Source organism: Lentzea sp. NBC_00516, from assembly GCF_036346835.1.
Lineage (GTDB): Bacteria > Actinomycetota > Actinomycetes > Mycobacteriales > Pseudonocardiaceae > Lentzea > Lentzea sokolovensis.
The window spans coordinates 2,634,468-2,692,138 of the sequence record NZ_CP107840.1 but is presented as its reverse complement, the minus strand read 5'-3'; the positions used below and the strand labels follow the sequence as shown (position 1 = coordinate 2,692,138).

The window sequence follows — 57,671 nt, the reverse complement described above, 5'->3', positions numbered from 1 at the left end:
ACCTGGTCCGCGCGCTCGACGAGGTGGTCGGCGGTGCGCACGCGGTGCAGGTCGAACCGCATGGCCGTGAGGTCCTCGGTGTTCGCGGGATAGCGCTCGGCCAGGTGGCGGTGCGGGTCCGGGGTGACGGTGAAGACGAGCTTCGCGCCGAGCAGGCGAGCGGCGTCGGCCACGGCGAGCGAGCCGTCGTCGGAGTAGCGGACGTGCACGACGTCCGGCGACAGCCCGCACCTCGGCAGAAGTCTGGTGAGCCACCAGGTGATTCCCGCCCGATGACGCGCCATGTCCGGCTGTGCGAGCGCGATCGGCGAGTCGACCGGCACGCGCACCGTCCAGTGGTCGAGCTCGGAGTTCTTCTCCACGGTCACGGTCGTCGGTTCTGGTGCGAGCACCACGGTGACCACGCGGCCGATGTCCTGCCGCGCGACCAACGCTTCGGCCAGCGAGGAGAGGAAGACGGTGAGCCCGCCGCTCGCGCCCTCGCCCGGCCTGGCCGTTCCGCCGATGAGCATCGACTGCGCGATCGTGGGTCCCGCTACCGGGGAGGCGACCGGCAACGAGATGTCGTTGTGCAGAAGGTCGAGCATCAGTTTTTCATAGGGGGAGCGGGGATCGGCGTCGACCGGCTCGCCGAGCGCGTCGAGATGGCGCCACAGCGCCGGTCCCGTGGCGAACTCGCGCGCTTCGCCGGGATCCAGTGGAGTGAGGCGGTGCAACCAGGACGCGTCGAGCAGCCACGTGCGGACCGCCTCGTCCCTTGTGGAGAAGATCACACGGCGTAATTCGGCGGTTGTCGCCTCCTCGCCGTGCTCGCGCACGGTCGCGGGGATCCGTTCGCACAAAAGGGAAAAGGTGGTCGGACGCGGATCGCGTCTCAGGGCGTCGATCAGGAGGTGAGGGCTCTGCGCCACAGGGGCGTCCCCGGCCTGCCGGGATTCCAGTGCTCGCTGTACTTCTGGATGTGTCCGCACCTCTGGTGTTCGAACCGGAGGGTGCCTTCGGATCGAACAACTTTCCAGTCACACCACCAAGGAGGACCCCGGTGCCGCGTTTCGTCGTTGTCAGCCCGCCCTTTCGCTCGCACGCCCAGCCCATGTCCGTGTTCGCCACGGCGCTGAGCACAGCGGGTGCCCAGGCGGTGACGTTCGCCTGCGGTGCCGAGTTCACCGACCTCGCTCCCGGCATCCCTTTCGTGGCAATGAGAACCACGCGCGAATCGAACAGCGGCGTCGCGGAACGGACGGCGCAGGACGCGCGCTCGGCACGCGGTCTCACCGACTTCCTCGAAGCCACCAAAGGAGGTGCGGCGGCAGCACTGCTCGCGCAGACACGCCGACGCAGGACGGAACTGCTTGCCGCACCTGAAGAAGTGATGCGCGATATGAGCGCGCTGCACGATCGCCTGAGGCCTGACTGGTACGTCGTCGACCAGATCGACTACGCCACGACCTTGGCACTGCACGCGCTGGATCTGCCGTTCCTTTCTTATGTCACAGGGCATCCGACCTATCTGGTGTCACGCGACGACCAGTTCTTCGGACTGCCGCAGGCGTGGCCGTCCTCCGTGCGCCCGTCTCCGGAAGAACTCGCAGAACTGGCCGCGGAGGTGCGCCTCACCGATCAGGCTCTCACCGCCGAGTTCGCCCGGTTGCTGCGCGACCTCGCTCCGTCGCGGCCGGTGCCGCCCCGCGCGTTCGCGCTGACCTCCTCCCACGCCGCCGTGCTGAACTATCCGGAACTTCCTTGGCTGCCACCGTTGCCGGCGCACCAGCAGCAGATCTTTCTCGGCCACTGCACGACTCCGGAGCCGCTCGACGACATCTGGCTCGACCGCGTGCGCGGCAGGCGAGTGCTCCTCGTCGCGCTCGGCACGTTCCTGTCCGCGCGCCACGACGTGTTGCGCACCGTCGTTCGCGGGGCCTTGCGAATCCCCGGCCTGACCGTGGTGGTCGCCGCGGGAGGCCGTGTCGCCGAACTCGCTGACCTGGCGGCTGATCCGCGTGTGGTCGTGGAGTCCGTCGTGCCTCAGCGCGCGTTGCTGCCGCACGTCGCCGCGATGGTTCACCACGGTGGCAACAACTCCTTCACCGAATGCCTGCAGGCGGGGGCTCCCGCGCTGGTGCTGCCGTTCTCCAGCGACCAGTTCTGCATCGCCCACGACGCCGAGAAGGCGGGCGCGGGCGTGTGCCTCGATCCCAACGCGGCCACGTCCGAGGACGTGGCGGAGGCCTTGGAATCGGTGCTGGAGAAGCGGTTCGCGGCCCTGCGCGACGCGGTGCGCGCCGCGGGACCGGACGTGGGCGCCGCACGGCTGCTGGAGGTGTTGGAGGTTCACCCCGGCACGCGCCCCAGGACGTGACGCAGCGCCTGCTCCAGATCCGGATACCGGAACGCGTGCCCGGCCTTGGCCAGCGCGGCGGGCCGGACCAACTGGCTCGCCTCGGCCAGTTCCCGCGCACCCTGTTCGCCGAGCAGGAGCCGCGGCCCGAAGGAGGGGACCGGCAGCAGCGCGGGCCGGTGCAGCACCTTCGCGAGCGTGGCGGTGTAGGTGCTGTTGCGCACGGCCTCCGGGGCGACGGCGTTGACCGGCCCGCTGAGCGAGGTGTCGTAAAGCGCGCGGTGGTAGACGTCGACCAGGTCGTCCATGCCGATCCACGACTGCCACATCCGCCCGTCGCCGAGCCTGCCGCCCAGCCCGGCGGCGAACAGCGGGTGGAAGATGCGCAGCGTGCCGCCGTCGGGTGACTGAACGAGGCCGGTGCGCACGGTCACCACCCGAACCCCGGCCGCCGCGGCGGGAGCGGTGGCGGCCTCCCAGTCGGCGACGACGTCGGCCAGGAAACCCTCGCCGCGTTCGCTGTCTTCGGTGAGCTCCTCGTCACCGCGGTCGTTGCCGTAGAAGCCGATCGCGGACGCGCTGACGAACACCGCCACACCGGTGGCCGCGGCGAGGTCGGCGAGCGCGCGCGTCGGTCCGATCCTGGAGGAACGGACCGCCCGCCGATGCGCTTCGGTGAACCTGCCCGCGATCGAGGCGCCCGCGAGGTGCACCACGGCGTCCACACCGGCCAGGAGATCCGCGGCCGGGCGGTCGGGGTCCCAGCGCCGCTCGTCCTGGCCTGCGGGGGAGTGCCGCACCAGCTTGACCACCCGGTGGCCCGCGGTGCTCAGGAACGACCAGAGCGCGGTCCCGACGAAGCCACTGGCACCGGTGATCGCGACGGTCATCGGCCGGTCGCCCGCCTCCCGGGCGGCCGCCTGCGCGGCGAGGTCGGCGGCGAGTTGGCGGTGCCGGTAGGCGAACATCGACCGCAGCAGCGCACCGGGCACCGGTGTGTCCACCCGGTCGGTCATCCGGGTCCGCTCGCCCTCGGCCTGGAACTCGTGGGTGTGCCGCCACCGCAACGCCCACTTCAGCGGCGCGGAGTCGAGCTCGTCGACGAACCGGTGCGGCGGCCTGTACTCGGTGTGCCGCGCACCCCAGCGCAGTCCCAGCGGAAACCCCAGCACCGCGCGGCCACCGTCGAGCGAGCCGGCCTCGCGCACCACCCCCACCGGCTGCCAGGGCGGTGTGAGCCGGTGGATCGCTCCTGGCCGCTCGTGCCAGGTGAACACGTCGTCCAGTGGCGCGTCGACGACGCTGGAGTAGATCAGGGCCATGACTCAACGCTAAGTGCGCCGTTCCGCGTCCGCTTGATGGGCGGGCACACGGAATCCGTGATTTTTTCCTCGACCGTCGTGCGAGCTCATCGGTGCTGCTCGCGTGCCTTGTCCATGATCCAGGCGACGGCCTCGGCGGAGGACAGCGGCCGGCGCGACCCGTGCAGCAGCAGTGGAGCGTCCCGCCAGACCCGCGTCCACGCGTCGAGCGCGGCCCGGTCAGCCGTCCGACCGTCTTCCCGTCGCGGTCCGCCCAGGACCAGGCGGTAGAACGGCACCGCGAGAAGGTCGTAGACCTGCCCGAACGCGGTCCGGTCCCCGCCCGCGACAGCGGTCATCAGCTCGCCCAGCCCAGTTCGTCCGTGAGCGCACGCCCGGTTCGGCGCCGGTGTCGACGATGCGCCGGTTTGGCGCGATGGTGAGCTCACGATGTCCCGATTTCCCTGCCGCCGCGCCACAACTAGAACTTCTGCCACCAACGCTATTGCCGCGCGGGACCACCTGCATGACGGCCGGCGAGCCCGATGGAGTGGCACGGCTCACCCACACGGTCGCGCCCAGGCTCACGAGCCGGGATGAACGCCATCGCCGGGCAGGGCGTATCCCTCTGCAGAGGGTCGTGCACCGAGGGTGCCGGCGCCTCTGGACCACCGAAGTGAGGAGCACGGATGAATCCCAGCGCTCACATCGCCTTCCGCGTCGCCGCCGCGTTCGTGGCGCTCGGACTGGGCGGAGCGTTGATCGCCGCGATCGTCGGCCTGGTCCTGACGAACGTGGGGCCCGCGGCGAGCGCGAGCCTGTCCCTCTGCACCAAGGACGGTGTCGTTCCGGCAGGGGGAAAGGACTACCTCGCCCAGAACAACGTGTGGAACGCCGAAACGCCCCAGTGCATCACCGTGGGGGACCAGTCGTTGCGGATCGACAGCGCCGCGCACGACGTGTCGCCGGAAGGCGCCCCCGCCGCCACTCCGTCGTTGCTCAAGGGGTGTCACTGGCAGGACTGCACCGATGTCGGCGACCTGCCCGTCCAGGTGTCGGCGATGCCCCGCGTCACCAGCGACTGGATCACCAGCCAGGTCGACACCGGGGTCTTCAACGCCGCCTACGTGGTGTGGTTCCACAGCGGACCCGTCGCCGACGGCACGCCGGACGGCGCCGAGATGGTGATCTGGCTCCGCAGCCGCGGCGGTGTCCGGCCGGGAGGGGTCATGCTGGCTCGCGAGGTGCAGATCTCCGACGCCCGGTGGAACGTGTGGCTGGCACGTGACCAGGGCCGCGTGCGGATCACCTACGAGCGCGTCGGCGAGGCCACGGCCGTCAGGGACCTCGACATCAGCGCGTTCACCGGGGACTCCGTCGGACGAGGTCTGGTCTCACCGGACTGGTACCTGATCGCGGTCGAGGCCGGATTCAACCTGTGGCGCGGAGGCGCGGGCAACGCCATCGAGAACTTCTCCGTCTCCGTGGACGACCAGAAGCCCAGAAGGGCGCTGGGGACGTCCGCTCCCACGCCGTGCTTCGCCGCCCTGAGCGTGGAGGAGACCTGGACGGGAGGGTTCCGCGCGGTCGTGGAGGTGACCAACGTGGGCGACTCGCCGGTCCAGGGCTGGACCCTCGACTGGACGTTCCCCGACGGCCAGCACGTGGAGAAGGCGTCCGTGGGGCAGGTGACCCAGTCCGGCTCGTCGGTCCGCGTGGTCGGCGCCGCGCGCGAAGGCGTGCTCGAGCCGGGCAAGTCCACCAGCTTCGACGTCGTCGGCAGTGGTGTCTCGCCCGGCATCGTGTCGATCACCTGCACGCCTGCCTGAGGGGTTCTGCCGTTACCCGTAACGGCAGGGCCTGCCGTGTTGCTCGCTGTCGGAGTTTGATCGAACCTGGCCAGGGAAGCCGCTCCAGAGCGGCCGACCACGACAGGAAGAGGCTCATGAAGGCGACGTTGATCTACGGTGCCGGTGACGTGCGAGTGGAGACCGTGCCGGACCCGAAACTGCACGAACCGACCGACGCGATCGTGCGCGTGCTCCGGTCGTGCGTGTGCGGCAGTGACCTGTGGCCGTACCAGGCGAAACCAGCACAGGACCACGGCGACCGGATCGGCCACGAGTTCCTCGGCGTCGTCGAGGAGACCGGCTCCGACGTCACCGGCCTGAAGGCGGGCGACGTGGTGGTGGCGCCGTTCGTGTGGGCGGACAACACCTGCGACTTCTGCCAGGAAGGCCTTCAGACCTCCTGCCGGCACGGTGGCGGGTGGGGCGCGCCGGGTGTGGACGGCGGCCAGGGCGAGGCCGTGCGGGTGCCGCAGGCAGCGGGCACGCTGGTCAAGCTGCCGGTCGGCGAGGACTCCGCTCTGCTGCCCTCGCTGCTGACGTTGTCGGACGTGTTCCCCACCGGCCACCACTGCGCCGTCACCGCCGGCGTGAACGCCCGCACGACTGTCACGGTGATCGGCGACGGTGCTGTCGGACTGTCCGCGGTGCTGGCCGCCAAGCGGCTGGGCGCGGAGCGGATCATCCTCATGGGACGCCACGCCGACCGCACCGACCTCGGCCGCGACTTCGGCGCCACGGACGTCGTCTCCGAGCGTGGCGACGAAGGCGTCGAGCGAGTCCGGGAGCTCACCGGCGGCGACGGCACCCACGTCGTGCTGGAGTGCGTGGGTCTCAGGCCTGCGATCGAGACCGCGTTCGGCATCGTCCGCAACGGAGGCACCGTCAGCCGCGTCGGCGTGCCGCAGTACCCGGACGTGCCCGCCGACTTCGGCGTGTTCTTCCGCAACATCACCCTCACCGGCGGAGTCGCGCCCGCCCGCGCCTACATCGAGGAGCTGCTGCCCGACATCCTCGACGGCAGTGTCGACCCAGGCCGCGTCTTCGACCGCACCGTCGCGCTCGACGACGTCGCCTCCGGCTACCAGGCGATGGCCGACCGCACCGCGCTGAAGGTCCTCATCCAGCCATGACCGCCGTCCGTTGATCAGAACGAGCCCGGCAGGACGAGCGCAGCCCACGCCGCGACCGGCCCGAGGGCGACGATGACGCAGGTGTAGGAGATGACCTGCCGGTAGAAGCGGTTCCGGTCGACGCCGCGGGCGTTGGCGAGGACCAGCGCGCCGTTGGTGGAGAACGGTGAGACGTCCACGATCGTGGTGGAGATGGCCATCGCGGCGACGACGCCCGCGACCGGGAGCGATCCGGTGAGCAGCAACGGGATCGCCATCGGGATGGTCGCGGTGAGAATGGCCGTGGACGAGGCGAACGCCGAGGTGACGCCGACGATGACGCACAGCACGAGTGCCACGAGCAACGGGGCTCCGAGGCCGACCGCGCCGTGCGCGACCCAGTCGATGGTGCCGGAGTGCTCCAGCACTCCCACGTAGGTGACCATGCCGGCGACCAGGAGGATGGTGGGCCAGCTGATGCCGTCGACGGCCTTGCCGAGGTTCGCGCGGTCGAGCAGCGCGAGCACGACACCCGCGGCCAGGGCGAGGAACCCGATCTGCAGGTGGAAGGCGAGGGCGCCGACCACGAGCCCGACCAGTGCCACGAGCGTTGCCCGCTGGTGCCAGGTGACCGCGGTCGTCTTCGGCCTGACCTCGGTGGCGACACCACCACCGGCCGGGGCACTTCCTCCGGCAGGTGCGTCGCTGTCCGGGTGCTCGTCGAAGCTCTCCTCGCCGCGCCGGCGGAGCATCACGTAGGTGACGGCGGCGAGCAGCAGGTTGAAGCCGAGGCTCGCGAAGAACAACGTGGCGTGGGAGATCGTCAGGCCGGACTTGGCCACGATGCCGTACACGAGCGCGCCGGACACCGCCATCGGGGAGAACGCCCCGGCGTGGGCGCCGCAGATCACCATCATGCCGATCATCAGCGGGCTGATGCGGTAGGTGAAGGCGAAGCTCATCCCGATCGGCACCAGGAGCGCGACGGCCGCGGGGGTGAAGGTGCCCAGCGCGGTCAACGTGGCCGCGACGAGGAACAGCACCCACGGCACGAGGATCGCGCGGCCTCGCACGAGCCGGATTCCGCCCTGCACCAACAGATCGATGGTGCCGTTGAGCTTGGCGACGGAGAACAGGTAGGTGACGCCGACGACGGTGACGAACAGCGAGACGGGGAATCCCTCGAAGATCTCTTTGTCCTCCAGGCCGAACACGAACGTGCCGACCACGAACGACGAGACGAGCGCGAGGATCCCGATGTTGATGGGCAGCATCGTGGCGATGACGAACATGCCGCCCAGAACCAGGATCGCGATCAGCTGTGATGACATCATTGTCCTCTTCGGTCGTACGGCCCTGACGCTTCCGTCCGGGCGGGGACGGTGCGGTCAGGCGGCCGACGAGGCGGCCAGTGTCGTGGGCTGGGGCGCCGACGGCTCGTCGTCGGGGAGGGCGAGGGTCGCGTCTCCGATACGACGTGCGGTCCGGGTGACGCCGATCGCGAGCAGTCCGTCGCGAGTGCCCGCGCGGGTGGTCACGACTCCGGCCGGAGTGTCCAGGCGCAGCACCTCCCGCTCGCCGGTGGTGAAGTCGGACAGGACCGTACCCGGCGTGTGCGCGGCGGCGGTGAGTGCGACGCTTCCGGTGATGGCCAGCGCGGGATGCGTCCGTCCCATGGACAACATCCGCACGGTCACGTCCGAACGCCCTGGCCGGCCAGGGCTCACCAGGGCGATCTTGGGAATGGCCCTGGCGGCGTCCGCGGGGCCTGCGGCGAGGCCCATGCGGACCGCCGCGACGCGACGGATGCGGTCGAGCCGGGCCAGCAGGTCTTCCTGGGCGTCGAGTGCGGCAGGGGATGCCTCACCGTCCGCGCCGACGTCGGCGGCGGGGACGAGGACGACGGGAGCGCCGGCGTCGAGCAGCGTGGCGCGGACCCCGTCCACCACGTCGACGGCGTTGCCCGTGGGCAGCAACGCCCCGGTCGTCCGGCCGGCCGGATCGACGAACCACAGGTGCACCCCGAGCCCGGGCTGCGCCACCCCGGGAATGTGGTCTCCACCCTGTTCGGTCACCCGGCCCGAGGGCGTCGGCACGTCGACGACGATCAACTGGCCGGTGTTGGTGTTGTTGATCCGCACCGTGGTCACCTCGCCGGTGGGCGCCACCCAGCCGCGCCGCAGCGCGTAGGGCCCGACGACGGCAGAGCAGTTGCCGCAGTTGCTCGTCCAGTCCACCCGCCCGTCGGCGATGCCGATCTGGGCGAACGTGTACTCGACGTCGATGCCAGGCCGGTCGCTCCTGGTGAGCACGACGGCCTTGCTGGTGGTGGAGGTCGCCCCGCCGACACCGTCGACCTGGCGCGGGTCAGGGCTTCCGTACAGGCGCAGCAGCACCTCGTCGACGCTGCGGCCGGGCACCGTGAGGACGTCGCGCTCGAACACCCAGCACTTGCTGGTGCCGCCGCGCATCCACGTCGCCGGGATCTCTCGCACAGTCACTCCTTCGCGGCGGTCGCAACACCGCCGTAACAGCCGGGGAATGACGGCTACCGTGACTCGCGCCGAGAGTGAACACAATCACGAGAATCTGAACACCCGTGGAGCAATGCTTCAGGCTCAAGCGGCCCAATTGGCCGCCTATTCGGACGTCGGACAAGCAAAATCACTGCTGGAAGTCGGTCGGAAGCTTGAAGCTAGACTGCATGGAAGTCATCAAGCAGTGAACTCGCCGCATCAACTTCTTCGCACGAGGAGCGCTCATGCTGGACGTCCGACGCCTGGCGCTGCTCGCGGCCGTGGTGGACACCGGTTCGATGACCGCCGCCGCGGAACAGCTCGGCTACACCCCGTCCGCGGTGTCGCAGCAGCTGCGCCGGCTCGAGGTGGAGGCCGGTCAACCCCTGCTGCACCGGCAGGCCAGGGGTGTGCGCCCCACCGAGGCGGGAGCCGTGCTGGCCGGCCACGCCCGCCACGTCCTGCGCAGGCTCAGCGCCGCCGAGGCCGATCTCGCCGAACTCGCGGGACTGCGCCGCGGCACCATCGCGGTCGGGGTGTTCCCGACCGTCGCCAGCGCCCTGCTCCCGCTGGTCGTCAGCCGGTTCCGCCGTCAGTACCCCGACCTCCGCCTGGACGTGCGCAGCACCCGGTTCGACGAGCTCGTCGAACTGCTGGAGAACGGCACGGTCGGCATCGCGCTCCTGTGGGACTACGCGTGGAACCGGGTCGACGTGGACGACATCTCCCTGACGCCGCTGCTCGACGATCCGACCGTGCTCATCGTCGCCGCCGACCACCGCCTCGCCCGCAAGCGGTTCACCACCATGTCCGAACTCGCCGGCGAGGACTGGATCGTCCGCGCCCACGACCACCCGGTGGCCGAGGTGCTCGAACGCAGCTGCCGCGCGGCCGGCTTCACCCCGAAGATCGCGTTCGAGGCCAACGACTACCAGGAGGCGCAGGCCATGGTCAGCGTCGGACTCGGCGTCGCGCTCGCGCCGAGGACGGCGGTGCGCAACCCGCACCCGGACGTCCGCGTCCTCGCCCTCGGCAGCGACGTGCCGGCCAGGCGCGTTTTGCTGGCGCACCGCCAGGACCGGCTTCGCGCACCCGCCGAACTCGCCATGCACCAACTGCTGGTCGACGTCGCCCGCGAGTACCAGACCAAGCCCTGACCTTCACGGAGCTATCCGCGTCGAGCCGACGACCGCCGGTCGCGCGACGCGCGCAGATAGCCCATGACCAGGGACTCCAGATCGGGTTCCGTGGCGGACCAGCCTTCCGGGGCCGGTTTCGGGTCGCGCAGCAGCAGGATGGACTGGCGCTGGGTGCGGGTCGCGCTCACCAGCGTTCCGTCCACACTGGCCTCGTCCGCGGCCGGTCCGGCCAGGAACCTGTGCTCTGCCAGGACTTCCTCGATGTCGCCGTCGACCTGCACCCGGCCGTCGTCGATCAGCAGGAGGTGGTCGCACACCTCGCGCAGGTCCGTGAGCAGATGGGAGGACATCACCACCGTGGTGCCGCGTTCGGCCACCTCGGTCATGATGATCCGCAGTGTCTCGTCGCGTGCCAGCGGATCCAGGTCGGACAGAGGTTCGTCCAGGAGCAGCAGCCGCGGGAGCCGTCCCAGCGCCATCGCGATGGCCACCTGGGTCCGGGTGCCCGCGGACAGGGTGCGCACCTTCGCCTCCTGGTCGACGCCACCCAGCAGCCCCAGAACCTCGTCGACCCGCTCGGCGGACCAGCGATCGTTCATGGCCGCGCAGACCCGGATCAGTTCGCGCACCGTGAGATCGCGGTAGAGCGGCCTGTTCTGCGCCAGGAACGAGACGTCCGGGTGGATGCGGCCCCGCAACGGGGTGCCGAACGCCCTCAGCTCACCGGTGGTCGGGCGGACGAGGCCCGCGGCGATGCGCAACAGGGTGCTCTTGCCGGCGCCATTGGGTCCGACCAGGGCGACGACCTTGCCCTCGGGGATGGTGAAACTGCAGTCGCGGACGGCCCAGTTGTCGCGGTATCGCTTGCCCAGGGCCGTGGCGGTCAACGGGGTCATGATCGTTCCTCAGCGGGGTAGTGCTCGTCGCGGACCGCGAAGTACAGGGCGTCGACGTCCTCGACCCCGAGGCCGTCTTCCCGTGCGTGGCCCATCCAGCCGGTCAGTTCCTGCCGCAACGGGGCGTCGTCACCGGAGGTGGCCTCGGAGGACAGTGACTTCGTCACGAACGTGCCGAGGCCGCGGCGGCCCTGCACCAGCCCGTCGCGTTCCAGTTCGCGGTACGCCTTGAGCACGGTGTTGGGGTTGACGGCGGTCGCCTCCACCACCTCGCGCGCTGAGGGCAGCCGGTCGCCGGGGGTCAGCAGTCCCAGTCGCATGGCGTGTTTGACCTGATGGACGATCTGCATGTAGGTGGAGACCCCGGAGCGCCGGTCGATCCGGAACTCGATCACATCGGTCAGCATAGGTGCTCCCGCAGCTCAGGGTCTCCACCACACTCAGCTCTGGCGCCGCAGCGCCCAGGTGGTGCCCACCAGCAGCAGGACCGCGAGCCCGCCGAAGATCGCCACGTCGACCAGGTGCACCTGCCACGCCTGGCTCTCCGGGATGAAGACCGCGTACCGCTTGGCGAGACCGGACTGCGGCAGGCACGCCAGGAATCCCTCCTGCGTGTTCGGCGTCCCGCCCGGCGTCGACTTGCAGGCCTGGGTCAGGGTCGAGACCTTGTCCTCGGGTACCGGTCGTCCAGCTGTGTCGAGATAGCCGTTCTCGATCACCAGGTTGCTGTTCGTGTCCACCTCCAGGGTCGCGCCGGACGCGACCTCCAGTCGCTGCGGGGGAACCAGGCGGTCCACCAGACCGGACAGGGCGAGGCGCACGACGATGAACGCGCCGAGCGTCGCGGTCATCGCTGCCAGGGTGCGGCGGGTCAGCACCCCGAGGAAGGTCCCGAGCACGAACGCGAACAGCGTGTAGCCCACGGGCGAGACGTGCGCGATGCCGAAGTTCAACGCGTTGAACGGACCGTTCATCAGCGGCCCCAGCGTGCCGGCCGCGGCCAGCCATCCGGAGACCAGGTACTGCAGCGTGATCAGCACGATCAACGCGGGCAGCAGCGCGACCACCAGCTTGCTGAACATCCACCGGGTGCGACTCGCCGACTGGGTGAAGGCCAGTACATGAGTACCCTGCTCCAGTTCCTTGGCGAACAGGGGCGCTCCGATGAAGACACCGATCAGGGCCGGCAGGCCGGTGATCACGAACCGCCCCATGTCGAACCGGTCTCCCCACGCCTCCCGGAAGGCCTTCTCAGCCCCGTCCGGCGCGGAACACTCCTGGAGGGACTGCGTCACGCACGCGGTGAGCTGCGACGAGGTGATGTCGTCGACCATGTTCGACCACAGCAGGACGATGGCACCCGCGCCGATGACGAGCATGCCCAGCAGGGTGATCAGTTGCAGGCGCTGCTGCCGCCACGAAGCCCAGATCATGCCGCTTCCTCCTGCGCCGCCGCCGCGCGCATGTGGTCGAGTGCCAGTTGACCGAGCGGAGTGCCGCCCGCGCCGAGCCGGCTGACGTCGCCTGCCAGCAGGATCCGTCCTTTGTGGAGCAGGACGAGGTGGTCGCACACGCCTTCGAGTTCGGCCAGCACGTGCGACGACAACACCACTGTGATGCCTTGGGTTCTCGCTTCGGTGATCAGTGCGCGCAGCACGTTCTCGCGGGCCAGCGGGTCCAGGTCGGCCAGCGGTTCGTCGAGCAGCAGCAGTCTCGGCCGCTTGCCCAGCGCCAGGGCCAGGGCCACACGGGTGCGCTGCCCGCCGGACAGGGTGCCGACCTTCGCGGTCATCGGCACCGCCGCCTGCTCGATCAGGTACTCCGCGTAGTCCTGGTCCCAGGTCGGGTTGGTCCGCGCCCCGTACGTCAGCGTCTCCGCCACGGTGAACTGGTGGTAGAGCGGCTTCTGCTGGGCCAGGTAGGACACCGCCGAGTGCAGGCCCTTGCCCGTCGGGCGGTCACCGAACACGGTGATCGAACCTGTCGTCGGGCGCAGCAGGCCGGTGATGAGTCCCATCAGCGTGCTCTTGCCCGCGCCGTTCGGGCCGACGAGGGCCACGACCCGGTTCTGGGGGATCACCAGCGATGTCTCCCGCAGCGCCCAGCCCCTGCGGTACCGCTTGCCCACACCCTGGGTGAAGACCGGAAGTACCTGTTCCGGCTGATCTCGCATGTTCACGGCCGTCTCCTTTCCGTCATCGGCTGACGCCAAGGTAACACCTTTCACTAGTGAAGTAGTGAACCGTGAGATCTGCCTCGCCGAGGCAACCTTCGCCGGAGATGGCCGGTCCGGAGGACGCTGTTCCGTTCAGCCGGAGACGACGCCGGTGCGCCACGCCCAGGCCGCTATCTCGACGCGGTTGCGGACGGCGAGCTTGCGTTGCGCGTTCGCCAGGTGCGTCTTCACGGTGGCGACGGAGACGTACAGCTTGGCGCCGATCTCGTCGTTCGTGTGGCCGTTCGCGACGAGCTTCACGACGTCCAGTTCGCGGTCGGTCAGCGGTTCCGGCAGTGGTCTGTCCACAGTGGAGTCACCGGGCTGCCGCGCCGGCGCCAGCTTCGACAGCAGCCGCACCGTCACGGCGGGGGAGATGAGGCTGGTGCCGGTGGAGGCGGCGCGGACCGCCTCGATCAGCAGCGCCGGCGACATGTCCTTGAGCAGGAACCCGCACGCGCCGTTCCGCAGTGCGCGGTACACGTACTCGTCGAGGTCGAACGTGGTCGCGATGAGCACGTTGAGGGGTGTGTCCACACCGGGGCCTGCGAGCAGCCGCGTCGCCTCCAGGCCGTCGAGTGCGGGCATCCGGATGTCGAGCAGGCAGACGTCGGGGCGCAGCCGGCGGGCCTGCTCGACCGCGCTCTCGCCGTCCGCGACGCTCGCCACGACCTCCATGTCGGGCTGTGTGCCGAGGATCATCCCGAACGCCGAGCGGATCATCTCCTGGTCGTCGGCGATCAGCACACGGATTGTCATGCGGTGGAGGATGGCAGAAGTGCTGTCACTGCCCAACCACGACCCGTCGGGCCCGCGGTGAGGCTGCCTCCGGCCGACTCCACCCGTTCGGACAGGCCTACCAGGCCGAAGCCGCCCCTGGGCAGGCCGTTGTCGCCTGCCTGGCCGTCGTTGCTGACGCTGATCTCCACCTCCTGGCCCCTGGCGCGGGCGCTGATCATCACCTGGCTGACGCGCGTGGCGTGCCTCAGCACGTTGGTGAGCGCCTCCTGCACCACGTGCCGGGCAGCGTCCACAGTGGAGGCAGGCAGGTCGAGTGAGGCGATCGCCGGGTCGATGTTCGTGCTGACCGGCGCACCGGTGAAGCTGGACGCGAGGTCGTTCATCATCAGGGTGATCGCCTGATGGGGGTGCAGCGGGGCGTTGTCGTCGCGCAGGACGTCGACCATGGTCCGCATCGACGTCAACGCCTGCGAGCCCGCCCGTTCGATGCCGTCGAGCATCTTGTCCAGCACCGCGGGGTCCGGCAGTTGCCCGCTGCCCGTGGCGAAGCGGACCGCCTGGGTCTGCACGACGATCGCGGTCACGTGATGGGCCACGAAGTCGTGCAGGTCGCGGGCGTACTCCAGCCGTTGCGCCTGCCGGGACAGCTGGAACGAGTCGGTGCGGGTGCGGTCGTACAGGCGCATGAACAGGCCGAGCAGCAGGACGAACGCGAGCACCACGGCGATGAAGAAGGCCATAGCGGGGGTGAGGACGGTGTCCAGGTCCGCCAGGCGCAACGGCAGCGTGGTCGCGGCGAGACTCAGCAGCCCGCACAGCCCCGCCGCGCGCCAGGCCGGGAACACCAGCAGGGTCCGGACGCAGAGGCAGGCGAGCCCGATGAGCTCGAAGAACCCGAACGTGTTGTCGAGGTGACCGGGCAGCACGGTCGCGCACACGATGGTGAAGGCGATCGACAACGTTCCGATGCCCGCCACGGCGCGTGCCGAGAGGTCGCGCGTGAACAACGCCGCCGAGGGCAGGATCCCGCAGACCGTCACGCCCAGGGCGCCGTACACGCTCGGTGAGCTGAACGCCTCGACGACCAGCACGGCGCCTCCGGCCGCGACGATCAGCCAGAAGACGCCGCGCTGCCACCAGGTGAGCCGCGTCAGGATGCCTGTCATACCGGCGACGGTAGGTCAGAGCCGTGGCGAGCGTCCTCAACCTTTTGGTGGAGTCGCCCCGAGATCACTCAGCAGTGCGATGGATCCGCGCGGCGTCGTCCGTCAGCAGGCTGGGGTCCGTTCCCCGAAGTCGACGAGAACGGTGCCAGATGGATCAGCGAACGGTGGCGGTGGCCGACCGGCTGGGCAAGGTGTACGGGTCCGGGCAGGCCGCGGTGACGGCGCTGGCCGAGGTCTCGGCGGAGTTCCGGCGCGGCGAGTTCACCGCGGTGATGGGGCCTTCCGGCTCGGGCAAGTCCACCCTGATGCACTGCCTGGCCGGTCTCGACACGCCGACCTCGGGCAAGGCGTGGGTCGGTGGCGCCGACCTCGGCTCGCTGAAGGAGGCCGAGCTGACGCGGCTGCGGCGGGACAGGATCGGGTTCGTCTTCCAGTCGTTCAACCTGCTGCCGACGCTGACGGCCTGGGAGAACATCGTCCTGCCGTTGACGCTGGCCGGGACGAAGCCGGACCAGGACTGGACGCGGCGGGTGGTCGACGCGGTCGGGCTGGGTGACCGGCTCGGGCACCGTCCCTCCGAGCTGTCCGGTGGTCAGCAGCAGCGCGTGGCGTGCGCGCGGGCGCTCGTGTCGCGGCCGGAGATCGTGGTGGCCGACGAACCGACCGGCAACCTCGACTCCCGCAGCGGCGCGCAGATCCTGGGGCTGCTGCGCCGGTGCGCGAAGGAGTGGGGGCAGACGGTGCTGATGGTCACGCACGACCCGATCGCCGCAGGTTACGCGGACCGCGTGCTGTTCCTCGCCGACGGCCGGATCGTCGACGAGATGGCCGGTCCCACGCCGGATCTGGTGCTGGACCGGATGCGCCGCTTCGACGGCCAGGCGGTGCGCTGATGATCCGCGTGGCATGGCGGTCCATTTCGGACAACCGCGTGCGCTTCCTCCTGCCGGCGATCGCGATCGTGTTCGGCGTCGCGTTCGTCACCGGGTCGCTGGTCTACGGCGACACCGTGCGCGCGGCCGTGGAAGGCGCGCCCAAGGACTTCGACGTCCAGGTCGAGCAACGGGACAACAAGGCCATGTCCGCCGCGACGGTCGAACGGCTGCGCGGCGTGGCCGGGGCCGGTGGCCTGCGTCCGGTCGCGGAAGGCCCGGCGTTCCTGGTCGGCAAGGACGGGAAGCTCGTCGGCACACCGGGATCCGATGGCGGGGTCAACTTCGACCCGCAGCGCCACAAGCTGACCAACGGCGTGGCTCCGTCCGGACCGGACGAGGTCGCGCTCGACAAGTGGGCCGCCCAACGCACCGGCTACCAGGTCGGCGACAAGATGCGTGTCGTCGTGGTGGGCACGGCGCGCGATGTCCGGCTGACGGGTGTGTTCGACTACGAGAACACCAGGATCGTGCAGGGCGGCACGCTCGTCGCGTTCGCCGACGCCACGGCGCGCGAGCAGTTCGCCCCTGGTTCCGGCGGCTACACCTCGGTTCTGCTCACCGCGGCGCCCGGCACCGGTCCGGGAGCGCTGGCCACGGCGGTGGAGACGGCGCTGCCCGAACTCCGCGCGTCCACGGCTGACGAGCTGACCAGGCTCGAGGCGAGCGACAACGACAAGCTGACCATGATCCTGCTGATCTTCGCGGGCGTGGCGCTGTTCTCGTCGGCGTTCCTGGTGGCCAACACCTTCACGATGCTCGCCGCCGCCAGGGCGCGCGAACACGCGCTGCTGCGGGCGATCGGCGCCGGGCGGCGGTACGTGTTGCGCATGGTCCTCACCGAGGCGACGCTGCTGGGCGTCGCCGCGACCGTGGTCGGCTACCTGCTGGGTGTGGGCGGCGCGGCGGTGCTGAAGTCGGAGTTCGCCGTCTTCGAGGGCGCGCCGGTGCCGTTGCGGCCGTTGACCCCGGCCACCGTGCTCGCGGCGTTCGGCGTCGGACTCGGCGTGACCCTGCTGGCCGCCTACCTCCCGGCGCGCCGGGCCGCCGCGATCCCGCCGATCGCGGCACTGCGCACCGGCCTGCCCCCGACGGGCAAGTCGTTGCGCCGCAGGAACATCACGGGCTTCGTGGTCACCGCCGCCGGCACCCTGATGGTCGTGCTCGGGCGAGGTGAGCAGACCATGATCTACCTCGGCGCGCCGACCATGCTGATAGGCCTGATCATCCTCACGCCGTTGCTCGCCACGGGGCTGACCTCCGTGCTGCGCGGTCCGTTGACCCGGTTCGCCGGCCTCACCGGCACCCTCGCCGTGGAGAACACGCGCCGCAATCCGCGTCGCACGGGTGCGACGGCGAGCGCGCTCATGATCGGACTGTCGGTCTGCGCCGCCGTCACCGTGCCGATCGCGTCGATCTCGGCGAAGAGCGAGGAGACCGCGAAGTCGTGGAACCACGCGGACATCCGCGTGGAGGCGCTCCCGTTCGCGGACATCAGCCCGAGCACGGCCGACGAGATCGCGAAGGTGTCCGGTGTCGAGCACGTCACGCCGCTGCGGCAGGCGTTGCTGCCGCTGGAAAAGGGCACTCTGCAGGTGACCGGGGTGAACGCCGGGTCGATCAGCGCGCTCGTGCCGCTGACGATTCGCTCGGGCTCGCTGGACCAGCTCGGCACGGGCATCGCGGTCCAAAGCGGAGTCGCGGCGGCACACGGCTGGACGGTGGGTTCGAAGGTGGGCAAGGAGAAGCCGCTCACGGTCGTGGCCACCTTCGACGCACCCGAGGAGTTCGGCGCCGATGCCCTCGTCGACACGGCGAACATCCCCGCGGAGGAGCTCTGGAACCGCGAGGTGCTGATCAAGGCCGTCGGATCGGCGGAGAAGGTGCGCGACGACATCCGCGGCGCGCTGGACAACCCGGTCCTCGTGGTGCAGACGCGTGACGAGTACATCGAGTCGCAGGCCGCGCAGTTCGACCTGTACCTCAACCTCCTCTACGCGATGCTGAGCGTCTCGGTGCTGATCGGCGCGATGTCCGTGGTCAACACCATGACGATGTCCACGATGGAACGCATCCGCGAGATCGGGCTGCTGCGCGTGGTCGGGCTCGGCCGGTCCCAGGTGGGCGCCGTGCTGCGGATCGAGTCGGTGATCATCGCGGTGATCGGTGCGCTGGCCGGCGTCGTGTCGGGCTGCGTGATCGGGGCGATGACGGTGAGCGGGCAGGCGAACACCACCCCCGTTCTCCCGTGGGACCGGCTGGCCGTGTTCATGGCGATCACCGTGGCGATCGGTGTCGCCGCGGCCTTCGTCCCGGCCCGCCGCGCCGTGCGGATCCCGATCCTGACGGCGATCAAGACGGACACCGAGTGACTGCCAACCTGAGGAGAGAACCGTTGCGTCCCATGCTGTCCGTGGTCGTGCTGATGGGCTCCGTGCTCTGCACCGGTGGCGTCGCTTCCGCCGCGGAGCAGCCTGACTGGAAACCGTGCTCGGCGGTGGCCGCCGGGTGGAATCCGGATGACCGGCGCACCGAATGCGCGATGGTCCGGGTACCGCTCGACCACGCGAACCCCGGCGGCCGGCAGATCGAGATCGCGGTCAGCAGGCTCAAGGCCACCGGCGACAGGACCGGCGCGATCCTGGTGAACCCCGGCGGCCCCGGCCAGCAGGGCGTGACGATGCCGCATCATCTTGCCGCGAGCAAGGCCGCCGGGCTCACCGTCCATCACGACCTCGTCGGCTTCGACCCGCGCGGCATCGGCTACAGCACAGCCGTTCCGTGCGAACCCGACGACGCGCAGCCGGACCCGTCGCTGTCCCCGAAGGAACGTGCCCGGTTCGTCGCCGAACGCGACGCCAGGCGCAACCGCGAGTGCTTCGACCGCGACCCGGACCTCGCCCGCTCCATGACGACCCAGAACGTCGCCCGCGACATGGACGTCATCCGCGAGGCACTCGGCGAGACGAAGATCGGCTACTACGGAATCTCCTGGGGCACAGGGCTCGGCGCGATGTACCGCACCCTGTTCGACGACCGCGTGGACCGGATGCTGCTCGACTCCGTCGTGCCACCGGAGCTCGACATGAAGACGATGGACGACGCTCAGGCCAACGCGGGGGAGAACACGTTCCACGAGTTCGCCGCCTGGATCGCCCGCTACGACGCCGTCTACCACCTCGGCGCGACCCAGACCGTTGTCGCACAGGCACTGCTGGACCTGCGGGCCGAGCTGACCGCCCGCCCGCGCACCATGCCCGACGGCAGCGTCGTCGACGGCGACACCGTGAACATGATGTACGCCAACCCCCGCAAGGAATGGGCGGGCCTCGCCGCACAGCTCAAGGCCATCAAGGACAACGGACCGGCAGCGGCACCGAAACGACAGGGCGGCCTCGGCTGGGACGCGGACGTCCACCGCTACGACCCGTTCCCGCAGACCGCGTTGCTGTGCAACGACTCACCCAGCGCGCGCGACTTCGAAACCGTGTGGCGCCACCACGAGTCGCGCGCCGAACGCTTCCCGGTTGCAGGCCGGTTCGGGATCTACGAACAGCGCTGCGTCGGCTGGCCGACGGAGGGAAGGCCGTGGGACCTCAAGGCAGGCAAGAGCCCTGTGCAGCTCGTCGCGCACCTGTACGAGCCGGTGACGCCGATCGGCTGGGCCCTGGAGATGCGCGGTCGCATCGGCGGCGACGTGATGACGATCCAGGACGACGCCCACGGCTCGCTGCAGGACCTGCCCTGCGCCGAGGCCGCGGTGACGTTCTTCGACACCGGCCGCACGTCGACAGGCAGCTGCGCGGGGGCACCGGTTCCGGGGCCCAAGTTGTAGCTCGCCCCAGTGCGGGACGTGTGGGCATCGACCTGCTCGCACGATTCGCGGCTGTGCAAAGGTTCCCCATGGACATGGACGTTTTCGTGCCGGAGCTCATCAAGCGGAACTGGGCTTGGGCGGACGCCAACTCACCGTGCGGTGCGTTGCCCCAGTGGATCGAGCGCGCGGGTGATCTGGTGGTGGACGGGCCGGTCGTCTGGTCCACGCCGGACGACACGCCCTTCGGCGAGGACAGCTACGACGTGCCGCCCGGGACCTACCCGGTGTTCATCGGGATCGACGGCTACGGCGATGACCCCGAACGGACGCGGTACGACGTGCGCGTGGTCTTCATCGCGCTGGCCGGACCGGAGAAGCTCGCCGAGGCCACCTGGCGGCACGACCAGGCGGGTCTCATGACCATCGAGAACTACACCTGCCTGGCCAGTGGGAAGGCCATCGCGTTCATCACGGGGGAGACTTTCGCTCGCCTCAAGGAGGCGGTGCTGTCGACCGGGAGCGTGCACCGGAAGGGTCCGTGGCCCAGCGAGGTCGTCGACCCGGAGACCGGGTTGAACGTGATGCTGTTCCCGTCCTACGACAGCGCCAGCGGCATTTCGTGCATCGAACTCGTGGACGAGGCCGAAGAACTCGTCGGCCTGCTGCACTTCAGTTACGGGATTTGACGCTGGTCAGGTGTCGCACTGCTGTGCGGCGTCCTGCAGTGCGCGAAGCGCCGCCCGGCACGCGGGGCGGTTCGTGGTGCTGTTGCGCCACAAGGCGAACACCCGCCGTCGAGGTGCCGGTAGCAGCGGCACGAACCGGACACCTTCCGGTGTGGCACCGCGGCCCAGCCGGGGGATGATCGCGGCGCCGAGCCCTGCTGTCACCAACGCCAGCTGGGTCGAGTGTTCGGAGGCGGTGTGCCTGACTTGGCGCTGGATTCCGTTGCGGCGCAGGGTGTTCTCGAGCCAGCCGTGGCAGATCTCGTCGCTGGGCCAGCCCACCCAGTCCTCGCCGCTCAGTTCGTCCAGGGTGACGGTGGCCCGGTCGGCCAACGGATGGTGGGCGGGCAGGGCCACGTCGAGAACGTCCTCCAGCAGTGGGGCTGATGAGATTCCGTCGGGCACCGTGAGTGGCTCTTCCGGCCAGTCCTGCACCACCGCGATGTCGACGTCGGCGTGGCGCAGTTTTGCGATCGACTCGTCGGGTTCCAGCTCCGCGAGCCGCGCGGACAGGTTCGGGTGCCGCTGCCGCAACGTGTGCAGCACCGTCGGCAGCAGGCCGCGGGCGGCCGTGGCGAACGCGGCCACCGTGAGTGTTCCGGCCACAGCGCCGCGGTGGCCGGCGAGGTCGGTCTCGACCAGTTCGACCTGTCGCAGCAGTCTGCCCGCGTGGTCGGCCAGCAGGTCGCCGGCGTCGGTGAGCCGGACGCCTCGGCCTTGCTTCTCCAGCAGGGGCTGGCCGATCTCGCGCTCCAGCCTGGACAGTTGCTGCGACACCGCCGAGGTGGTCACGTGCAGTGCCTCCGCGGCGCCGCGGACCGAGCCCGTCGTGGACACCGCGTGGAGGATCCGCAGCCGTTCCAGGTTCAACACATTAGCGATGCTACGCGGTCATCAGAAGAATGTTTCGATTGTCTTAGCGACGGTGGGGCGGCAGTGTCGGTGCCGCCTGAACCGACCTTCGTGAGGAGACTTCGTGCAACATCAGCTTCTGGTCCTCGGCGGCGACCTTCCGGTCCACCGTCTGGGTTTCGGCGCCATGCGGATGCCCGAGAACGACCCGGCCGCCGCACACGCCCTGGCACGCCGCGCGGTCGAGCTCGGCGTCACCTTCATCGACACGGCCGACTCCTACGACCTGGGCCGCAACGAGGAGCTGCTGGCCGAGGCCCTGCACCCTTATCCCGACGGCGTCGTGGTGGCGACCAAGGCCGGTCAGTGCCACCCCGGCGACGAGTGGATCCCGCTCGGTCGCCCGGAATACCTGCGCCAGCAGGCCGAACTGAGCCTGCGGCGGCTGCGGGTCGAGCGCATCGACCTGTTCCAGCTCCACCGGATCGACCCCGCGGTCCCGCTGGCCGACCAGATCGGCGCGTTGCGGCAGTTGCAGGACGAGGGAAAGGTGCGGCACGTCGGGCTGTCCGAGGTCTCCGTCGAGCAGATCGTCGAAGCCGGGCGGATCACGCCGATCGTGAGCGTGCAGAACCGGTACAACCTCGACGACCGGCGCTCGGAGAACGTGCTGGAGCACTGCGAGCGGCACGACATCGCGTTTCTGCCCTGGCTGCCGATCGCGCCGAGCGTGCGGCCGGACTCGCCGGTGGTCGAGGTGGCGCGCCGGCTCGGCGTCACCCCGGCACAGGTCGCACTGGCGTGGTTGCTGCGCCGGTCGAAGGTCATGCTTCCCATCCCCGGCACGTCCTCCCTGCGCCACCTCGAGGAGAACGCCGGTGCGGTGAACGTCGAGCTGCCCGACGAGGACTTCGATCGGCTCGGGCAGGCGCGGAGTGACGTGGTTCCGGCGTAACGGGTAGCTGCGGACGGTCCCACGGACTATGGTCTCTGCCATACTCCCGAATCAGGGACGGCGCGATGAGCGAGCAGGGCAGGCGGGGCACCAAGCAGCGCATGCTGGACAGCGCGGTGCTGTTGCTGCGGGAACGCGGCGCGGCCGGCGTGACGGTGGACGCTGTGCTGGCGCACAGCGGTGCGCCGCGGGGCTCCGTCTACCACCACTTTCCCGGTGGCCGCAACGAGATGGTCCTGGGCGCGGTCCGTCAGGCCGGGGACTACATCGCCGCCATGGTCAGCGAGTCGGCGGCCGGCGGCGACGTCCGGCAGATGGTGGACCGGCTCGTCGCCTTCTGGAAGCGGGCCCTGGTCAAGACCGACTACCGGGCGGGCTGTCCCGTCGCCGCGATGGCCATGGACGGCCGTGGTCTCGTCCCCGATGCCGGTGACGTGGTGCGGGAGATCTTCACCAGTTGGCAGACCAGCCTCACGAAGACGTTGGCCGCCAACGGTTTCACGGAGCAGCGCGCGCAGCGGCTGGCGACGTTGGTCGTGTCCGCGATCGAGGGAGCGATCATCCTCTGCCGCGCTCACCGTGACCTGGGCCCGCTCGACGACGTGCTCGCCGAGATCGCACCCCTGCTCGAGCCACGAGACTAGGAGCCTGGCCCATGTGGAAACCCAGCGCCTGCATCCTCTGCGAGTGCAACTGCGGGATCGAGATCCTCGTCGGTGACGACGGCAAGTCGTTCGACAAGATCCGCGGCGACAAGCTCCACCCCGCGTCGGCTGGCTACACCTGCAACAAGGCGCTGCGCCTCGGCCTGCACCAGAACGGCGACACGGGCCGGATCACGCACCCGCTGCGCCGCCGGCCGGACGGCACCTTCGAGGAGATCGACTGGGACACCGCGGTCAGCGAGATCGCGGCGCGCCTGGGCGAGGTCCGCGACACCTTCGGCGGGGAGACGATCTTCTACTACGGTGGCGGCGGGCAGGGCAACCACCTCGGCGGCGCGTACTCGCCCGCCACGATGGCCGCGTTCGGCGGCCGCTACCGCTCGTCCGCGCTCGCGCAGGAGAAGACCGGCGAGTTCTGGGTCAGCGCCCGCATGCTCGGCAACATGACCCGCGCGGACTTCGAGCACTGCGAGGTCGCGCTGTTCGTCGGCAAGAACCCCTATCAGTCGCACGGCTTCCCGCGTGCTCGTTCGGTGCTCAAGGACATCGCCAAGGACCCGGCCCGGTCGATGATCGTGATCGACCCCGTGCGGACCGAGACGGCGGAACTGGCCGACTTCCACCTCCAGGTCAGGCCCGGCACCGATCTCTACCTGCTGACGGCGCTGGCCGCCGTGCTCGTGCAGGAGGACCTGATCGCCGCCGACTGGCTCGCCGAGCACGCGGACGGCCTCGACGCCGTCACCGCCGTCCTGCGGCAGGTGCCCGTCGGCGACTACTGCGCCGTCGCCGACGTCGAGGAGACGCTGGTGCGGGCGGTCGCGGCCCGGATCGCCGCCGCGGACTCCGTGGCCGTGTTCGAGGACCTCGGTGTCCAGATGAACCGCGACTCCACGCTCGTGAGCTACGTCGAGAAGCTGGTCTGGCTGCTCACCGGCAACTTCGGCAAGCAGGGCGCCCAGTACGTGCCCTCCAGCCTGGTGCCGATCGGCCGTGATCGCGGGCACGCCGGCGACGAGGGCCCGCGCAGCCCCGTCGCGGGCGCACGGATCATCAGCGGCCTCGTGCCGTGCAACGTCATCGCGGAGGAGATCCTCACCGACCACCCGGCCCGCTACCGGGCGATGCTGGTCGAGAGCGCGAACCCCGCGCACTCCCTCGCCGACTCCGCCCGGATGCGGGAGGCGCTCGCCGCGCTGGAACTCGTGGTCGTCATCGACGTCGCGATGACCGAGACCGCGCGCCTGGCCGACTACGTGTTGCCGGCGCCGACGCAGTTCGAGAAGTTCGAGGCCACGTTCTTCAACTTCGACTTCCCCCGCAACATCTTCCACCTGCGGCACCCCGTCGTGCCCGCTCCGCAGGGCGTGCTGCCCGAGCCGGAGATCCACGCCCGTCTGGTCGAGGCGTCCGGCGCGCTCACCGAAGACGACTACGCGCCGCTGCGCGCGGCCGCGCACGCTGGACGCGCCGAGTTCGCGCAGGCGTTCCTCGGCGTCCTCGCGGATCCGGCGAAGCGGCGGCTCGCGTCCGTCCTGCTCTACCGCACGCTCGGCCCGACGCTGCCGCACGACGCGTCGGCGGCCGCGGTGCTGTGGATGGCCGCGCACGAGTGCGCCCGCAAGAACCCGGCCGGAGTCGAGAAAGCGGGCCACGGGTCCGGGCTCGAGGCGGGGGAGCGGCTCTTCGAGGCGATCGTCAACGGCTCGCACGGCGTGCACATCACCGACGACGAACACGACGCCTCGTGGCGACGCCTGCGCGGTCGGCGAATCACCCTCGCCGTGCCGGAACTGCTCGCCGCGGTGGCCGCGCTGGGCGAAAGGCCCGTCCCACGGCAGGATCCGGAGTGGCCGTTCGTGCTGTCCGCGGGAGAACGGCGCGCCTTCACCGCCAACACGATCATGCGCGACCCCAGCTGGCGACGGCGCGACGCGGACGGCCGCCTGCGCATGAGCGTCACCGACGCGACGCGGCTCGGTGTCACGACAGGCGACCGGGTCAGGCTCACGACCCGGCGTGGCAGCGCGGAGGTGTCCGTGGACGCCACGGACACCATGCGCTCTGGGCACATCTCGCTTCCCAACGGCCTCGGGCTCACGGTGAAGGAACGCACGGGCGTCGCTCCCAACGAACTCACCGCCGCGGAAGACCGCGACGAGTGGGCCGGCACACCGTGGCACAAGCACGTGCCCGCCCGAATCGAACCGCTCGGGCCGTAGCAGCACATTCACACAAGTGATTTCCCTAGTTCTCCGGCTGGCTCTGTTTATTAGAAACACTCCCAGGATTTCCTCGTGAAGGCAGGACTGGCAATTGGCCAGTCTCTGGCCGTACGCCGAATTAGATGGGCCACTTTTGCCTGGTGAGATGGCATGTGGTGAATTGGGGAGACTGCGGGGCCGGGCGTTGCCGTGCGGAGAAGTGTGTTCGTATTGGTTGCCGATCTGTAACGTGTCTCGTAGTAGCTTCGTTGGTGGTGCAACCCGATCGGCCTCGAATTGCGGTTCTCTGATTGAAACGCGCCTGGCTGCAGGAGTCCGATCTGAGTGAGGTGACGATGTGACCCGCACGTCGAAAGGTCCGTCGTCGATCTCGCCACCGGCGGGTGAGCAGGGCCTGAGGATCAACCTGCTCGGTTCGCTGGAGTGCTGGGCCGGCAACCGCCGGATCCATCTCGGCGGGCCTGTCCAGGAACGTGTCATGGTCGCCCTGCTGCTCGACGTGGGGCAGGTCATGTCGGTCTCGCAGCTGGTCGACTTCGTGTGGGACGAGGAACCGCCCGCCACCGCGACCCACCAGGTGCGCAAGGCGGTCGCGCGGCTGCGTCAGCTGATCCCCTCCGGCGGGGAGATGATCCTCACCGAGGGACCGGGCTACCGGGTCGAGCTGCCGGTCGAGCAGCTGGATCTCAAGGTCTTCCTGGACCTGCTGGAGAAGGCGGGAAGGGCGACCTCCCGGCAGAGCTGGGAGGAAGCGGCGGCGCACCTGCGGGCGGCGGTGGCCCTGCGGCGGGGAGAGGTGCTCGCGGGCAGCGGCGGCCAGGCCATCCAGACCGCGGAGGTCGCGCTGCGCGAACGCTACCTCGACGCGGTCGAGCAGCTCACCGACCTGCGCCTGGCGCGCGGTGACTCCCGGGAACTCGTGAGTGAGCTCCGCGAACACGTCGGGGCCAACCCGTTGCGGGAGAAGCTTCGCTCCCAGCTGATGCTGGCCCTGTACCGCTGCGGACGGCAGGCACATGCGCTCAACGAGTACCAGCAGCTCAGCCGGCTGCTGGCGGAGGAACTCGGGATCGACCCCAGCCGTGAGCTCTCCGCGCTGTACGAGCGAATCCTCCGCGACGACCCTGCGCTCGGTGCCCCGGTGCAGATCGAGGCGGCGGTGGCCGACAGCCCGGTTCTCCCCGTCGCCAAGGCCGTGCAGAGGCCGGCGCTGCGCTCGTTGCCCTACGACCTCACGGACTTCATCGGCCGCGAACCCGAACTCACCGAGTTGCAGGGCATTCTCAGCGAACCGGCGGGCCAGGGACCGCAGGTCGTCGCGATCGACGGAATGGGCGGCGTGGGCAAGACGTCGCTGGCCGTGCGCTTCGCGTACCTGATGGCCGACAGCTACCCGGACGGGCAGTTCGCGCTCGACCTCTGCGGCTACACCGCCGGTGGCACGCCGGTGCCGCCGCAGGTCGCCGCGGAGAAGCTGCTGGGCATGCTCGGCGTGGAGACCGACGCCCTGCCCTCCGAGGCCGACGCGCGGATCGCTCTCTGGCGGACGATGACGACGGAGAGCCGGCTGCTCGTCCTGCTGGACAACGTCTGCGACGTCGCCCAGGTGCTGCCGCTGCTGCCGCAGAGCGGCCAGGCGCTGGTGCTGGTCACCAGCCGGACGCGGCTCATCGACCTCGACGGCGCGCACTGGATGACCCTGGGGACGATGACGAACGAGGACGGCGCGGCGATGGCCGCCCAGGTGCTGGGCGGGCGCCGGGCAGCCGCCGAGCCCCGGGCGGTGGCCGAGCTCGTCGCGCTGTGCGGGCACCTGCCACTCGCGTTGCGGATCGCGCTCAGCCGACTCGGCAACCGGCCCCGATGGCCGATCAGCTATCTCGTCGACCGGATGAGCGACGAGTCCCGGCTCCTGGACGAGCTCAAGTCCGGCGAGCGCGGCGTGGACCTGTCGCTGCGGATGTCCTACGAAGGTCTCGCCTCACGGCATCGCACCGCTTTCCGCATGCTCGGTGTGTGCCCAGGTCGTGACGTCGACGTCTTCTCGTCGGCCGCGCTGCTGGGCATGTCCGCGCTCAACGCGGAGGCCGTCCTGGAGGTGCTGCTCGACGCGCACATGCTCAAGCAACACGAGATCGGCTGCTACACGTTCCACGACCTGGTGCGCAGCTTCGTCCGCCAGCTCACCCACGCGGAGAGCGGGGACGAGGTGCTGGCGGAGACGCGGGCCGCGTTCGCCCGCCTGCTCGAGTACTACGTGCGGGCCACCGACCAGGCGTGCGACGTGTTGTTCCCCGGCAGGGCGGTGCTGCGCGGCACGCCGATCGCCGAGACGTTCGAGCTTCCCCAGATGTCGACCGACGAGGCCGCCCGCAAGTGGACGTACCGCGAGCAGGCCACCTTGCGCGAGGCCCTCGTGCTGGCACACGAGCGCGGCTTCGACAGCCAGGTCGTCCGGCTGGCCCGCAACGTCGTGTTCCTGCTCGACGCGGACGGCCTGTTCGAGGAGTTCGCCGAAGTGGCGCGGCTGGCCGTCGTCTCCTCGCGGAAGGTCGGCGACGCCGAACTGGTGCGCTTCAGCCTGTCGAACCTGGCGGTGGCCAACTGGAAGCTCGGCCGGCTGGAGGCGGGAATCGAGGCCGTGTCGGAGGCACTGGCCGTCGCGAACGCGATCGACGACCGCAGGGGCATGGCCAAGGACACCGGGGTGCTCGGCCTGCTCGTGCTCACGTCCGGGCGGCACGACGAGGCGAAGACGTTGCTGGAGGAGGCCATCCGGATCAAGCGGGAGCTGGGTGCCGGGCGCGCCGAGGCGGAGTCGCTGGTCAACCTCGGCACCCTGCACGAGCAGCGCGGTGACTACGCCGAGGCCATCGCCGTCGGCGAGCGCGCCCTGCTGCTGAACCGCGAACTCGGCGTACAGGAGAACGAGGTCGTCACGCTCGCCTATCTCGCGATGACCCGCCTCGCGATGGGCGACGTGGCCAAGGCGGACGCACTGCTCGCGACCGCGCGCGATCTCACCCTGACCGCCGGCGTCCCTGGTGACATCGCGCTCGTGTACGTCCTTTCAGCGCTGGTCGTCCACCGTCAGGGCCGCACAGCCGAGGCACGGCAGTTCGCCGCGCTCGGGCTGGGACTGGGCCACCAGAAGGTGCGGTGGACACCGCTGCGGAGCATCGTCATCGACAACCTGGCGGCCCGTCTCCACAGAGCTCAGTCGGAACTGGCCGAGGCGTGGACGCTGCACGAGCGTGCGCTCGCGCTCGCCACGCGGATCGGGTGCCGGATCGAGGAGGCACGGGCACTCGCCGGCCTGGCCGAGATCTGCGACCGGCGGGGAGAGGACGAGCGGGCCCGCTCGCTCGCGCAGCGGGCAGACGCTCTGTTCGACAGCCTTGGCGTTCCTCGGGGCGCGCGCGTCTGACGGCTGCCGGACGGTCGTTCCCACCCGGAGTTCCATCGGGAACGGATCGGTATCGGCTGAGGGCACTCTGGCTGAAAAGCAGGTGTCGACAGCTGATGTGGCCTCGGAGACTCGTTGGGCCTCACCGATCTGCTGAGGAGCGCGACGATGAAGCGGCGGTGTACGAGCACTCGGCCCGGCAGGGCCGGAAACGCGATGCGGCGATGAGCGCGGACGTACGGCTGCTGCTGTGTTTCCCGTCGGTGTCGCTGGCGCGCAAGGCCGTGCGGAGCGGGGTCGAGCTGCGGCTGGTGATCGCGGCGGACGAGCGGCAGGCCTTCGGGACGCTGGCGTCCGATCACACCGACGTGGTCGACCCGAACGACAAGAGCGCCGTGACGAGGACCGTCGCGAAAGTCGTCCGGGACCACCGGATCACGCACGTCCTCGCCTCGGACGGATTCCCGGCGGCACAGACGGTTCCGGACTCCGCCGGTGCCGCCCGCATCCTCGCCGAGGACGACAGGCTGGCGGAAGTGCTGGCCACGAGCAGGTATCCGATGATCCGCCGCGCCACCGCCTCCGGTGTGGACGTTCCCGAGGCCGTCGCCAGGATCGGCCTGCCCGTGGTGATCCGTTCGGGACAACGCGCCGAGGTCGTGCTGCGCCGTGGCGCCGAACTGGCGGAATGGCTGAACAGTGGAGAGTCAGGGCCGGTCGAGATCGCGGAGTTCGTGATCGGGCCCGAGGTCGTGATCACCACGTTGACGCTGGACGGCATGCACCGCGTCGTCGGTGCCACGGCGAAGTGGATGACGAGTGGCGGGGTGCGGTACCTGCACCCGGCGGAGCTGGCCGAGCCTGTTTCGAGGGAGACACGGGCGACCGTCGCGGCCGTGCTCGACCTGGTGGGATACGAGTTCGGGCCCGCGGAGACCACGCTCGTGCTGTCCGAACGAGGTCCCCGCGTCGTCAGTGTCAGACCAGGGTTCGGGACCAGGACGATCGCCAGGCTCATCGAGATCGCGGCGGGCGTCGACGTGCAGACCGAACTCTTCCGGGCGCTGGCGGGCGGGCAGGTACGTCCGTCGAGCGCCCGCTGGTTCGCGGGTGCGGAGCACACCCTTGCGGCGCCAGAGGGTGCTTTGTACGTGGTGGCCGAGGGGCCGACACCGGAAATCGTCGAGGCGCTGCTGGACCGCGCCCGGGGTGTCTCGCTCTCAGCCGATCCGCCGCCGGTCTCCCGCGGATCTGGTCCTACCGCATAGGTACTGAAGCGGTATCCCGGGAAGGAACGGATCGGGAACCACGGCTGCGACAGTGGTTTCAGTCGAGAGAACGGGAGTGACAAAGTGCTGAAGAACTCAACTGTGAAGCGTTTCGCCGTCGTCACGCGCTACACCGGAATGAGCCTGGGTGTCGCGGCCGTCATCGCCCTGGGCGGTCCCGACTCCGGGGTCGAAGGCCCCAACATGGTGCCGTCGTCCGCATCCGCGCAGGTCGCCGGCGCCGTCCAGGCCGGAGTGACCGCGGCCTGAGTCGCCGCTCTGTCCCTGTTCGTGGCCGATCCTTTCTGATCAGCGAAACATTCCTCAATTCAGATCGCGGCAGACCCATGCCCGAAAACGGTCTGGCGACGACGTTTCCGGCGATCGAGCCGGCCTTCCTCCCCGCATTCGGGGAGAACTCTTCTGAACTCACTGATCCGAGAATCGGAGCAGCAATGCCTGTCACGCACGGCGGCGGCGTCGCGCTCTTCCCCGGCCAGGGAACCCAGGCCAAGGGGATGGGGGCGGGACTGTTCGACCGATATCCCGGGGCCGTCTCGCTGGCGAGCGACGTCCTCGGCTACGACATCGCGCGGCTGTGTCTCGAAGACCCCGACGGCCGCCTGGACGACACGCGCTACACGCAGCCCGCGGTCTTCGTGGTGAACGCACTGTCCTATTGGGACAGCGTCGATCGTGGCGAGCCGCCGGCCGGCGTGCTGCTCGGGCACAGTCTGGGGGAGTACAACGCGTTGCTCGCCGCGAAGGCGTTCGACTTCGAGACCGGCCTGAAGCTGGTGGCACAGCGGGCCGCGTTGATGGGGGCCGAGCGAGGCGGCGCGATGCTCGCCGTGGTGGGCGCTTCGGTGCAACGGCTCGAGGAGCTGCTCGCCGAGAACGAGCTCACGACCCTGGACGTGGCGAACCGCAACACCCCCTTGCAGAACGTGCTCTCCGGCCCGGCCGCCGACATCGACCGTGCCCGCGAAGTCTTTGCGGGACAAGGGCTGCGCGTGGCCCAGGTGCGCGTGTCCGCAGCCTTCCACTCGCGGTACATGAAGCCGGCGCGGGAGGAGTTCGCGGCGTTCCTGCGCGGATTCCGGTTCTCCTCGCTGGACAGCACCGTGATCGCCAACGCGACCGCGAGGCCGTACCGCGACGGCGAGGTGGCGACAACGCTGTCAGCCCAGCTCGACGGCGCCGTCCGGTGGTCGGACAGCGTCCTCGCGGTACTTCGCTCGCAGCCCGCGGCGCGATTCCGGGAAATCGGCGGAAACGGAGTGCTGACCAGGATGGTGCGCCAGATCGAGACCGCGCCGGTGCCGCAGGCGGTGACACCGCGGCGGGTGTTCGCCATCGCGTTCGCGGGCGGCGACGAGAACTCCTACCGGCCGTTGATCGAGCATCTCGGCGACGTCGAGCTGGTGACGCTGGAACGGCCCGGCCGCGGGCGCCGCCACTCGACACCGCTCGTCACAGATCCCGACGCGCTCGTCGCGGATCTGACCGGCCAGCTGCGGGAGCACCTGCGGGACGACGAACCGTTCGCCGTCTACGGCCACAGCCTCGGCGCCAGGCTCGCGTTCCGGGTGTGCCGGCAGCTCCGTGCCGAGGGCCTGCCCGCTCCGGTGCGGCTGGTCGTCTCCGGCGAGTGCGGGCCGTCGGTGCCCAGCCGGGAGCGCGACACCTGGCAGCTGACCGGGGACGCCTTCTGGGCACATCTCGACGAGCTCGGCGGGGTGCCCCAGCAGTTGCGCCAGTACGAGGACCTCATGGCGCACTACGAACGCGTGCTGCGCGCGGACTTCACCGTGCTCGGACGGTACCGCCACCAGGAGGAGGCGCCGCTGGACGTGCCGATCACGGTGGTCACCGGCGACCTCGAACCGTTCAGCGAGGCAGACATCTTCGCGTGGCAACGAGAAACCACCGAACCCCTGGTCCGTCACCGGCTGCCGGGCGACCACTTCTTCATCCGCGCCCACTGGCCTGAACTGGCTCACCTGATCGAAGGAGCAAACCCATGACCGCCGAGCTGACCGCGGAGCTCAAGAGCTACCTGGAGAACGAGGCGCTGTTCACCTTCGGGGACGAGATCACCGAGGACACCGACCTGTTCAAGGCAGGGGTGCTCGACTCGTTCGGCTACATCTCGCTGATGAACCACGTGCAGCAGCGCTACGGCCTCGAGCTGGGCGAGCAGCTGCTCGACGAGGTGCTGGTCTCGCTCAGCGCGATCGTGAAGTTCGTCGAGGCCCACGTGCTGTCCGCCGTGGACGGTCGGTGACCGGGGATGTGTGGAATCGCAGGCGCCTACGGAGGCGCCCACCGGATCTCCGGGCACCAGGACCTGATCGCGGGGATGCTGCGCCAGATCGAGCACCGGGGCCCTGACGAGGCCGGGTGCTACCTGGACGACCGCCTCGTGATGGGCACGGTCCGCCTGAGCATCATCGACCTCACCCACGGTTCGCAGCCGGTCGGCAGCGAGGACGGCCGGTGGTGGCTCTGCTACAACGGCGAGCTCTACAACTACCGCGAGCTGCGCGCGGAGCTCATCCGGCTCGGCATGCGCTTCCGCACCGACTCCGACACGGAGGTCGTGCTCCAGGCGTGGCTCGCCTGGGGACGTGACTGCCTGCGGAGGTTCAACGGCGCGTTCGCTTTCTCGCTCTACGACTCGCTGACGGGGGAGCTCACGCTCGTCCGCGACCGGTTCGGCAAGCGGCCGCTGTTCGTGGCCCGCCACGAGGGCAAGTGGCTGTTCGCCTCCGAGATGAAGGCGTTCCTGGCCGTTCCGGGATTCCGGTTCTCCTTCGACTCCGAGCAGCTCGCGTCGATCTTCGCGACCTGGACGCCGCTGCCCGACCAGAGCGGCTACCGCGACATCGAGCAGATCCCGATGGGCGAGTTCCTGTGCCTGCGCGGTGACGAGGTCGAACGAGGCCGGTGGGCCACGCTCGACCTGGAGCCGGGTCTGCCGCCGGACTCCGAAGAAGAAGCGATCGAACTGGTGCGGGCGGAGCTGACGGCGGCGGTCGACGTGCGGCTGCGCAGCGACGTCGAGGTCGGTGTCTACGTCTCCGGCGGGCTCGACTCCTCGATCATCGCCCACCTGGCGGCCGGACGGCAGCAGCACCCGCTGCGGACGTTCTCGATCGAGTTCGACGACGCCCAGTTCGACGAGTCCGCCGAGCAGGCGGCGGTCACCGCGGACCTCGGCACCCACCACCAGTCCGTGTACGTGCGTGACGACGACGTGGTGCAGGCGTTCCCGGCCGCGGTCAGGCACGCGGAGGTTCCCGCGTTCCGCACCGCCTTCGTGCCGATGTACCTGCTCGCCGAGAAGGTGCGCGAGGCCGGGATCAAGGTGGTGATGAGCGGCGAGGGCGCGGACGAGGCGTTCCTCGGCTACGGCATCTTCAAGGACGCGTTGCTGCTCGACTCCTGGCACGACCTCGACGAGCAGGCCCGCCTGGAGCGGATCGGGCGGATCTACCCGTACCTCCCGCACTTCTCCGGGGAGAACGCTCCCCGGCGGATGCTGGGGCTGTACCAGCAGTTCACCGAGGAGCACCTGACCGGACTGTTCTCGCACCAGATGCGGTTCCAGAACGGCAGGTTCGCCGCACGCCTGCTGCGCGGCGCCACCGACCCGTTCGCCGCGGCACAGGCAATGGTCGCGTCCGAACCGGACTACGCCGCGCTCGACACCGTGCGCAAGGCGCAGTGGCTGGAGTTCCGCACCCTGCTGTCCGGCTACCTGCTCTCCACCCAGGGCGACCGGATGGCGCTGGCCCACGGCGTCGAGAACCGCTGCCCGTTCCTGGACCCGGCGGTCGTGAAGCTGGCCGCGTCGCTCAACCACCGCTTCGGCGACCCGTTCGACGAGAAGTACCTCCTCAAGCGCGCTTTCGCGGGCGTGCTGCCGAAAAAGGTCATCGACAAGGGCAAGTTCCCCTACCGCGCGACCGACGGCGCGGCCTTCGTGCGTGCCTGGCCGGAGTTCCGCGACGTCCTGACCGACCAGACCACGCTCGACGCGATCGGCGTGCTCGACCCGCGGTTCACCCGCGCTCTGGTCGACCGCGTCTTCACCAGTCCCGCCGAACGGATCGGGACCAAGGAGAACCAGGCCTTCACGCTGCTGGCCTCCCTGCACTGGCTGCACCACTGGTTCGTCCGCGGGCAGGCGTTCGACGCCTCGCCCCTGCGCGCCGGGCTGCACGTGGTCGATCGCCGCACGAGCGCGCTGCCGGCCGGACACGGCCAGGAATAGACGAGGAACTTCCATGACACAGCACACTTCCGGCGCGCAGGACACCGCGATCGCGGTCGTCGGACAGGCACTGAGGCTGCCCGGTGCGCGCAACGCCGACGAGTTCTGGGCGAACCTCGAACAGGGGCGCTCACTGATCAGTGAAGTGCCGGAGAAGCGGTGGCGCGCGGCGGACTTCGCGGGCGACCCACGCCGCGACGGCGACAAGACGGCCAGCGTCTGGGGCGGTTTCGTCGACGACGTCGAGTGCTTCGACGCCGACTTCTTCGGCATCTCCCCGCGCGAGGCACGGCTGATGGACCCGCAGCAGCGGCTGGCCCTCGAACTGAGCTGGCACGCCGTCGAGGACGCGGGCCACCGCGCCGACCGGCTGGCGGGTTCGCGCACCGGGGTGTTCATGGGGGTGTGTCACTGGGACTACGCCGAACTGGTCGAGCAGGAGCTCACCACGATCGACGCGTACTACCCGACGGGCGCGGCGTACGCGGTGATCGCCAACCGCGTCTCGCACTTCTTCGACTTCCGCGGCCCGAGCGTGGTCAACGACACCGCGTGCGCCAGTTCGCTGGTCTCGGTGCAGCAGGCCGTGCAGGCGTTGCAGGCCGGTGACTGCGACCAGGCACTGGCGGGCGGCGTCAACCTCGTCTGGTCACCGCGGCACTTCGTCGCGTTCAGCAAGGCGGGCATGCTCTCGCCGGCCGGCCGGAGCAAGGTCTTCGACGCGGACGCCAACGGGTACGTGCGCGGCGAGGGCGGTGGCGTCCTCCTGCTCAAGAGGCTCACCGACGCGCTCAGGGACGGCGACGACGTGCACGCGGTCGTGCGCGGCATCGGCAGCAACCACGGCGGCCGCACCAGTTCGCTCACCGTCACCAACCCCGACGCGCAGGCCGAGCTGATCGTCGACATCTACCGGCGGGCCGGCATCGACCCGGCGTCGGTGAGCTACGTCGAAGCGCACGGCACGGGAACGCCGGTCGGCGATCCGATCGAGGTGCGCGGCCTGAAGAAGGCGTTCGCCGAGCTCGGCGACACGGGCGAGGAGCACCACTGCGGCCTCGGCTCGGTCAAGACGAACATCGGTCACCTCGAGGGCGCGGCCGGGGTCGCCGGTCTGCTCAAGGTGATCGCTTCGATGAGGCACCGCCGGTTGCCGGCCACCGTCGGGTTCGAGCGCCTGAACCCGTTGATCAGCCTGACCGGGTCACCGTTCCGCGTCGTCGGCGAACTGTCCGAGTGGACCGCGCCGGACGGCGAGCCGCTGCGTGCCGGGGTGAGCTCGTTCGGTTTCGCGGGCACCAACGCGCACGCCGTGCTGGAGTCCGTCCCGGCCGCGGAGTCGACGCCACCGTCCGAAGAGGACGAATGGCTGCCGGTGTCCGCCTGGGAGGACGACCGGCTGCGCGAGACGTGCGCCGATCTGGCGGCGTGGGTGCGCACGCGGTTGACGGAGGACCTGCCGCCCTCGTTGATCGACGTCGCGCACACGCTGAGGCATGGTCGAGTGCCGTTGCCTGTGCGAGTGGCTTTCCACGCGCGGGACCTGGCCGACTGGGCCGAGCAGCTCGAAGCGTTCGCGGAGAGTGGCGAGCTGCGCGGGAACAGCGTGCGGGGACAGGCCGAGGACGAGCAGGTCGCCGTGCTCGACGAGAGCGACCTGACGGACCTGGCAGCGGTGTGGCGTGAACAGGGCCGCACGGAGAAGTTCGCCCGTGCCTGGGTTCGTGGCCTCCCGGTCGACTGGTCGGCATGGCCCGCGACCGGCAGGCGGATCCACCTGCCTGGCTACGCGTTCGCGCGCACGCCGTACTGGTTCCGTCCGCTGGAGGTCGCCGGCCATCCGTCGCTCGGTGCCGGCGAGGAGGAGAACGGCGGCTGGACCTTCCCGCTGACCTTCGAGGCCGGCCAGGACGTCATTCGCGACCACGTGGTGAACGGCGTTCCGGTGGTCCCCGGTGTCGCCGTGCTCGGTCTGGTGCTCGCCGCCGCCGAGCGGATCGGCGGGATCGAGGTGCCGAGCGTGCGCAACGTCGGCTGGCTCCGTCCGCTGACGGTCACGGGGGAGCGGCTGGTCGTGCGACTGCGCCTGGAACCCCGTGACGGTGGTTTCGGCTTCACGGTTCTCGACGACGCCGGAAATCGTTACACCACCGGACATCTCACCGCCGGTCAGCCTGGGGGCGAAGCCGCCGGTGACCTGTCCTCCCGGTTCCCGCAGCCGGTCGACGTCGCCCGCGGATACGCGGCGCTGCGCGCCAGCGGGATCGAGCACGGGCCCGCGTTGCGCGGCCTGGAGAAGGTGTCGCGAGGTGAGGAAGGTGTGCTCGCCCGGATCCAGGTGCCCGCACGGGCGGCGGGCGGATGGCTGCTGCACCCGGTCGTGCTCGACAGCGCCCTGCAGGCCGTTCTCGCCCTGGGCGCGGACGAGTCCGGCTGGCGCAACCCCGACGCGGTGGCCGTGCCGTTCGCACTCGACGAGCTGACGCTGCTGGCCCCGGTCGGCCGGATCACGCACGCGGTGCTCCGCGCCTCCGGTGAGTCCAAAGTGGACCTGGACGTGTTCGGCGAGGACGGGACGTTGTGCGCCTGGCTGCGCGGCTACACGCATCGCGCCCTCGCGGCCCGCACGCCCGAGGTCCGCACCTCCGCGATCCCCACGCCCGAGGGCACCCTCATCGAGGCGCATCAGGTGTGGCGCGCCGCCGCACTCCCGGCCGAGACGGCACCCGCCGGGCCGCTCGTCGTGCTCGACGCGGTGCTGGGCGGGGGTGCCGGTGGGCGGTTGGACGCGGAGATCCTCGAACTGCCCAGGGGTCTCACAGGCGGCCCCGCGGACGCCGCGAAGGTCGTGTTCGACGCCTGCTACCGGCACCTGCGCGCTCTGCTCGACCGGCCTGGACCGGCCGGCCGGACGGTGGTCGTCGTCGCGCCGGGACGCCCGGACGACCCGGTGTTCGCCCCGCTCGCCGCGGTGCTGAAGTCGTTGCACAAGGAGAACCCGGCGATTCGCGGCAAGGTCGTGCTCGTCGACGGCCCTGTCGACGCCGCGCGGTTCGAGACGATCGTGCGTGCCGAGGCCGGTACCGCCGACGTGGAGGTCGCCTACGACGACTCGGGTCGTCGCCTGACCAGGGAGACCGAGGAACTGCCCGTCGCTGTCGGTGGTGATTCCCTGCTGCGTGACGGTGGCGTCTACTGGATCACGGGCGGCGCGGGCGGCATCGGCCGTCTGATGGCCTCTCACCTCTGCACGCGCTACGGCGCGACCGTCGTGCTGAGCGGACGGGCTGAGAGCGCGGAGATCGCCGATCTGCGGGAGCGTTTCGGCGACCGGATCGGCTACCAGCAGGCCGACGTGACCGACCTGACGAGCGTGCGTGCCGCGGCGAGCGCGATCAGCGAGCGTTCCGGTCGCCTCGACGGCATCTTCCACGCCGCTGGTGTGCTCGACGACGGCTATCTCGTGAAGACCCCGCTGGAGACCACCGCGCCGGTGCTGGCTCCCAAGCTGGCCGGCACGGCGCACCTCGACGAGGTGTGCCGCGAGCACAACGCCGGCTTCCTGCTCGTGTTCGGGTCGGTCGCGGGGGCGTTCGGCGGTGCGGCCCAGACCGGGTACGCGGCGGCCAACGCCTTCCTCGACGCCTGGGCCTCGCGGGCCTCCGGCCACGTCGTCCGCGCCGTCGACTGGCCGCTGTGGGCGGAAGGCGGCATGCGCGTGGACTCGGCGACCGAGGCCTACCTGCGCAAGACGACGGGAACCGTCCCGTTGCCGACCGCGGCGGCACTCGCTGCGCTGGAAAGGGCATTGGGCGTCGACGCTCCCTCGCAGCGGATCGTCCTGTACGGCGACGCGCCGAAACTGCGCCGCTACTCGGGTCTGACGAAGGACGCGCCCGTTCAGCGCGTTGCCGCTGTCGCCGTGAAGTCCGAAATGGACGATCGAACGCTGATGGCCCGCACCGAGGAGCACCTGCGGCACCTGTTCGCCGAGCTGACCGGTCAGGAACCGGAGCGCATCCGGGCCGACCAGAAGCTCGAGCGCTACGGCATCGACTCGCTCGTCATCGTGGACGTGACCAGCCGGCTGGAGGACGACTTCGGGTCGTTGCCGAAGACGCTGTTCTTCGAGCACGTGGACCTGCGCGGCGTGGCGGGCTATCTCCTCGCCGAGCACCGGTCCCGGCTCGTCGAGCTGTTCGGACCGGCAGAGCCGCAGGCCCCTTTGGTGGAAACCGAAGCGACGCAGGAGCCGGAGGTGCTGCCCGAACCGTCGCCGGAGCCGGTGGCCGACCCCGTGCCGGTCGCTCGGGCCGAGATCGTGGAACGCCCCAGGGCCGCTCACGGCGAGCACGACATCGCGGTGATCGGCATGTCCGGCCGCTATCCCGGCGCGGACACGCTCGACGAGTTCTGGGAGCTGCTCAGCGAGGGCAGGCACAGCTTCGAGGCGCCGCCTCAGGACCGGTGGCGCCAGCAGGACATCTACTACGGCGAACGTGACGTGCCGGGCAAGTCCGTGGTCAAGTCCGGGACGTTCCTGCGCGACATCGACGCGTTCGACCCGCGCTACTTCTCCCTCTCCCAGCGGCAGGCCGAACTGCTCTCACCGGAGGTGCGGCTGCTGCTGCAGGCGGGCGTCACGGCGCTGGAGGACGCGGGCTACTCCCGCGAGACCATCCAGCGCCGCTACCAGGGCGACGTCGGCGTGCTGGTCGGGTCGATGAACAACAGCTACTCGCTCTACGGCTTCCAGAACATGCTCATGCGCGGCACGGCCACGAGCGGCAGCGAGATCGGCGTGTTCGCGAACATGCTGTCGTACTTCTACGGCTTCACCGGGCCGTCGATGTTCCTCGACACGATGTGCGCGTCCTCGTCGACGTGCGTGCACCAGGCCGTGCGGATGCTGCGGGCCGGTGAGTGCCGGATGGCCGTCGTCGGTGGCATCAACCTGATGCTGCACCCCTACGACCTGATCGGCACCTCCCAGGCCCACTTCACCAGCAAGACGGCCGATCTCCTGCGCAGCTACGGCGTCGGCACGGACGGCACGGTGCTCGGCGAGGGCGTCGGCATGGTCGTGCTCAAGCCGCTCGCCGAGGCCGTCGCCGACGGAGACCACGTGTACGGCGTGATCCGGGGCAGCGGTATGACGAACGCGGGCGTGCGCAACGGGTTCACCGTGCCCAGCCCGGTGCAGCAGGGCCGTGCCATCGAGAAGGCGCTGGACGACGCGGGCGTGGACGCGCGCACGATCAGCTACCTCGAAGGCCACGGGTCGGCGACGTCGCTGGGAGACCCGATCGAGATCCGCGGCGCGACGAGCGCGTTCCGCCGTGACACCGCCGACCGGGGCTTCTGCGCGCTCGGCTCGGTGAAGTCCAACGTCGCTCACCTGTTGTCGGGATCGGGCATCGTCGGCCTGACGAAGGTCCTGCTGCAGCTGAAGCACCGGACGATCGTGAAGTCGCTGCACTCCGAGACCCTCAGCCCGGCGATCGACTTCGCCGAGACGCCGTTCGTCGTGCAGCACGAGCGCACCGAGTGGGCGCGTCCGGTACTCGACGGGCAGACGGTACCCAGGCGTGCCGGTGTCACCTCGATCGGAGCCGGCGGCGCGAACGTGCACATCGTCGTGGAGGAACACGACGACATGGTCCGGCCGCCGGCCGAGTCCGGACTGCCACGACTGATCGTCTGCTCGGCGGCCACGCCGCAGGCAATGGGACGTGTGCTGCGAGACCTGCACGCGCACGTGGTGGCGTCGCGGCCTGGGTTGGACGCCCTTGCCTTCACGTTGCAGACGGGCAAGAACGAGATGTCGTCCCGTGTGGCGTTCGTTGCCGCGGACATTGACGCCGTCGCGGCGAAGCTCTCCGTTCTGTCCGAAGTGGACTGGGCGAGCCCGGTCGTGCCCGACGGCGTGTGGTTCGTGCCGAGCACGATGGGCGTGACCGATCCGCCGGACGAAGCGGATGTGGAGAAGGCGCTTGCCGGGGCGGACCTCGGTGCGCTCGCGGCGGTCTGGACCGCCGGTGCGGCCGTCGACTGGGACGTGCTGTGGCCGCAGGCGACCAGGCCCGCGAAGCTGTCGCTGCCCGGTTACCCGTTCGAGCGCGTCCGGTGCTGGTACCCGGAGTTCGACGACGCGCCGAGCGTGCTGGACCCCATCGCGTTCGCGCGGCGGGCGCACCCGTGGGTCGGCGTCAACGAGTCGGACCTGGACGGCGTTCGCTACCGGCTCGCGCTGCGCGGCGACGAACTGCTCGACTACGTCTACTCGGTGCGGCGCGAGAAGCGTTATGCCACGGCCGCGCTGCTGGACGGTGTGCTCGCGTTCGCCGAGGTCGCCGGCCTCGGGGACGGCTGGGCCGTGCGCGATGCGCGCTGGGCCGCCCTGCCTGATCCGTCGCAGGATCAGCTGCTCACCTGGAAACTCGGCGCGAACCGTGCCGAACTGCACGACCAGGACGGCACCGTCGTGTTCGGCGCCGATCTCGTCGCTGCGACGGAACCGTTGCGGCAGAACGACTCCGTGATCGACACTCCACTCTCGCTGGACGAGCAGGGGTTCTACGCGAAGCTCGGCGAACTGGGTGTGGACGCCCGGCCCTTCGCCAGGGTGGTCGAGGGAGTCGCGGAGATCGGCGGACGGCTGCTCGTCCGCGTCGCGGAACCCGCGCTGTCCCAGGATCCGCACAAGCGACGCGTCCGGATTCCGGCCTGGGTGCTCAACGGGCTGGTGCAAGGTGTGCAGTACCTCACCTCCGACGCCGACGCGACCGTCGTGCGGGTGCGCTCGGCCGAGGGTGCGGATCTTGGCCGCACTAGGGCGATCGTGCTGGAGGGCAAGGGTTCCACGTTCGACGTGCGGTTGCTCGACGAGACCGGAGCGGTGCTGGGCCGGTGGGAGGGCGTGGAGTTCGGCAACGCGCCGGTCGCGGTGACCGGCGAGCGGGACGGGGACGGCGCGGTCCGGGACCGGCTGACCGCCCAGGTTCGCGAGACCGTGGCCCAGCTGCTCAAGACCGACCCGGCCGACATCGACCTCGACACGCACTTCCCCGCGTTCGGGTTCGAGTCGATCAGCCTGGCCTCGCTCGCCCAGGAACTCGGTGGCCGGCTCGGCATCGACCTGAGCCCGGCGGTGTTCTTCCAGCACCCCAACATCCGCGGGCTGGTCGGCCGGTTGGCGCAGGAGATCGGTACGTCGGCTCCGGCGGGGCTCGTTCCCGCTGTGCCGTCGTCGCTTCCGCAGGCCCTCCCGGCGGCGTTGCCTCCGGCCGAGCAGGAGACCGATGCGGTCGCGATCATCGGTGTCGCCGGGAGGTTCCCCGGTGCCGACGATCCGGACGCACTGTGGGAACGGCTTCGCGAAGGCGCGAATCTCGTCTCGTCGTATCCGGCTGACCGGTTCGACGGCCGTTACGCCGAGGTCGTGGCACGCGCGGACTTCCCGAAGTACGCGGGGCTGATCGAGGGCGTCGATCGGTTCGACGCGGGCTTCTTCTCGTTGTCCCGCCTGGAAGCCGAGCTCATGGACCCGCAGCAGCGGCTGGCGCTGGAGACCGTGTGGACGGCGTTGGAGAACGCCGGTTACTCGCCTGCGCGACTGCCTGAGGACACCGGCGTGTTCTTCGGTGTGTCCGGCACGGACTACCACCACCTGCTCAACGCGAGCGGAGTGGAGCCGGACGGCTACACCGCGACCGGCAACTCGCACGCCGTGCTGGCGAACAGGATCTCGTTCCTGCTCGACGTCCGGGGACCGAGCGAGCCGATCGACACGGCGTGCTCCAGTTCGCTGGTGGCGCTGCACCGCGCGGTCGAGAGCATCCGGTCCGGGCGTTGCGGCATGGCGCTGGCCGGCGGGGTGAACCTGCTGCTGAGCGTCGACACGTTCGTCTCGACGCGGGCCGCGGGAATGCTCAGCCCCGACGGGCGTTGCAAGACCTTCTCCGCGGACGCCGACGGATACGTCCGTGCGGAAGGCGTGGCGGCGGTGTTGCTCAAGCCGTTGGCCGCGGCACTGCGCGACGGCGACACCATTCACGGTGTCGTTCTCGGCACGGCGGAGAACCACGGTGGCCGGGCGGCCTCGCTCACCGCCCCCAACGCCTCGGCGCAGGCGGGGGTGATCGAGGCGGCCATGCGCGGCATCGACCCGGACAGCATCGGTTACGTCGAGGCGCACGGCACAGGCACCGCACTGGGTGACCCGGTCGAGGTCGACGCGCTCACCACCGCCTACCGGAACCTCGGCGGCTCGGCCACGCGGGCACTCGGCGCGGTGAAGGCGAACATCGGCCACGCCGAGGCGGCGGCCGGCCTGGCAGGTGTGGTCAAGGTGTTGCGGCAGATGGAACACCGCGAGCTGCCGGCGGTGCCGCACCTCGACGAGTTGAACCCGCACCTGAAGCTCGACGGCAGTGGGTTCGAGGTCGTGCGTGAATCGCGCCCCTGGCAGCCGGTGACCGACGCTTCCGGGACCGAGTCGCCGTTGCGGGCCGGTGTCAGCAGCTTCGGGTTCGGCGGGGTCAACGCCCACGTCGTCCTGGAAGCCCCGCCATCGCGACCGGAACCGGCGCCGACCGCCGAACCGCAGGCGATCGTCCTCTCGGCCCGTGACGCGGACCGCCTCGCGGCTCGTGCCGAGGACCTGCGCGCCTTCCTCGGCGAGAACTCGCCCTCGCTCGCGGACCTGGCCTTCACACTGCAGGTCGGCAGGGAGGAAATGGAGCACCGGCTGGGCTTCGTCGCCCGTGACGTCGGAGAGGTCGTCGCCGCGCTCACCGCGTTCCTCGCGGGTGGCACCGGCCTGCACACCGGAAGTCTGCGCCGGGCGCGTGGTGCGGCCGTGCGCCGAGACCGCGAAACGGAGCCGGAAGTCACCGCCGCCCTGCGGAGCGGCGATCTCAACCGGCTGCTCGCGTTGTGGTGCGAAGGACGCGCGGTCGACTGGGTGAGCCTGCATCCGTCCGGTGACCGGCGAGTGCTGGCGCTGCCCACCTATCCGTTCGCCCGCGAGCGTTACTGGGTGCCGGAGACGAGCACTCCGGAACCCCCTGTGAGTGCCGTGCCCGTGACGGTGATCGGGCCGCCTTCCTTCGACGTCGGTGCGCGCACCGCACTGCTGGAAGCGGTCCTGGCCAACCGGGAGGTTCCCGATGCGCTCGCCTGAGCCCACCTCGTTCTCGGAAGGAACCCTCGCCGTGACCCGCAGCATCCTGAGCGTGCCCGTGTGGCGTGCCGGCCAGGAGGTCCCGCCGGCACCCGCCGGCGGCCGGCGGCTGGTCGTGCTGTGCGACCTGCCCGCCATCGACCTTCCCGGCGTCCAGACCGCCGAGGTGACCACCGGCGGCGACGCCCCGCACATCGCCTACGAGCGGGCGGCGGTCCGGCTGTTCGGTGAGCTCAAGCGGCTGATGTCCACTTCGGACGGACGCCCGTGCGTCGTCCAGCTCGCCTGCCGCGCGGACTCGCTCTACCGCGGGCTGCTGGGACTTCTGCGCACCGCCGCGCAGGAGGACCCCGGTCTGACCGTCCGGCTGGTCGAGTTCACCTACGAGCCCTCCGCCGCCGATCTCGTGGCGGCCCTGAACGGTCAGGGCGAGCACGTGCGGCACACCCCGGCCGGGCGGGAGACCGTCACCTGGGAGCCGGTGGCACGCACGACCGCCTCCCCGGTGTGGCGCGACGGCGGCGTCTACCTGATCAGCGGCGGTGCGGGCGGGATCGGCCGCCTGCTCGCCGAGGACGTCGCCCGGCACGCTCCGAACGCGGTCGTCGTGCGGTGCGGACGGTCCGCGACAGCCGACGGTCCGGGGGAGTACCACCGAGTCGACGTCACGGACGCGACGGCGGTGCACGAACTCGTCGCGAGCATCGTCCGCACGCACGGCCAGCTCGACGGCATCCTGCATGCGGCCGCGTTGCTCCGGGACGACTACCTGATCCGTGCGTCCTATCAGGACTTCCTGCGCGTGCTCGCTCCCAAGGTCACCGGCCTGGTGCACCTCGACGAGGCGAGCCGCGATCTTCCGCTCGACTTCTTCGCCGCGTTCTCCGCGGCCGCGGGAAATCTGGGCAACGCCGGCCAAGCCGCCTACACAGCGGCCAACGGGTTCCTCGACGCCTATGCGGCACACCGGCAAGAGCTCGTCACCCGCGGCGAACGGCACGGGGCGAGCGTCTCGCTGGCGTGGCCGCTGTGGCGGGACGGCGGCATGCACGTGCCCGACGAGGAACTTCCCGCGCTCATCGAGCGCTTCGGCCCGCCGTTGCCCACCGAGGCCGCGCTGGCCGCACTGCACGGAGCCGTCGAGCTCGGTGCCACCCACGTCGTGATCTCCGGGGAAGGAACAGTGATGACCGGCACCGACGACCTCCGCGGGCGGGTGCTCGGACGGCTCAAGGGCCTGATCGCCGAGACCATGCGACTCGACCCCGCGACGCTCGACGCCACCGCGCCGCTCGACAGCCACGGCATCGACTCGATCACGGTCACCCGGCTGAACAAGCACTTCGCGCGCTGGTTCGGCGCGCTGCCGAAGACCGTGCTCTACCAGTACCCCACGCTCGCGGAGCTGGCCGCGCACCTGACCGAGCGCCACCCCGAGGGCTGCGCGCGCTGGCTGGACGACGTCCAGGCTCCTGCTGAGGCTGCCCGCTCGGCCGAGGTGACCGAGCGACCGCGACCCGTCCCCGCAGGTCCTCGTCCGGACCCGGCCGGCGAGCCGATCGCGATCATCGGTCTCAGCGGCCGTTACCCCGACGCGCCGACCCTGGACGACTTCTGGGCCAACCTCCGGGCAGGCCGCGACAGCATCCGCGAGGTTCCTGCCCAGCGCTGGGCGCTGGACGGCTTCTTCGAGCCCGACCAGCAGAAGGCCGTCGACACCGGCGCCAGCTACAGCAAGTGGGGCGGCTTCCTGGACGGCTTCGCCCGCTTCGACGCCGGGTTCTTCGGCATCTCCCCGCGCGAGGCCGCCGACATCGACCCGCAGGAACGGCTCTTCCTCGAGACCGTGTGGTCCGCGCTCGAGGACGCCGGCTACACGCGGGACCGGCTCGCCACCCGCCACCAGGGCAGGGTCGGCGTGTTCGCCGGGGTGACCAAGACCGGCTTCGACCGCAACGTGCCGCCCCCGGTGAGCGGTCCGCGCCGGTCGCCGCGCACGTCGTTCGCCTCGCTGGCCAACCGCGTCTCCTACCTGCTCGACCTGCGCGGTCCGAGCCTGCCGGTCGACACCATGTGCTCCGCCTCGCTCACCGCGATCCACGAGGCGTGCGAGCACCTGCGCCAAGGCACCTGCGAGGTCGCCATCGCCGGTGGCGTGAACCTCTACCTGCACCCCTCGACCTACGTGGACCTGTGCCGCTCCAGGATGCTCGCCGCCGACGGACGTTGCCGCAGCTTCGGCGACGGCGGTGAGGGCTTCGTGCCCGGCGAGGGCGTCGGAGCGGTGCTGCTCAAGCCGCTGGCGGCGGCCGAGGCGGACGGCGATCCGATCCACGCGGTCATCCTCGGCTCCGCGATCAACCACGGCGGCCGCACCAACGGCTACACCGTGCCGAACCCGCGCGCCCAGGCCGCCGTCGTCCGCGAGGCCATCAAGGCCGCCGGGCTGCGGGCGGGCGACATCGGCTACATCGAGGCGCACGGCACCGGCACCCGGCTCGGCGACCCGGTCGAGATCGACGGGCTCACCCAGGCCTTCGAACCGGACGCGGCCGCTTCCTGCGCGATCGGCTCGGTCAAGTCGAACATCGGTCACCTCGAAGCGGCGGCGGGCATCGCCGGACTGACCAAGGTCGTGCTCCAGCTGCGCAACGGCGAGTTCGCACCGACGCTGCACGCCGAGCGCACCAACCCGAACATCGACTTCGCGGCGACGCCGTTCGAGCTGTCCCGTGCCGGCGGCACCTGGCCTCGTCCCGACGGCGGCCGCCGGATCGGCGGCATCTCCTCGTTCGGTGCGGGCGGCGCGAACGCCCACGTCATCGTCGCCGAGCACCTGTCCGCAGCAGTGCGTTCGACCGCGCAAGGGACTCCGGAGCTGCTGCCGGTGTCCGCGCGCACCGAGGACGATCTGCGGGCCCGTGTGGCGGAGCTGGCGCAGTGGCTCGACACGCAGGAGACGCCGGATCTCGCCGCCATCGCGGCGACCCTCCGCACCGGCCGTGAAGCCATGAGCGAGCGGGTGTGCTTCGTGGCAAGGGACGCGCTGGAGTGGCGCCGTCAGCTGCGAGCGTTCCTCGCCGCTCCCGCGACCGACGCCTCTGGTGAGTCGTGGTGGCGTGGCCGCGTCGAGGCGAACAACGAGACGCTGGCCGAGCTGGCGGCCAAACCCGAGCTGCGGGAGCTGATCGCGCACTGGCTGGGCAACGGCGGGTACGCCGAGCTCGCCTCGTTCTGGGTCAGGGGCACGCCGATCGACTGGTCCGAAGTGGACGGTGCGAGCCCGCGGGTGCACCTGCCGGGCTATCCCTTCGCCGGAACCGAGTTCTGGTTCGAGCCCGCCGCGCTCCAGCCGGAGGCCGCGCCGGTCGCGCGCCCGGCGGCCGTGAACGTGGAGAGCGTGCTGATGGCCGAGCTCGCGGAGATCCTCCAGATGCCGGTCTCCGAGATCGAACGGCACCGGCCGTTCGCCGACTACGGACTCGACTCGATTTTGGGCGTCAGCCTCGTGCATCGGCTCAACGACGTCCTCGGCACGGCCGTCGACACGACCGACCTGTTCGACCACGGCACCGCCGAGCGCTTCATCACCTTCCTGGCCGGTGCCCGTCCGTCCGCCGCTCCCGTCGCCGCCACCACCTCGGGCCGGGACGACGCGATCGCCGTCGTCGGCCTCGCCGCACGCTACGGCGACGCCGAGGACCCCGACGCGCTGTGGGCGCACCTGGTCTCCGGCACCGACCTGGTCGAGCCCGTGACGCGCTGGCCGTTGCCCGCCGCCGTCGCCTGCCGCACCGGCAGCTTCCTGCGCGACATCGACCGGTTCGACCCTGCCTTCTTCGGCATCTCGGGCGTCGAGGCGACGGCGATGGACCCGCAGCAGCGCGTCTTCCTGGAGCAGTGCTGGAACGCGCTGGAGGACGCGGGGTACACGGGTGGGCGTCGCCGCGGCACGCGGGCCGGCGTCTACGTCGGCTGCTACGCCGGTGACTACTCCGAGCACCTCGGTGAGGACGCGCCGGCGCAGGCGTTGTGGGGCACGATGGGCTCGGTCGTCGCGTCGCGGATCGCCTACCTGCTCGACTTCACCGGCCCGGCCCTCACGGTCGACACGTCGTGTTCGAGTTCGCTCGTCGCGATCGACCTCGCGTGCCGCGACCTGCTCGCGGGCACCGCCGACCTCGCCATCGCCGGTGGGGTCTTCGTCCAGAACACCTCGCGCCTCTACAAGTCCGCCTCCGTGGCCGGAATGCTCTCGGCGTCGGGCCGCTGCCGCAGCTTCGACGCCGGTGCCGACGGGTTCGTGCCCGGTGAGGGCGCGGGCGCGATCGTGCTCAAGCGGCTCGCCGACGCCGAACGGGACGGCGACCACATCCACGCCGTCGTGCGCGCTTCGGGAGTCAACCAGGACGGCACCACCAACGGCATCACCGCTCCGAGCGCGCTGTCGCAGGAACGCCTGCTGCGTGAGGTGCACGGCAACCTGGGTGTCGGTGGCGTCCAGTACGTCGAGGCGCACGGCACCGGTACGCAACTGGGTGACCCGATCGAGTTCCGGGCGCTGTCGAAGGTCTTCGCCGACGCGCGGCCGGGCAGCGTGGCGCTCGGGTCGATCAAGTCGAACCTCGGCCACACGCAGTTCGCCGCGGGCGTCGCCGGCGTGGTGAAGGCCGTGCTCGCACTGCGGCACCGCACGATCCCGGCCACGCTGCACTTCACCGGGGCGAACGCGCGGATTCCGTTGCAGGGCAGCGCGTTCACCGTTCCCACGAAGACCGTCGCCTGGCCGGAGCCCGAGCAGGGGCCGCGTCGTGCGGCTGTCAGTTCCTTCGGTGCCAGCGGAACCAATGCTCATGTCGTGCTGGAGGAGTACCAGCGGCAACCGGTCGCGGAAACCGCGGGGGAGCAGCCGTTCCTGCTGTCGGCCCGGTCGCCGGAGGCTCTGCGCGAGGTCGCCGCACGACTGGCCGCCCACCTGGAGCGCGAACCCGGCTTGTCCGCCGCGGAGGTCGCGTACAGCCTCGCGGCTGGCCGCTCACCCCTGCCGCACCGTCTTGCCGTCGTGGCCGCGAGCACGGCCGAAGCCGCTCAGCGTTTGCGTGCCTGGCTTTCCGGCACGGCGACCGGTGTCCACCACGGTGAGGTCGCCGTCGACGCCGCACCGCGTGACGGCGTCCTTCCCAGCACGGCTCACGAGCTGGCGTCCGCGTTCGTGCGTGAGAACCTCGCCGGCCTCGACACGGCCTTCCCGGCCGCAGTGCGGAGGATCGTTCCCTTGCCCACCTACCCGTACCAGAGGCAGCGCTACTGGCCCTCTCGCGGTGCTTCCGCCTACCGCACCCGGCTCACCGGCCAGGAGTTCTTCCTCGCCGATCACCACGTCAACGGCCGCGCCGTGCTTCCGGCGGTGCTGTCACTGGAGTTCGCCCGCCGCGCGGCTACCAGCGGTGCGTTCGAGGCCGTGGGAATCCGTGACCTCGTGTGGGCCAAGCCGTTCCCGGTCGGTGCCGAGGGCGCGGACCTGGCGGTGGAGCGCGACGGCGACGGATTCCGTGTCTGCCAAGGCGAAACGGAAGTGCACGCGCACGGTCGTTACGTTCAGCCGGAACAGGCCGAGACGGTGGCGCTGAACGCCGTCAGGGCGCGGTGCACGGCACGAACGTTGAGCGCGGAGCAATGCCGTTCGGCACTCGACGCGGTCGGCATCGCCCACGGCCCTCGCTTACGTGCACTCGAAAGCCTGGCCATCGGCGACCGCGAGGTGCTCGCGAAGCTCGTTGTCCCGGCCGGTGCGCAGGACGAGGACCTGGCCATCCACCCGGCCGTGCTCGACAGCGCCATCCAGGCGGTCGTCGGTCTCTTCGGCGGCGAGTCCGGTGAGCTCGCCGAGAGCAGCGGACGTCCCGCACTCCCGTTCGCCGTCGACAGGATCGACCTCCTCGGGCCGGTTTCCGGCACGATGTGGGCGCATCTGCGGCACACGGGTGGCGGTTCGGAGACGTCCACTGTGGACATCGACGTCTGCGACGAGACCGGCCGTGTCGCCGTGCGTCTGCGGGGGCTCGCTTTCCGTCGCGTGACCGCGGAACCGGACCTGCGCACCGCACTGCTCGCTCCTGTGTGGGACGCGGTTCCGGACGGTGTCGAGCTGGAGCCCGCCATCGGCAGCCGCCTGGTGCTCGCTGGGGGAGGAACAGCCGAGCGTGCCGCGTTCCTGGCCCGGTTCCCCGGAGCCGTCGTGCTCGGAGCCGAGGACCACGGGAGCCTTCCCGCCGACGCCGGCCACATCGTGTGGCTCGCACCGGAGACCGGCGGGACGGACGGGACGTTCACCGTCTTCCGCTGGATCAAGGCCTTGCTGGCCCAAGGTGCCGATGGCCGCGAGATCGGCTTCACCGCCGTCACCCGGCAGGCCTGCCGGGCGAACGACGACGAGACCGTGGACGCGACCCACGCGGGAGTGCACGGACTGCTGGGTTCCGTCGCGAAGGAGTACCCGCACTGGCAGGTCAGGGTCGTCGACATCGCCGCGGGGGCGGCGGTTCCTTTCGACGCCGTGCTGAACCCACCCGCAGCGGCACGAGGCGGGGTCGCGGCTCTTCGTCACGGCGAGTGGCTCCTGCCGCGCCTGGTCGAGGTGGCCGCTGACGGACCAGTCGTCGCCCCGAGCGCGCCCAGGGGTGTGGTCGTCGCCATCGGTGGCGCGGGTGGCATCGGTGAGGTGTGGACCGAGCACCTGCTGCGCCGCCACGGCACGCAGGTCGTCTGGATCGGCCGCCGTCCGCTCGACGCGGAGATCACGGCGAAGCAGGACCGGCTCGCCGCGTTCGGACCGCGACCCGGCTACCTGTCGTGCGACGCGTCCGATGTGGACGATCTGCGGCGGGCGTGTGCCGAGATCGTCCGGAAGTACGGGCCGGTGCACGGCGTCCTGCACACCGCCATCGTCCTGGGCGACCGGAGCGTGGCGCGGATGGACGAGGAGCTGTTGCGGACGACCTATGCCGCCAAGGCCGGCGTGACCGTCGCCCTGGCGGAGGTCTTCGCGGACCAGCCACTGGAGTTCGTCGTCTTCTTCTCGTCCATGCAGGCGTTCTTCACCGCTCCCGGTCAGGCCAACTACGCGGCCGGCTGCACGTTCTCCGACGCCTACGCCGACGGGCTCTCCGCCCGTCTCGGCTGCCCGGTCAAGGTGATGAACTGGGGATACTGGGGCAACGTCGGCATCGTGGCCGAGGACGGCTACCGGCGCAGGATGGCGCGGCTGGGACTCGGCTCGATCGAGCCGGACGAGGGCATGGCCGCCGTCGACCACCTGCTCGGCTCGTCCCACGACCGCCTGGCGCTGCTGAAGGCCGCCGACTCCCGCAGCATCGCGACGTTCTACGAGCGCAGCACGCTCAAGGCTTTGCCCCACAAGAACTCCTCGCCGGCGGCCGCACTGCTCGCGGCACGGCCGGACCGACAGGCCGCCATCGAGCGCGTGCGGGTCGCCGCGGACGGCCACGGCCGGTCCATGGAACCGGCGCTCGTCCGCATCACCTGGGCGTTGCTGCGCGACCTCGGCCTGTTCGGCCCCGGCCAGTCGGGCACGGCCGACGACTGGATGGTCACGGGCGGGATCGTCGCGCTCTACCGCCGCTGGCTCGAGCACACGCTGGACGTGTTCGTGCGGGAAGGGCTGCTGCGCGACTCCGGTGACGGCCGCTACACCGCGATCGACTCGCGTCCGGTGGACCTGGCCGCCGCCTGGCGTCGCTGGGACGCCGACCGCACGCCGTGGCTGGACAACGAGGGCAAGCGGCCACAGGCGGTGCTCGTCGACACGACGTTGCGGGCGCTGAACGACATCCTGACGGGACGCCGTCCCGCCACCGACGTCATGTTCCCCAAGTCCTCCCTCGAACTCGTGGAAGCGGTCTACCGCAACAACCCGGTCGCCGACTACTTCAACGACGTCCTCGCGGACACGCTCGTCGACCACGTGCGGGCACGGGTGGCCGAGAACCCGGACGTGCGGCTGCGGCTGCTGGAGATCGGCGCGGGCACCGGCGGCACGAGCAGGGTGGTGTTCGGCCGGCTCGCACCGTGGCGCGACAACATCGAGACCTATTGCTACACCGACCTTTCCAAGGCGTTCCTGCTGCACGCCCGCCGCTCGTTCGGCGACATCGCGCCCTACCTGGACACCCGCATCCTCAACGTCGAGAAGTCGCTGGCGGAGCAGTCGCTGGACGTCGGCGGGTACGACATCGTCGTTGCCACCAACGTGCTGCACGCGACCCGCAACATCCGCACGACCCTGACCAACACCAAGGCGGCGATGCGCGCGAACGGCGTGCTGCTGCTCAACGAGCTGAGCGACAACGTCTACTTCAGCCACCTCACGTTCGGCCTGCTGGAAGGCTGGTGGCGCTACGACGACCCGGCGCTGCGCATTCCGGGCTCTCCGGGGCTCACCCCGGCGGACTGGTTGCGTGCGCTGAGCGAAACGGGTTTCCGGTCCGCGTTCGTCGCGGCGGAAGGCGCCGACGACCTAGGGCAGCAGGTGTTCGTGGCCTGTGCCGATGACGTCGTCCGGCAGCCGATTCCCGCGGGTGGCGCGGCCTTCCCGGCCGGGCCGGAGAACGAGCCGGTGTCCCTGCCGGTCGTGCAGGCCGTTCCGGAGACCGTCGAGCCCGTGGCGCCGGCGGCTTCGGCCGGCCGCGAGGACGAGCTGCTGGAGCGAGCACGCGACCACTTCCGCGCACTCGTGGCGGACGTGTTGCAGCTGCCGGTCTCCTCGGTGCGCGCCGACGTGACCTTCGACAAGTACGGCATCGACTCGATCCTCGTCGTCCAGCTCACCGAGGCGGTGCGCCGCGGGCTCGACGACGTCGGCAGCACGTTGTTCTTCGAGGTGCGCACGATCGACGGCCTGGCCGCCCACTTCGTGAAGACCCAGCCGGACGCGCTCGCCGCGCTCGTGGGTCTGCCGGCCGCCGAACAGGAGGTGGTGGCCATTCCAGTGGCCGCTCCGGTCGTTGAGCCTGTCGCTGAGCCGGTCGCCGTGCCGTCGGGCCCCGCCCGCACGGACGAGGAGATGCCGATCGCGGTGATCGGGATCTCCGGCCGCTTCCCCGGTGCGCGGAACCTGAACGAGTTCTGGGCCAACCTGCTCGACGGGGTGGACAGCGTCACCGAGATCCCGTCCGATCGCTGGAACCACGACCGCTACTTCGACCCGCGGCGCGGCAAGCCTGGACGCACCTACGCCAAGTGGGGCGGCTTCCTCGACGGCGTGGACGAGTTCGACCCGTTGTTCTTCGGCATCTCGCCGGGAGCGGCGTCCACAATGGACCCGCAGGAGCGGCTGTTCCTGCAGGCGGCCTACGAGACGCTGCAGGACGCGGGCCACACCAGGGACTCGTTGCGGGCCGCGGCGAGGGCCGTGGTGAGCGAGGACGCCGGAGACATCGGGGTGTTCGCGGGGGCGATGTACACCGAGTACCAGCTCTACGGCGCCGAGCAGGGCGTGCGCGGCGAGCCCGTGGTCGTGCCGGGCAGCCTGGCGTCGATCGCGAACCGCGTCTCGTACTTCTTCGACGCGAACGGCCCGAGCATCGCGGTCGACACGATGTGCGCCGCCGCGTTGACGGCGATCCACCTGGCGTGTGCCGCGTTGCGCCGCGGAGAGTGCGGCGTCGCGTTGGCAGGCGGGGTGAACCTCTCGCTGCACCCCAGCAAGTACCTCATGATCGGCCAGACCCAGTTCGCCTCCAGCGACGGCCGGTGCCGCAGCTTCGGAGCGGGCGGCGACGGCTACGTCCCCGGCGAGGGCGTCGGCGCGGTGCTGCTGCGCCCGCTGGCCGACGCGCAGGCCGACGGCGACCGCATCCTCGGTGTCATCCGGGGCACCGCGGTCAACCACGGCGGCCACACACACGGCTTCACCGTCCCGAACCCGGTCGCGCAGGCGTCCGTCATCCGGCAGGTGTACCGCCGCAGCGGCGTCGACCCGCGCCGGATCGGGTACGTCGAGGCGCACGGCACCGGCACCCCGCTCGGGGACCCCATCGAGATCGCCGGACTCACCTCGGCGTTCTCCGAGTTCACCGACGACCGCGGCTTCTGCGCGATCGGCTCGGTCAAGTCGAACATCGGCCACCTGGAGGCGGCCGCCGGTGTCGCCGGCCTGGGCAAGCTGCTGCTGCAGATGCGGCACGGCACCTTCGCGCCGTCACTGCACTCCGCGGAGGTCAACCCGGAGATCGACTTCAGCCGCACTCCGTTCGTGCTGCAGCGCGAGGCGGCACCCTGGCCCCGCACCGGCGCACACCCCAGGGCCGGGGTGGTCTCTGCCTTCGGCGCCGGTGGATCGAACGCCCATCTGCTCGTGGAGGAGTACATCGTGCCGGAACGTCCAGAGCGTGCAGCCGAAGCCCAGGCGGTGGTGCTCTCGGCAACGGACCACGAGCGGCTGCGCGAGTCGGCCGAACGGCTGCGCGACGAACTGCGCGACGGCGCGTGGAGCGACGCCGACCTGCCCGACATCGCCTACACCCTGCAGGTCGGCCGCGAGCCGATGACCGCGCGTTTCGCCACGGTGGTCCGTGACCTGCCGGCCCTGGTGGCGGCGCTCGACGCGTACGCCACCGGCGCGGAACTGCCCGCGGACACGTTCGTGGGCAACGGCGACAGCCCGTCGGGCTCGCTCGCGGCGCTGAAGGACGACGAGGACTTCCAGGAGACGCTGGCCCGCTGGGCGGCACGGCGCCGGCTCGGGCCGCTGGCGGAGGCCTGGGTGAACCAGGTGCGGGTGGACTGGTCGCGTCTGCACGCCGACGGGCCGCGCCCGCGCAAGGTCGGCCTGCCGACGTACCCGTTCGCACGGGAGCGGTACTGGTACACCGACGTGCTGCCGAACGGCGGCGCGACGACGGAGAGCTTCGCGGAGACGGTTGCCGCGCCTCCGGCCATCCCCGCGCCTCCGGCCACTGTCGCTCCTGCTGTCGGCCAGGTTCCCGCCATCACTCCCGTTCCCGCTGTCGGCCAGGTTCCAGCCGTCACACCGGTTCCCGTCGCCGGCCAGGTTCCACCCGCGGCACAGATCCCAGCGGCAGCAACGGTTCCCGTCGTCACGGCCCAGCCAGCCACCGTCCATCACCCCCGTGCCACCGCGGATGACGTGCTGCCGGCGGGCGATCTCACCCTCTGCCCGGTCTGGGAGGTCGAACGACCAGGAGACGTCCAGTTCTCCGGCCGCGTCCTCGCCATCGGACTGGGCACCGACGACCTCGCGGTGCTGCACCAGGCCGTGCCCGACGCGATCACCTGGGACGGCTTCGGCCCCATCCCGGGCGACGCGGACCACGTCGTGCTCTCGGTGCCGACCCGCACGGGTGGTACTCCGGCCGAACGCGTCCGGGACCACCGTGCCGCCGTGCAACGCCTGCTGCACATGGTCAACGCCGTGCAGACGCGGTATGCGGGCCGTCAGCTCGAACTCACCCTGCTGACCCGTGACGCGTTCGGGCCCAGCGGCGGGGACCCGGCTCAGGCGAGCCTGCACGGGTTCATCGGCGCGCTGGCCAAGGAACAGCCGCACTGGCGGGTCAGGGCCGTGGACCTCGCGAAGGACACGTCCTGGCAGCCCGCCGAGGTGTTCGGCCTGCCGGGTGACCGGCGTGCCCACCCCGTCGTGCAGGCCGGTGGCCAGTGGCTGCGCCGCAGGCTCGTCCAAGCAGACCTGCCCGCGCCCGCCACCTCCGCCATCCGGCGCGGCGGCGTGTACGTGCTCATCGGCGGGGCTGGCGATCTCGGCGTCGTGCTGACCGAGCACCTCGCCCGCACGCACGGCGCCAGGGTCGTGTGGGTCGGACGGCGTGCCGAGAACGACGACCTTCGTAGCCGCAAGGCCGGCATCACCGGTCTGGAACCGCTCTACCTGCAGGCCGACGCGGGTGATCCGCAGGCCCTGCGCCGGGTCCGGGACGAGGTCGTCGCCCGCTACGGCCGGGTCGACGGGATCGTGCACCTCGCGATGACCTTCACCCACACCCCGATCACCGACCTGACCGACGAGGAACTCGCCGCGACGCTCGCGTCCAAAGTGGACCCGGTCGTGCACCTCGCGGACGCGTTCTCCGGGGTCGAACTCGACTTCGTGCTGCTGGTGTCCTCACTGGTCAGCTTCATCCGGAACGCGAACCAGGCGCACTACGCCGCGGCCTGCGCCTACGTCGACGCGGCTGCCGACGGTCTGCGCGCCTCGCTCGGGTGCGCGGTGAAGACGATCAACTGGGGTTACTGGGGCAACGTCACCGAGGACCTGATCGAGGGCATGGCCGCGATCGGGCTCGCCCCGATCGACCCGGCCACCGCGATGGCCGCGGTCGAGGCGCTCCTCGCCGGTCCGGTCGACGTCGCCGGCTTCCTGCGGCTGGGCCGGCCGTTGCCGGTGGAAGGCGTGCTCACCGGCGAAGTCGCCGCGGTGCGTCCACGGGCCGCGGTCGCGCCGATCCGGGTTCAGGAACCGCGGCTGCCGGTCGCTCTCGCGGCCTACCAGGACGGACCGGTGCCGGCCGAGATCGACGCCGCGTTGTGCCGCTGGGTCGCCGCCGAACTGCGTGACGCGGGTTTCGCCGGCCCGTCCTACCTCCGCGCCGACGCCCGGTTCGCCGCCTGGGTTCCTCCGATGCTGCGAGCGCTGACCGAGCACGGCCTTGTCGACGCCGCCGGCCGCTGGGCGCTGACCGCGGACTCCGCGACGTGCCGGGCGGAGTGGGCTCGCTCCACGAGCCGGTGGGTGGAGGCCAACTCCGATCTGCGGACCCCGCTCGCGTTGCTCGCCCGCACCGTTCCTGTCCTGCCCCAGGTGCTGCGCGGCGAGGTGCTCGCCACGGACGTGCTCTTCCCGAACGGGTCGTTCGACCTGGTCGAGGGCGTGTACCGGGACAACCGGGTCGCCGACCACTTCAACGCCGTGCTGGCAGAGCACGTCGTGGAGTTCCTGCGGGCCCGGCTCGCGGCGGAACCGGGCGCGTCGCTGCGCCTGCTCGAGGTCGGCGCCGGCACCGGCGGCACCACCCGCGTGGTCCTCGACCGGCTCACGCGCGAAGGCCTGCCGGTGGCCGAGTACTGCTTCACCGACATCTCGCGGGCGTTCCTGCACCGTGCAGAGGACTCGTTCGGTGCGGCGCACAAATACCTGACGTACCGGTTGTTCGACGCCGCCCTTCCTCCGCACGGGCAGGCACTCGACCTCGGCGCGTTCGACGTCGTGATCGCGGCCAACGTGCTGCACGCCACCAAGGACGTCCGCGCCACCCTGCGCGGCACCAAGGCGCTGCTGCGCGGTGGCGGCCTGCTCGCGCTCAACGAGATCAGCGGCTTCTACCTGGTCAACCACCTCACGTTCGGCCTGCTCGACGGCTGGTGGGAGCACACCGACCCGGAGCTGAGGGTGCCCGGCGGTCCCGCGCTGTCCCCGGCCTCGTGGCAGGCGGTGCTGGAACAGGAAGGCTTCACGGGGTTCGTGCACGCGGCCGCGTGCGGCGAGCCGCTCGGCCAGCAGGTCGCTCTCGCGTACAGCGACGGTGTGTCGCGAGGACCCGGCGAGGTCAAGGAGGCGCTGGTTCCCGCGCCGGCACCGGCTCCGGTGCCCGTCGAGGTCGTGCAGGAGAAGTCGATTCGCGCCGTCGTGCTGGAGAAGCTGGCCGGTGCGCTGCGGATGACCGAGGCGCAGATCGATCCCGAACGGGCGTTCGCCGACTACGGCCTCGACTCCATCGTGGGCGCCGGCTTCGTGCAGCAGCTCAACGACAGCCTTGATCTCGACCTGCTCACCACCGTGATCTTCGACTACCGCAGCGTCGAACTGCTGGCTGCCCACATCGCGTCCGAGCACCAGCCCGTTGTGCCTGTCGCGGTGCAGGAAGCTGTGACGCCGCAGGCGATTCCGGAACCGCCGGTCGCCCCGGTGTCGCCCACGACTCCCGCCGAAACCGTGGTGGTGGTGCCCGAACAGAGCTCGACCGATCCCATCGCGATCATCGGCGTCAGCGGCCGGTTCGCCGGATCGCCCGACCTGGACGCGTTGTGGCGGCACCTC

General features: G+C 70.6%; 30 protein-coding genes and 1 pseudogene (2 of these 31 cut by a window edge). 19 read left to right on the top strand and 12 right to left on the bottom strand.

From position 1 onward, the window contains the following. On the bottom strand, window positions 1-773 hold the 5' portion of the coding sequence (locus tag OG205_RS12040) for a glycosyltransferase family 4 protein (RefSeq protein ID WP_330276297.1). Its footprint begins 778 nt before the window's first position; 773 of the gene's 1,551 nt are visible here — the first part of the coding sequence; the start codon lies at window positions 771-773; the stop codon falls past the left edge of the window. 269 nt (window positions 774-1,042) lie between these two features. On the opposite strand from OG205_RS12040, the gene OG205_RS12035 reads away from it, so the two are divergent. Next, complete coding sequence (locus tag OG205_RS12035; RefSeq protein WP_330276296.1) at window positions 1,043-2,359, top strand: glycosyltransferase; 1,317 nt, start codon at window positions 1,043-1,045, stop codon at window positions 2,357-2,359. Here the strand turns inward: OG205_RS12035 and OG205_RS12030 are convergent. After that, entirely contained in the window at window positions 2,332-3,660 is a 1,329-nt protein-coding gene (locus tag OG205_RS12030; protein ID WP_330276295.1) for a TIGR01777 family oxidoreductase, read from the bottom strand. The two genes, OG205_RS12035 and OG205_RS12030, sit on opposite strands and share 28 nt — an antisense overlap. 86 nt (window positions 3,661-3,746) lie before the next feature. After that, a complete protein-coding gene (locus OG205_RS12025) occupies window positions 3,747-3,998 on the bottom strand; it encodes a hypothetical protein (RefSeq protein ID WP_330276294.1) in 252 nt (83 codons plus the stop codon). A gap of 330 nt (window positions 3,999-4,328) precedes the next feature. Here OG205_RS12025 and OG205_RS12020 point away from each other — a divergent pair, with 330 nt between their 5' ends. Beyond that, window positions 4,329-5,468 carry a GH12 family glycosyl hydrolase domain-containing protein gene (locus tag OG205_RS12020; protein ID WP_330276293.1) on the top strand — a complete coding sequence of 380 codons (1,140 nt, stop codon included), beginning with the start codon at window positions 4,329-4,331 and terminating at the stop codon, window positions 5,466-5,468. Between the two features lie 116 nt (window positions 5,469-5,584). Continuing rightward, a complete protein-coding gene (locus OG205_RS12015) occupies window positions 5,585-6,619 on the top strand; it encodes a zinc-dependent alcohol dehydrogenase family protein (protein ID WP_330276292.1) in 1,035 nt (344 codons plus the stop codon). A gap of 14 nt (window positions 6,620-6,633) precedes the next feature. On the opposite strand, the gene OG205_RS12010 is transcribed toward OG205_RS12015, so the two are convergent. Then, window positions 6,634-7,929, bottom strand: coding sequence for an SLC13 family permease (locus tag OG205_RS12010; RefSeq protein ID WP_330276291.1), 1,296 nt, complete (start codon window positions 7,927-7,929; stop codon window positions 6,634-6,636). 57 nt (window positions 7,930-7,986) lie between these two features. Then, the gene (locus OG205_RS12005) at window positions 7,987-9,093 is read right to left on the bottom strand and encodes a PrpF domain-containing protein (RefSeq protein ID WP_330276290.1); all 1,107 of its coding nucleotides are present in this window, start codon (window positions 9,091-9,093) and stop codon (window positions 7,987-7,989) included. A 266-nt stretch (window positions 9,094-9,359) separates the two neighbouring features. On the opposite strand from OG205_RS12005, the gene OG205_RS12000 reads away from it, so the two are divergent. Continuing rightward, window positions 9,360-10,271, top strand: a complete 912-nt coding sequence (locus OG205_RS12000) for a LysR family transcriptional regulator (protein ID WP_330276289.1) — start codon at window positions 9,360-9,362, stop codon at window positions 10,269-10,271. Window positions 10,272-10,282: 11 nt separating this feature from the next. On the opposite strand, the gene OG205_RS11995 is transcribed toward OG205_RS12000, so the two are convergent. From OG205_RS11995 to OG205_RS11970, 6 genes and pseudogenes are all read right to left on the bottom strand, one after another. Further along, window positions 10,283-11,149 carry an ABC transporter ATP-binding protein gene (locus OG205_RS11995; RefSeq protein WP_330276288.1) on the bottom strand — a complete coding sequence of 289 codons (867 nt, stop codon included), beginning with the start codon at window positions 11,147-11,149 and terminating at the stop codon, window positions 10,283-10,285. Continuing rightward, window positions 11,146-11,544, bottom strand: a complete 399-nt coding sequence (locus OG205_RS11990) for a GntR family transcriptional regulator (RefSeq protein WP_330278149.1) — start codon at window positions 11,542-11,544, stop codon at window positions 11,146-11,148. The genes OG205_RS11995 and OG205_RS11990 overlap by 4 nt, the downstream gene beginning before the upstream one ends. Before the next feature lie 45 nt (window positions 11,545-11,589). After that, a complete protein-coding gene (locus tag OG205_RS11985; protein ID WP_330276287.1) occupies window positions 11,590-12,582 on the bottom strand; it encodes an ABC transporter permease subunit in 993 nt (330 codons plus the stop codon). A gap of 227 nt (window positions 12,583-12,809) precedes the next feature. Next, window positions 12,810-13,322 (bottom strand): annotated as a pseudogene (locus tag OG205_RS11980) (ATP-binding cassette domain-containing protein); the annotation flags it as partial. A gap of 135 nt (window positions 13,323-13,457) precedes the next feature. Next, a complete protein-coding gene (locus tag OG205_RS11975) occupies window positions 13,458-14,123 on the bottom strand; it encodes a response regulator transcription factor (protein ID WP_330276286.1) in 666 nt (221 codons plus the stop codon). Next, window positions 14,120-15,271, bottom strand: a complete 1,152-nt coding sequence (locus OG205_RS11970) for a sensor histidine kinase (RefSeq protein WP_330276285.1) — start codon at window positions 15,269-15,271, stop codon at window positions 14,120-14,122. The genes OG205_RS11975 and OG205_RS11970 overlap by 4 nt, the downstream gene beginning before the upstream one ends. 149 nt (window positions 15,272-15,420) lie before the next feature. On the opposite strand from OG205_RS11970, the gene OG205_RS11965 reads away from it, so the two are divergent. The 4 genes from OG205_RS11965 (at window position 15,421) to OG205_RS11950 (ending at window position 20,706) form a co-directional block, all read left to right on the top strand. Next, window positions 15,421-16,164, top strand: coding sequence for an ABC transporter ATP-binding protein (locus OG205_RS11965; protein ID WP_330276284.1), 744 nt, complete (start codon window positions 15,421-15,423; stop codon window positions 16,162-16,164). Beyond that, entirely contained in the window at window positions 16,164-18,575 is a 2,412-nt protein-coding gene (locus OG205_RS11960) for an ABC transporter permease (RefSeq protein ID WP_330276283.1), read from the top strand. Before OG205_RS11965 ends, OG205_RS11960 begins: the two co-directional genes overlap by 1 nt. 32 nt (window positions 18,576-18,607) lie before the next feature. Next, window positions 18,608-20,038 carry an alpha/beta fold hydrolase gene (locus OG205_RS11955; RefSeq protein WP_330278147.1) on the top strand — a complete coding sequence of 477 codons (1,431 nt, stop codon included), beginning with the start codon at window positions 18,608-18,610 and terminating at the stop codon, window positions 20,036-20,038. Window positions 20,039-20,106: 68 nt separating this feature from the next. Further along, window positions 20,107-20,706, top strand: coding sequence for a hypothetical protein (locus tag OG205_RS11950; RefSeq protein ID WP_330276282.1), 600 nt, complete (start codon window positions 20,107-20,109; stop codon window positions 20,704-20,706). Window positions 20,707-20,712: 6 nt separating this feature from the next. Here the strand turns inward: OG205_RS11950 and OG205_RS11945 are convergent, their stop codons facing one another. Next, the gene (locus OG205_RS11945; RefSeq protein ID WP_330276281.1) at window positions 20,713-21,618 is read right to left on the bottom strand and encodes a LysR family transcriptional regulator; all 906 of its coding nucleotides are present in this window, start codon (window positions 21,616-21,618) and stop codon (window positions 20,713-20,715) included. Between the two features lie 103 nt (window positions 21,619-21,721). On the opposite strand from OG205_RS11945, the gene OG205_RS11940 reads away from it, so the two are divergent. The 11 genes from OG205_RS11940 to OG205_RS11890 form a co-directional block, all read left to right on the top strand. Then, complete coding sequence (locus OG205_RS11940; protein ID WP_330276280.1) at window positions 21,722-22,552, top strand: aldo/keto reductase; 831 nt, start codon at window positions 21,722-21,724, stop codon at window positions 22,550-22,552. Between the two features lie 65 nt (window positions 22,553-22,617). After that, window positions 22,618-23,196, top strand: coding sequence for a TetR/AcrR family transcriptional regulator (locus OG205_RS11935; protein ID WP_330276279.1), 579 nt, complete (start codon window positions 22,618-22,620; stop codon window positions 23,194-23,196). An 11-nt stretch (window positions 23,197-23,207) separates the two neighbouring features. Beyond that, on the top strand, window positions 23,208-25,439 hold the full coding sequence (locus OG205_RS11930; RefSeq protein ID WP_330276278.1) for a molybdopterin-dependent oxidoreductase: 2,232 nt from the start codon (window positions 23,208-23,210) through the stop codon (window positions 25,437-25,439). 340 nt (window positions 25,440-25,779) lie between these two features. Beyond that, the gene (locus OG205_RS11925) at window positions 25,780-28,869 is read left to right on the top strand and encodes an AfsR/SARP family transcriptional regulator (RefSeq protein ID WP_330276277.1); all 3,090 of its coding nucleotides are present in this window, start codon (window positions 25,780-25,782) and stop codon (window positions 28,867-28,869) included. Window positions 28,870-29,027: 158 nt separating this feature from the next. Beyond that, complete coding sequence (locus OG205_RS11920) at window positions 29,028-30,116, top strand: hypothetical protein (protein WP_330276276.1); 1,089 nt, start codon at window positions 29,028-29,030, stop codon at window positions 30,114-30,116. A 102-nt stretch (window positions 30,117-30,218) separates the two neighbouring features. Continuing rightward, window positions 30,219-30,386, top strand: a complete 168-nt coding sequence (locus tag OG205_RS11915) for a hypothetical protein (RefSeq protein ID WP_330276275.1) — start codon at window positions 30,219-30,221, stop codon at window positions 30,384-30,386. A 185-nt stretch (window positions 30,387-30,571) separates the two neighbouring features. Beyond that, window positions 30,572-32,143, top strand: coding sequence for an alpha/beta fold hydrolase (locus OG205_RS11910; RefSeq protein WP_330276274.1), 1,572 nt, complete (start codon window positions 30,572-30,574; stop codon window positions 32,141-32,143). Continuing rightward, window positions 32,140-32,403, top strand: a complete 264-nt coding sequence (locus tag OG205_RS11905; protein WP_330276273.1) for an acyl carrier protein — start codon at window positions 32,140-32,142, stop codon at window positions 32,401-32,403. The genes OG205_RS11910 and OG205_RS11905 overlap by 4 nt, the downstream gene beginning before the upstream one ends. A 6-nt stretch (window positions 32,404-32,409) precedes the next feature. Continuing rightward, a complete protein-coding gene (gene asnB / locus OG205_RS11900; protein WP_330276272.1) occupies window positions 32,410-34,395 on the top strand; it encodes an asparagine synthase (glutamine-hydrolyzing) in 1,986 nt (661 codons plus the stop codon). A gap of 13 nt (window positions 34,396-34,408) precedes the next feature. Next, window positions 34,409-43,579 carry an SDR family NAD(P)-dependent oxidoreductase gene (locus tag OG205_RS11895; RefSeq protein WP_330276271.1) on the top strand — a complete coding sequence of 3,057 codons (9,171 nt, stop codon included), beginning with the start codon at window positions 34,409-34,411 and terminating at the stop codon, window positions 43,577-43,579. A gap of 31 nt (window positions 43,580-43,610) precedes the next feature. Continuing rightward, window positions 43,611-57,671 carry the 5' portion of an SDR family NAD(P)-dependent oxidoreductase gene (locus tag OG205_RS11890; protein ID WP_330276270.1) on the top strand. Its footprint extends 8,994 nt past the window's final position, so only the first 14,061 of its 23,055 coding nucleotides appear in the window; it begins with the start codon at window positions 43,611-43,613; the stop codon falls past the right edge of the window.

Coding starts and splice junctions, on each gene's coding strand:
- OG205_RS11970 (WP_330276285.1), bottom strand. CDS start 15,271: ATGACAGGCATCCTGACGCGGCTCACCTGGTGGCAGCGCGGCGTCTTC.
- asnB (WP_330276272.1), top strand. CDS start 32,410: ATGTGTGGAATCGCAGGCGCCTACGGAGGCGCCCACCGGATCTCCGGG.
- OG205_RS12025 (WP_330276294.1), bottom strand. CDS start 3,998: ATGACCGCTGTCGCGGGCGGGGACCGGACCGCGTTCGGGCAGGTCTAC.
- OG205_RS12015 (WP_330276292.1), top strand. CDS start 5,585: ATGAAGGCGACGTTGATCTACGGTGCCGGTGACGTGCGAGTGGAGACC.
- OG205_RS12030 (WP_330276295.1), bottom strand. CDS start 3,660: ATGGCCCTGATCTACTCCAGCGTCGTCGACGCGCCACTGGACGACGTG.
- OG205_RS11955 (WP_330278147.1), top strand. CDS start 18,608: ATGCTGTCCGTGGTCGTGCTGATGGGCTCCGTGCTCTGCACCGGTGGC.
- OG205_RS11950 (WP_330276282.1), top strand. CDS start 20,107: ATGGACATGGACGTTTTCGTGCCGGAGCTCATCAAGCGGAACTGGGCT.
- OG205_RS11975 (WP_330276286.1), bottom strand. CDS start 14,123: ATGACAATCCGTGTGCTGATCGCCGACGACCAGGAGATGATCCGCTCG.
- OG205_RS11935 (WP_330276279.1), top strand. CDS start 22,618: ATGAGCGAGCAGGGCAGGCGGGGCACCAAGCAGCGCATGCTGGACAGC.
- OG205_RS12010 (WP_330276291.1), bottom strand. CDS start 7,929: ATGTCATCACAGCTGATCGCGATCCTGGTTCTGGGCGGCATGTTCGTC.
- OG205_RS11965 (WP_330276284.1), top strand. CDS start 15,421: ATGGATCAGCGAACGGTGGCGGTGGCCGACCGGCTGGGCAAGGTGTAC.
- OG205_RS11905 (WP_330276273.1), top strand. CDS start 32,140: ATGACCGCCGAGCTGACCGCGGAGCTCAAGAGCTACCTGGAGAACGAG.
- OG205_RS11995 (WP_330276288.1), bottom strand. CDS start 11,149: ATGACCCCGTTGACCGCCACGGCCCTGGGCAAGCGATACCGCGACAAC.
- OG205_RS11895 (WP_330276271.1), top strand. CDS start 34,409: ATGACACAGCACACTTCCGGCGCGCAGGACACCGCGATCGCGGTCGTC.
- OG205_RS12000 (WP_330276289.1), top strand. CDS start 9,360: ATGCTGGACGTCCGACGCCTGGCGCTGCTCGCGGCCGTGGTGGACACC.
- OG205_RS11985 (WP_330276287.1), bottom strand. CDS start 12,582: ATGATCTGGGCTTCGTGGCGGCAGCAGCGCCTGCAACTGATCACCCTG.
- OG205_RS12020 (WP_330276293.1), top strand. CDS start 4,329: ATGAATCCCAGCGCTCACATCGCCTTCCGCGTCGCCGCCGCGTTCGTG.
- OG205_RS11910 (WP_330276274.1), top strand. CDS start 30,572: ATGCCTGTCACGCACGGCGGCGGCGTCGCGCTCTTCCCCGGCCAGGGA.
- OG205_RS11930 (WP_330276278.1), top strand. CDS start 23,208: ATGTGGAAACCCAGCGCCTGCATCCTCTGCGAGTGCAACTGCGGGATC.
- OG205_RS11960 (WP_330276283.1), top strand. CDS start 16,164: ATGATCCGCGTGGCATGGCGGTCCATTTCGGACAACCGCGTGCGCTTC.